58 protein-coding genes (1 of these 58 running past the window's edge) are annotated in these 57,671 nt (G+C 35.4%); 1 reads left to right on the top strand and 57 read right to left on the bottom strand.

Annotated elements, in window-relative coordinates:
• From INF30_RS11785 to INF30_RS11690, 20 genes are all read right to left on the bottom strand, one after another.
• Nucleotides 1-259: the 5' portion of a peptidylprolyl isomerase gene (locus INF30_RS11785; RefSeq protein ID WP_226395324.1), read on the bottom strand. The gene continues 65 nt to the left of window position 1, outside the view; the window shows 259 of its 324 coding nt (coding positions 1-259); it begins with the start codon at nt 257-259; its stop codon lies off the left edge, out of view.
• 17 nt (nt 260-276) lie between these two features.
• Nucleotides 277-687, bottom strand: coding sequence for a hypothetical protein (locus INF30_RS11780; protein ID WP_226395323.1), 411 nt, complete (start codon nt 685-687; stop codon nt 277-279).
• 50 nt (nt 688-737) lie between these two features.
• Complete coding sequence (locus tag INF30_RS11775; protein ID WP_226395322.1) at nt 738-2,825, bottom strand: vWA domain-containing protein; 2,088 nt, start codon at nt 2,823-2,825, stop codon at nt 738-740.
• Nucleotides 2,826-2,836: 11 nt separating this feature from the next.
• A complete protein-coding gene (locus INF30_RS11770; RefSeq protein WP_226395321.1) occupies nt 2,837-4,627 on the bottom strand; it encodes an AAA family ATPase in 1,791 nt (596 codons plus the stop codon).
• Between the two features lie 266 nt (nt 4,628-4,893).
• Nucleotides 4,894-6,600, bottom strand: coding sequence for an AAA family ATPase (locus INF30_RS11765; protein ID WP_226395320.1), 1,707 nt, complete (start codon nt 6,598-6,600; stop codon nt 4,894-4,896).
• Between the two features lie 343 nt (nt 6,601-6,943).
• Nucleotides 6,944-8,665 (bottom strand): AAA family ATPase, encoded by a 1,722-nt coding sequence (locus INF30_RS11760; RefSeq protein WP_226395319.1) that lies wholly within the window; start codon nt 8,663-8,665, stop codon nt 6,944-6,946.
• A gap of 116 nt (nt 8,666-8,781) precedes the next feature.
• A complete protein-coding gene (gene recD2, locus INF30_RS11755; protein WP_226395318.1) occupies nt 8,782-10,974 on the bottom strand; it encodes an SF1B family DNA helicase RecD2 in 2,193 nt (730 codons plus the stop codon).
• Complete coding sequence (locus INF30_RS11750; protein WP_226395317.1) at nt 10,975-11,700, bottom strand: hypothetical protein; 726 nt, start codon at nt 11,698-11,700, stop codon at nt 10,975-10,977.
• Nucleotides 11,701-11,741: 41 nt separating this feature from the next.
• Nucleotides 11,742-12,479 carry a single-stranded DNA-binding protein gene (locus INF30_RS11745; RefSeq protein ID WP_226395316.1) on the bottom strand — a complete coding sequence of 246 codons (738 nt, stop codon included), beginning with the start codon at nt 12,477-12,479 and terminating at the stop codon, nt 11,742-11,744.
• A gap of 87 nt (nt 12,480-12,566) precedes the next feature.
• Nucleotides 12,567-13,112, bottom strand: coding sequence for a hypothetical protein (locus tag INF30_RS11740; RefSeq protein ID WP_226395315.1), 546 nt, complete (start codon nt 13,110-13,112; stop codon nt 12,567-12,569).
• 49 nt (nt 13,113-13,161) lie between these two features.
• Nucleotides 13,162-13,938 carry a DUF4313 domain-containing protein gene (locus INF30_RS11735; protein WP_226395314.1) on the bottom strand — a complete coding sequence of 259 codons (777 nt, stop codon included), beginning with the start codon at nt 13,936-13,938 and terminating at the stop codon, nt 13,162-13,164.
• Nucleotides 13,939-14,235: 297 nt separating this feature from the next.
• Entirely contained in the window at nt 14,236-14,586 is a 351-nt protein-coding gene (locus INF30_RS11730) for a hypothetical protein (RefSeq protein ID WP_226395313.1), read from the bottom strand.
• Between the two features lie 253 nt (nt 14,587-14,839).
• On the bottom strand, nt 14,840-15,511 hold the full coding sequence (locus INF30_RS11725) for a hypothetical protein (RefSeq protein WP_226395312.1): 672 nt from the start codon (nt 15,509-15,511) through the stop codon (nt 14,840-14,842).
• A 314-nt stretch (nt 15,512-15,825) separates the two neighbouring features.
• Nucleotides 15,826-16,800: a DUF262 domain-containing protein gene (locus tag INF30_RS11720; protein WP_226395311.1), complete on the bottom strand. Its 975-nt coding sequence runs from the start codon at nt 16,798-16,800 to the stop codon at nt 15,826-15,828.
• A gap of 146 nt (nt 16,801-16,946) precedes the next feature.
• Nucleotides 16,947-17,672 (bottom strand): winged helix-turn-helix domain-containing protein, encoded by a 726-nt coding sequence (locus tag INF30_RS11715; protein WP_226395310.1) that lies wholly within the window; start codon nt 17,670-17,672, stop codon nt 16,947-16,949.
• A gap of 65 nt (nt 17,673-17,737) precedes the next feature.
• Nucleotides 17,738-19,039 carry a sensor histidine kinase gene (locus INF30_RS11710; RefSeq protein WP_226395361.1) on the bottom strand — a complete coding sequence of 434 codons (1,302 nt, stop codon included), beginning with the start codon at nt 19,037-19,039 and terminating at the stop codon, nt 17,738-17,740.
• Nucleotides 19,040-19,056: 17 nt separating this feature from the next.
• Complete coding sequence (locus INF30_RS11705) at nt 19,057-19,776, bottom strand: LytR/AlgR family response regulator transcription factor (RefSeq protein WP_226395309.1); 720 nt, start codon at nt 19,774-19,776, stop codon at nt 19,057-19,059.
• An 85-nt stretch (nt 19,777-19,861) separates the two neighbouring features.
• Nucleotides 19,862-20,431, bottom strand: coding sequence for an accessory gene regulator ArgB-like protein (locus INF30_RS11700; protein WP_226395308.1), 570 nt, complete (start codon nt 20,429-20,431; stop codon nt 19,862-19,864).
• On the bottom strand, nt 20,424-20,582 hold the full coding sequence (locus INF30_RS11695; protein ID WP_226395307.1) for a cyclic lactone autoinducer peptide: 159 nt from the start codon (nt 20,580-20,582) through the stop codon (nt 20,424-20,426). The genes INF30_RS11700 and INF30_RS11695 overlap by 8 nt, the downstream gene beginning before the upstream one ends.
• A gap of 112 nt (nt 20,583-20,694) precedes the next feature.
• Nucleotides 20,695-21,039 (bottom strand): hypothetical protein, encoded by a 345-nt coding sequence (locus INF30_RS11690; RefSeq protein WP_226395306.1) that lies wholly within the window; start codon nt 21,037-21,039, stop codon nt 20,695-20,697.
• Between the two features lie 127 nt (nt 21,040-21,166).
• On the opposite strand from INF30_RS11690, the gene INF30_RS11685 reads away from it, so the two are divergent.
• A complete protein-coding gene (locus tag INF30_RS11685; protein ID WP_226395305.1) occupies nt 21,167-21,493 on the top strand; it encodes a helix-turn-helix domain-containing protein in 327 nt (108 codons plus the stop codon).
• A 49-nt stretch (nt 21,494-21,542) separates the two neighbouring features.
• Here the strand turns inward: INF30_RS11685 and INF30_RS11680 are convergent, their stop codons facing one another.
• From INF30_RS11680 to INF30_RS11505, 37 genes are all read right to left on the bottom strand, one after another.
• Nucleotides 21,543-22,118, bottom strand: coding sequence for a sensor histidine kinase family protein (locus INF30_RS11680; protein ID WP_226395304.1), 576 nt, complete (start codon nt 22,116-22,118; stop codon nt 21,543-21,545).
• A gap of 12 nt (nt 22,119-22,130) precedes the next feature.
• Entirely contained in the window at nt 22,131-22,622 is a 492-nt protein-coding gene (locus INF30_RS11675) for a hypothetical protein (RefSeq protein WP_226395303.1), read from the bottom strand.
• Entirely contained in the window at nt 22,612-23,244 is a 633-nt protein-coding gene (locus INF30_RS11670) for an ABC transporter ATP-binding protein (protein ID WP_226395302.1), read from the bottom strand. Before INF30_RS11670 ends, INF30_RS11675 begins: the two co-directional genes overlap by 11 nt.
• A gap of 16 nt (nt 23,245-23,260) precedes the next feature.
• Entirely contained in the window at nt 23,261-24,598 is a 1,338-nt protein-coding gene (locus tag INF30_RS11665; protein ID WP_226395301.1) for an ABC transporter permease, read from the bottom strand.
• A 34-nt stretch (nt 24,599-24,632) separates the two neighbouring features.
• Nucleotides 24,633-25,262 (bottom strand): hypothetical protein, encoded by a 630-nt coding sequence (locus INF30_RS11660; RefSeq protein WP_226395300.1) that lies wholly within the window; start codon nt 25,260-25,262, stop codon nt 24,633-24,635.
• Nucleotides 25,263-25,280: 18 nt separating this feature from the next.
• Nucleotides 25,281-25,778 (bottom strand): matrixin family metalloprotease, encoded by a 498-nt coding sequence (locus tag INF30_RS11655; protein ID WP_226395299.1) that lies wholly within the window; start codon nt 25,776-25,778, stop codon nt 25,281-25,283.
• Nucleotides 25,779-25,816: 38 nt separating this feature from the next.
• Complete coding sequence (locus tag INF30_RS11650; protein ID WP_226395298.1) at nt 25,817-27,100, bottom strand: ABC transporter permease; 1,284 nt, start codon at nt 27,098-27,100, stop codon at nt 25,817-25,819.
• Nucleotides 27,101-27,349: 249 nt separating this feature from the next.
• Entirely contained in the window at nt 27,350-28,762 is a 1,413-nt protein-coding gene (locus tag INF30_RS11645; protein WP_226395297.1) for a HAMP domain-containing sensor histidine kinase, read from the bottom strand.
• Nucleotides 28,749-29,426 (bottom strand): response regulator transcription factor, encoded by a 678-nt coding sequence (locus tag INF30_RS11640; RefSeq protein WP_226395296.1) that lies wholly within the window; start codon nt 29,424-29,426, stop codon nt 28,749-28,751. Before INF30_RS11640 ends, INF30_RS11645 begins: the two co-directional genes overlap by 14 nt.
• Nucleotides 29,427-29,504: 78 nt before the next feature.
• Nucleotides 29,505-30,773, bottom strand: a complete 1,269-nt coding sequence (locus INF30_RS11635) for a S8/S53 family peptidase (RefSeq protein WP_226395295.1) — start codon at nt 30,771-30,773, stop codon at nt 29,505-29,507.
• Between the two features lie 10 nt (nt 30,774-30,783).
• Nucleotides 30,784-30,912 carry a hypothetical protein gene (locus tag INF30_RS14655; protein WP_264176918.1) on the bottom strand — a complete coding sequence of 43 codons (129 nt, stop codon included), beginning with the start codon at nt 30,910-30,912 and terminating at the stop codon, nt 30,784-30,786.
• Between the two features lie 47 nt (nt 30,913-30,959).
• On the bottom strand, nt 30,960-31,193 hold the full coding sequence (locus tag INF30_RS11630) for a hypothetical protein (protein WP_226395294.1): 234 nt from the start codon (nt 31,191-31,193) through the stop codon (nt 30,960-30,962).
• A gap of 10 nt (nt 31,194-31,203) precedes the next feature.
• Nucleotides 31,204-32,289, bottom strand: a complete 1,086-nt coding sequence (locus INF30_RS11625) for a TIGR04066 family peptide maturation system protein (protein ID WP_226395293.1) — start codon at nt 32,287-32,289, stop codon at nt 31,204-31,206.
• Between the two features lie 5 nt (nt 32,290-32,294).
• Complete coding sequence (gene ccpM / locus INF30_RS11620) at nt 32,295-33,692, bottom strand: Cys-rich peptide radical SAM maturase CcpM (RefSeq protein WP_226395292.1); 1,398 nt, start codon at nt 33,690-33,692, stop codon at nt 32,295-32,297.
• 20 nt (nt 33,693-33,712) lie between these two features.
• Nucleotides 33,713-35,395: an ABC transporter ATP-binding protein gene (locus INF30_RS11615; RefSeq protein ID WP_226395291.1), complete on the bottom strand. Its 1,683-nt coding sequence runs from the start codon at nt 35,393-35,395 to the stop codon at nt 33,713-33,715.
• Between the two features lie 465 nt (nt 35,396-35,860).
• Nucleotides 35,861-36,871 carry an alpha/beta fold hydrolase gene (locus INF30_RS11610; RefSeq protein WP_226395290.1) on the bottom strand — a complete coding sequence of 337 codons (1,011 nt, stop codon included), beginning with the start codon at nt 36,869-36,871 and terminating at the stop codon, nt 35,861-35,863.
• Nucleotides 36,872-36,921: 50 nt separating this feature from the next.
• On the bottom strand, nt 36,922-37,281 hold the full coding sequence (locus INF30_RS11605; RefSeq protein WP_226395289.1) for a sporulation initiation factor Spo0A C-terminal domain-containing protein: 360 nt from the start codon (nt 37,279-37,281) through the stop codon (nt 36,922-36,924).
• 24 nt (nt 37,282-37,305) lie between these two features.
• Nucleotides 37,306-37,725, bottom strand: coding sequence for a hypothetical protein (locus INF30_RS11600; protein ID WP_226395288.1), 420 nt, complete (start codon nt 37,723-37,725; stop codon nt 37,306-37,308).
• Nucleotides 37,726-37,729: 4 nt separating this feature from the next.
• A complete protein-coding gene (locus INF30_RS11595) occupies nt 37,730-38,419 on the bottom strand; it encodes a hypothetical protein (RefSeq protein WP_226395287.1) in 690 nt (229 codons plus the stop codon).
• Nucleotides 38,403-38,969: an RNA polymerase sigma factor gene (locus INF30_RS11590; RefSeq protein WP_226395286.1), complete on the bottom strand. Its 567-nt coding sequence runs from the start codon at nt 38,967-38,969 to the stop codon at nt 38,403-38,405. The genes INF30_RS11595 and INF30_RS11590 overlap by 17 nt, the downstream gene beginning before the upstream one ends.
• A gap of 126 nt (nt 38,970-39,095) precedes the next feature.
• Nucleotides 39,096-39,947 (bottom strand): zinc dependent phospholipase C family protein, encoded by an 852-nt coding sequence (locus INF30_RS11585; RefSeq protein ID WP_226395285.1) that lies wholly within the window; start codon nt 39,945-39,947, stop codon nt 39,096-39,098.
• A gap of 70 nt (nt 39,948-40,017) precedes the next feature.
• Entirely contained in the window at nt 40,018-40,686 is a 669-nt protein-coding gene (locus tag INF30_RS11580; protein WP_226395284.1) for an ATP-binding cassette domain-containing protein, read from the bottom strand.
• A gap of 2 nt (nt 40,687-40,688) precedes the next feature.
• Nucleotides 40,689-43,181 (bottom strand): ABC transporter permease, encoded by a 2,493-nt coding sequence (locus INF30_RS11575; RefSeq protein ID WP_226395283.1) that lies wholly within the window; start codon nt 43,179-43,181, stop codon nt 40,689-40,691.
• Entirely contained in the window at nt 43,174-43,962 is a 789-nt protein-coding gene (locus tag INF30_RS11570; protein ID WP_226395282.1) for an ABC transporter ATP-binding protein, read from the bottom strand. The genes INF30_RS11575 and INF30_RS11570 overlap by 8 nt, the downstream gene beginning before the upstream one ends.
• A 121-nt stretch (nt 43,963-44,083) precedes the next feature.
• Nucleotides 44,084-45,160: a S8 family serine peptidase gene (locus INF30_RS11565; protein WP_226395281.1), complete on the bottom strand. Its 1,077-nt coding sequence runs from the start codon at nt 45,158-45,160 to the stop codon at nt 44,084-44,086.
• Entirely contained in the window at nt 45,150-46,322 is a 1,173-nt protein-coding gene (gene metK / locus INF30_RS11560) for a methionine adenosyltransferase (RefSeq protein ID WP_226395280.1), read from the bottom strand. Before metK ends, INF30_RS11565 begins: the two co-directional genes overlap by 11 nt.
• A gap of 133 nt (nt 46,323-46,455) precedes the next feature.
• Nucleotides 46,456-46,893: a hypothetical protein gene (locus INF30_RS11555; RefSeq protein ID WP_226395279.1), complete on the bottom strand. Its 438-nt coding sequence runs from the start codon at nt 46,891-46,893 to the stop codon at nt 46,456-46,458.
• A 135-nt stretch (nt 46,894-47,028) separates the two neighbouring features.
• Entirely contained in the window at nt 47,029-48,276 is a 1,248-nt protein-coding gene (locus tag INF30_RS11550; protein WP_226395278.1) for a sensor histidine kinase, read from the bottom strand.
• On the bottom strand, nt 48,273-48,983 hold the full coding sequence (locus INF30_RS11545; protein ID WP_226395277.1) for a LytR/AlgR family response regulator transcription factor: 711 nt from the start codon (nt 48,981-48,983) through the stop codon (nt 48,273-48,275). The genes INF30_RS11550 and INF30_RS11545 overlap by 4 nt, the downstream gene beginning before the upstream one ends.
• 33 nt (nt 48,984-49,016) lie before the next feature.
• Nucleotides 49,017-49,625 carry an accessory gene regulator B family protein gene (locus tag INF30_RS11540; RefSeq protein WP_226395276.1) on the bottom strand — a complete coding sequence of 203 codons (609 nt, stop codon included), beginning with the start codon at nt 49,623-49,625 and terminating at the stop codon, nt 49,017-49,019.
• 113 nt (nt 49,626-49,738) lie between these two features.
• A complete protein-coding gene (locus tag INF30_RS11535) occupies nt 49,739-51,007 on the bottom strand; it encodes a radical SAM/SPASM domain-containing protein (RefSeq protein WP_226395275.1) in 1,269 nt (422 codons plus the stop codon).
• The gene (locus tag INF30_RS11530) at nt 50,995-52,092 is read right to left on the bottom strand and encodes a radical SAM/SPASM domain-containing protein (RefSeq protein ID WP_226395274.1); all 1,098 of its coding nucleotides are present in this window, start codon (nt 52,090-52,092) and stop codon (nt 50,995-50,997) included. Before INF30_RS11530 ends, INF30_RS11535 begins: the two co-directional genes overlap by 13 nt.
• A complete protein-coding gene (locus INF30_RS11525; protein ID WP_226395273.1) occupies nt 52,067-53,245 on the bottom strand; it encodes a radical SAM/SPASM domain-containing protein in 1,179 nt (392 codons plus the stop codon). The genes INF30_RS11530 and INF30_RS11525 overlap by 26 nt, the downstream gene beginning before the upstream one ends.
• Before the next feature lie 42 nt (nt 53,246-53,287).
• The gene (locus tag INF30_RS11520) at nt 53,288-53,428 is read right to left on the bottom strand and encodes a hypothetical protein (protein WP_226395272.1); all 141 of its coding nucleotides are present in this window, start codon (nt 53,426-53,428) and stop codon (nt 53,288-53,290) included.
• An 85-nt stretch (nt 53,429-53,513) separates the two neighbouring features.
• Complete coding sequence (locus INF30_RS11515) at nt 53,514-53,693, bottom strand: hypothetical protein (protein WP_226395271.1); 180 nt, start codon at nt 53,691-53,693, stop codon at nt 53,514-53,516.
• 144 nt (nt 53,694-53,837) lie between these two features.
• Nucleotides 53,838-56,432, bottom strand: a complete 2,595-nt coding sequence (locus INF30_RS11510; RefSeq protein WP_226395270.1) for an FtsX-like permease family protein — start codon at nt 56,430-56,432, stop codon at nt 53,838-53,840.
• A gap of 9 nt (nt 56,433-56,441) precedes the next feature.
• Complete coding sequence (locus INF30_RS11505) at nt 56,442-57,107, bottom strand: ABC transporter ATP-binding protein (protein WP_226395269.1); 666 nt, start codon at nt 57,105-57,107, stop codon at nt 56,442-56,444.
• Nucleotides 57,108-57,671: the final 564 nt, after the last annotated feature.

Below are 57,671 nucleotides of genomic sequence, written 5' to 3'. Positions count from 1 at the left end.
TTCGGTAATAGCGTCCTCCTTTTTCTGTAAAATCCCAATCGGAAGCCTTTCCGTAAGCAAACCAGGAGCCCTTACCATTATTCACACGAGAAATCTCATGCTCCGGCTGATCAGCGATCACAGAGTAAAAACCATTACTCTGAATAATATGAGGTTCCCGGATCTGCCCAACATACACTTTCTTATGATGGTCTTTGATCATAAAACGCTTTTTCTTTTGCACTGCTCTTTTCACTCTTGATAAATTCATATTTTTCATCCTGTTCTTCCTTTCTCTTATGCTGCATTACGGATCTGCTTTTCCTCTACTACCAGCAGATCATCATATACCTTTTGCGACATTCCATGCCTTTTTATGTAATTTCTCATTTCTTTTGGATTATGAAACAGTTTTGCTCTCCTCCCATCAGAAGTAAATACTCTCCCATCCCAGAATTTTTCTTTTCCTTCCTCACAATCTGCAGACAGAATTGCCCATGCCCTTCTGCAGATTTTAGGATCCATTCCGGTATACCAAAGATGTTTCAAGGCAAAGCTTTCTGCCTCTCTGAAGCTGCCAAAAAATCGTGCTTCCCACTCCTTTCCATACTGGATCCTTCCTTTTAAAATCTGGCGAAAATAAAGATTTTCCCCCAATTTGATCAAATATCCTACTTGAAAAAATCCTCTGATTACATTATTTTCCATAGTACTCTCTCCATATAAAAGTTTCTTCTCCTTCAGTTTCCTATTTTCTGTTACAGGATCATCTGCAATAATCTTTTGCAGATTTCTCCAGGAAGAGCTGATAGATCGCTTGTATTGATACAAGAATTCCCATAAATTTTATGGATTTCTTCCTGGTCTTCTCCAATCGCCGCCACAAGAAGATGGATCCCATCTCTGTGAAGTTCCTTCTGGATCTGTTTTAAATCATCTCTTGCTACTTCGCCTCCATAATCGCTTGCATTCGGTAACCCGTCACAAGTAAAGAATAAAAGCTTCTGCCTTTCCTTTCTTCTTTTTAGTTTTTCCTCCATATACTGCAAAGCCACTCCGTCCCGGTTGGCTCCGCCTGGTTTCATGTCAAGGATCCTTAATTTTTCATGATTCCTGTCCTCAAATTCCATGTAAGAATGAAGGCAAACCGTCTCTTTTCCAAAATGCTCAGGTCTTCGAAAGTCTGTGCAGTGCCCATATACGCATACTGGTATTTTCAAATACTGTGCGAATTCTACAATACAAAGTGTAGCCAATATAGAGGCAAGTCTTCTTCTCTCATCAATGGATGCGGACTGATCCATAAGGACTGCAATTGCCGTATTAAAATTATTTTTATCCGAAATTTTCGTTTTAAAAACCCGGTCCTGAGGATCCCACAAGTTTTTCATATCCAATGATTTTCCAAAGAATTGCTTCCTTCGTATTCTGGATTTTCTGGTCATCAGGATCGGCTGAACCAATACGAGGAATTCACTAAGTACCCTTTGAATTTCCGGCTTTATTTGCTCATACATCAATTCTGCCTTTTTGGATGGCTTATCCTTTCGTATGACTTCCTTTGGAATTGCTTCATTTACCGGATGGAATTTGACACCTTCCAGGAAATTTTTCAACGCTTCCCGCATTGCATCGGTCATCATCTTCTCTGTTTTTTCTTCTGCAAGCTCATGGCGGATCTTCCTTAACTCCCGGCTGATATCAATTTCCTTTGGAAAATCTACGGATAGTTCTTCCAATGGTTTTTTGTCCTCCGGATGTGCTTCTTTTATCTTTCCGGCTTCTGTAAAATCTTTTATATCCCCGTTTTGTCCATCCGGTCTTTCTTCTCCGGTTTCCTCTTTCCTATCCGCTCCGGTCCATTTCACATCAGAGGCATTCATTTCTTCCATGCGGTGCTCCCGGCAGATAGGCTCTTCTGAATACTGAGGCATTTGCGTCTGGATCTTTTCTGCGGTTTTCTTTATCAGATCCTCCTGCTTCTCTGGCGGCGTCTGCTCCATCATTTCTTGTAATTCCTCAATTTTTTCTAAGAGCAACGGCCAGATAGCAAGCAAAATCTGGTTCGTAGCAATAAAACGGCTGCTCTCTCTTACATCATGGGCCGCCTGATGGATCAGCGGTATACATTCTCTTAGAAAATCTGCATATAATTGTATTTCTCCATCCCATGCATTCACACGCTTCGTAAACATATATTCCGTAAGTACAGAGGCCATAGTTCCCAGCTTATCACCGCCTTTATCCAGCTTTTTTACGCTGTCGTAACGTTCCATAATACGTTTTCGATTCCCCTGTATCCCTCTCCGGATACTTCCCGGGAACCTTTTCATCATACGTTCTTCGATATAGACGTCTTCCAGCAATCCGTGAAGGGGTGCAGCCATGGTCAGATAGAGTTCGATTGCAATTCTGTCTTTCCGTACAAATAGTTCCTTCATCTGCTCTGCATACAGCCGCTCTTTTTCTGAACGTGGCTTAGGAAAATAAGGATATAGGATCCCGTTACTTATCCCTTCGACATATTTTTTCCGCAGATAAATACTGGAATAATTTTGATGTCCACATTCATGTCCCAGTACACCCAAAATACTTTCTCCACGCAGTTCCAATGATGGAAAACTCTGTGTGATTTCATTGAGCACATTGATATAAGTATAAGTGCCTTCAAAATAGCCCGCCCGGTTTTCATCCGGCGCTCCATAAGTCCGGACTTTTGCATTATGACGGTCTGTAATCTCTTTTCCCACGTGATGTAGCAGACGCATAAAACGAGGGGACGTAAAAAACTCATAATCGGAAAGCATTTTTTCCGCTTCGAGCAAGAATCTTTCTTTTCCTTCCATAATTAATCCTTTCACGCAGCTTGGAACAGGCTCATACAGGAAGCCCGGATCAATGCACGATCCTCTTCATCCGCAGAAAGTTTCGCAAGAACCGTATCCTCGGCTGCCTTTATCACATTGTTCAGGCGCATATACTCAATGGTCCAGTTTTCAAACTCACGGTATCCGCATACCCCTTTCTTGCCAAATTCCGTTTTCATAAGCTCGCCCATCTTGATAAACATCTCTGCCATTTTCCGCAGCATATCCTTTTCCCTGCAGCCGGTCCGATACATCACACGATCCACCAATTCTTCTGCAGTCAGCGGTTTTCTATGCTGCACTTTGTTCATCCGTGAGATAACAGAAAAGTCCATTTCCCGATTAGCCACATAATTTAAATTTGTTGTAATAAAGATAATTGCGTTAGGATCCCTTACAATCGTTTCTCCATAGATGAGGTCAATCTGTTTTGAATCATCCAACAGACGGTTCAATGCACCTAATGTTCCTGGTTCTGTAATCAGAGAAGCCTCCATGATTTCGATAACAGCCGGCATCCGGCAGCCTGTTATGATCTCCGATTCCTGCATCACATAATTACCTTCAGCTTTTGCCTTCTGATAGCCTGCCTGGGCCGCTCTTTCTAAAAGTGTCCGAAATGCTTCACTTTGCGTCGCATTTTCATTTAAATAACCACCCAATTTTTCAACTGCTTTTCCTGGAGCATTTACAAATTCCTTTAATGTTGGCATTTCTATCTTCTCCCGAAACTGCTTTCTGGAATTTGGATAGATACTCACTACCAGCTTGTTTTCATCTGTATCCGGGCCGCAGTTTAATGCGAAATAGGGAACCCCTAAGATTTGTGCAATAATCTGTGCATCTGTCGTTTTCCCTGTACCGGCGTCGCCTGTAACCATAAATTTCCGGAATGGCGACTCCACGATTGCAGAAAGGATATCCTGTGCATATTCTCCTACTCTCATATCTTCTGGAAGTGCAGGGATTTTGTTCCTATACTGACTGGGGACATCCCAATTTTGTCCGTACACTTCTTTCAGCTCTTTTAAAGTCCAGCTCCTTGCCTTTTCTTCTTCACCCAGGATCTCAAACTTTCCTTTTATCGCCGTATTCGGTGCATACAACTGACTTCGTACAGCTAATGGGGACAGCATTTCGATCCCATCCTGGTCAAGCTGAGATTTGTCGAACGGAATTTCTTCGTTGGGATACGCACTGACATTTTCCATTCTTCGGTACAGGTTATCACAGCAGAGGAAAGCAGCTTTTAATGCGTTCTTGGGATCTGGCCATCCATCCTGCATTTCTTTGGCAAGCGTAACAAAATTCTGGGCAAATTCCAGATTATAAAATGCTTCCTCTTTCTCCAGGCTTACATAAACCAACATTGCCAAGATTTCCTGCCCATCGCTTTCTTTCTGGCTGACTGCCGGAAGAGCTAAAAACTCTTTCTGATCGGATACGACAGATCCATGCATGCGTGCGCTTATGGGATTATAAATGAGCGCATAGGTGTCCCCGCCTTTTGGGTACTCCATACAATAAAAATTCAAAAGGCCATTATTCCCTCTTTGAATTCCGATTGCTCCGGAAGATTGCCGCAAATATATTTTTGCGACCGCCAATACCGCATACAAAGTAGCTGGGTGTAAAGTAGCCTGTTTCCCATCGTTGTACTGTGAAAGCCATCCTGCTTCAAATGTGGTTTTCCGAATTTTTAATTCTTTCATAAATTTAGAAAATGGCTCCGGTATTTCTTTTGCATACGTCCATGTATCAAATAATTTAATCTGTGCCATTGTTTTTTCTCCTTTCTTTTCTGGCAATAGATTTTAGGCATAAAAAAAGACAAGATATAAAATTCTTTCTATACCTTGTCTTCTTCATCCTATATATTTTTTTGCAGAATCTGCCATAATTTAACTTCTGCATATGCAGAACAAAATCAATATATGCCTGGAATTTTTATCCGACATAAAAATGATTACAAACTGATTATAGCATTCCCTCCATCTTCTGTCTATATATCCTGCGCAAACAGTATTCAAATGTATATTCGAAAATACTATAATATACCTTCTTCCTCGCCAATGAGCTGAACTTTACAGCGTTTCTTATAACAAGCAATACCGTATTTCAGGATTCTGTCAACCCCTTCATTTTTCAATTCCTCTTCATAATGGGTATTTACGATCTGTTCAAGGGCATTTTTACAACTTTCTTCCAGGTTCCCATCATGTGCATACTTTATTTCCAATATGATTCCTGTTGCACTATTTTCTGTTTCCACAACGATATCACTATAACCATCTCCAGTTTCCCGGTTAGAGGAAATTCCCCATTTATCTTTTACACCTAATATTCCCAGTAAAATACCATGATAGAAGTTTTCCTTCATTGGCTTTTTCACAAAAGTATCACGAATACTGATCGTCTTCTTAAGATACCCGGTAAAACATTGTTCTACTTCCCTGGCATCCCCTCTTTCCAGTGCATCACAGAATAGGTTCAAAGTATGTCCATCCTCTTTTACCTGTTCCTTAAAGAATTCCATGATCTGACTGGTGAAAATATTTCGAATCTCCACATTAGGGATTGCCAGAGAAATTTCATTTCCTTCCGGTCTGCCCTTTTGTGTTAAATAACCCGTTGTAAACAATACGCTCCACAGATTATCAATACTGCGGTACATATCTTTATACGTCAGTTCCTGCCTGATTTCTTTTTTAATTTCCTCACCTGCCACTAAACGTTCAATCTCTCTTTTTGTTGTTCCATTATCGGATTGTTCAATAAACACTCTCACTGCGTCATTACTACTGGTATTTATCCAATAATTCTGTGGCATTGCGTCCGGATTGCTCCTAAGTGTATCGCAGTAATTCAGCACATCCCACGGACAGTAGACATCAATATTCCCAAACCGATACCCATCATACCACTCTTTTACGATGTCATAATGGTCCATAAGTTCATAATATTGCAAAAGATTTCGAACCTCTGCATCTGTAAATCCAAAGTACTCATCAAATTCCACATCTACAACAGATCGTATTTTTAGATTATTTAATCCAGTAAAAATACTCTCGTTCGGAATCCTCATGCAGCCGACAAGCACTGCAAACTTCAGGCTCCTATTAGATTTAAGGGCCTGCTCAAACAGATTTCGGATTAGGAAGGTCATCTGCTCATAATAGCCATTCTCAAATGCTTTTGCAAGGGGAACGTCATATTCATCGATAAGAATGATCGTGTTTTTCTCATAATGTTTTTCTAATAAACGGGATAATTCACGAAGGCTTCCAAAAAGAGCTGTTTCATCCATATCTCTTTTTAACAGTTCTCTGAAACTGTTCTTATCGTTTTCAGATAATCGTGTGCTTTCCAATAAGTATTCCATTCCCGAAGCAGCTTCATTTATCACCCGGATTGCCATCTTAAAAGCAGTTTCATAAGTTTGTCCGTTGATTCCCTTTAACGAAATAGAGATTACCGGATACTGCCCCATATATTTCTCGCATAGTGCTTCTTGATTCATTATCTTCAGTCCTTTAAAGACCGAAGGATCACTATCAATGGAAAAGAAGGATTGAAGCATACTCATATTTAATGATTTGCCAAATCTTCTTGGTCTGGTAAAAAGATTTACTTCTCCCCAGTTATCAAGCAGGTCTTTGATCAATCCTGTCTTATCAATGTAGTAGAAATCATTTTTTCTCAATTTTTCAAAATCGTCTATTCCTGTCGGGAGTTTTCTTTTTAAAAATTCCATTTTTACACTCCATATCATTTTTAAATCTCTGCCATAATTAACTTGTTTCATAGAATACAGATGAAGTATCTTATACCGAACAATTAGTTTCTCCCTGCATATTTTGAAAGCGACATTGTTTTCCTGGCAATAGCGTTTATCCTCTAAAAAAGACAAGATATAAAATTCCTTCTATATCTTGTCTCCTTCATCTTATTTTTATCAGAGTCACAGAATCTGCAATGATTTTTCTTCTGCTTATACAGAATAAAATTAATATCTACCAAGGATTCTCTATCCAGCACAAAAATAATTGCAGACAAATCATATCCTTGTACTATCCGCTACTATCAATTTCTCCATCTTATTCTGAATGGTTCTCCATTCCTGCACTTCTTTTTCCTATCAATATCTTTTTACCACAAAATGCAAATCCATATTTTCTAATCTGCTCAGGAGAGATTCCTTTTTTGATCAATTCGGTAGCATACTTTTTCTGGTCAATCTGATCTAAGGCTGCTTCAACTGTTTGAGATAAGTCTTTCTCATCATCAGGATCCTGAATTTTAAACTCCATGAGTATTGCTGGATCTTTTTTATTTTTAGGCTCTAACATTACATCATAACGTCCGAAACCACTTTCCCGGTTTGATGTAATAGAATAGCGTTCTTCAAGATCAACAATTAGCCCTAAAACAAACCCGTGATAAAATCTTTCCGGTTCTGTAGCTTCTGACGGCATTTTCCCAGTATCAAAGAAACTGAACACCGAAGTTGCAACCCGGTTCATATATACGTTCATTGCTTTGATATCATCTTGTAAGAGTGCCTTCATAAATTCATTATAATTTGAAGCTGATGGCGAAAACCAGCTGCGAACCATCTTCTTTAACATAATAAGTACTTCAAAATTCGTAATACTCAATTCGTAAATCTGATTCCAGCCTCTACTGGTTTCCTTGACATAACTGCTATTTACTTTCAAATAACCGCTTGCCAGCATAAGACTCCAAATCGCATTTTCATCAATATCTAATTGACCATAAATAATCTGTTCATCAATTTCTGTATATATAGCCTCCTGACGCAACAGCCTTTCAAAAGACTCTTTAATCTGGACATTCCCTTCCTGCAAAACTTTCCCAATCAAATCATTGCTGCTGGTATTCACCCAATACGGTGCTGCCACTTTATTATCTAAATAGTTGATGATCGACCATGGATTATAAATATCTTTTATATCCCCAAAGCAAAACCCATCATACCATTTTTTCACTTCATTTTGTCGATCTTCCAACCCATATTCTTTTAGGGCATTTAATACCTCTTCCTTAGTAAACCCGAAGCAGTCCGCATATTCGTTAGATGTTGTTGTTATAACTTTCAAATGATTCAGTCCTGAGAAGATAGATTCCTTACTGACTCTGGTGATTCCGGTCATAATTCCACGCTCTAAGTCCGGATTATCTTTAAAGGTTGCATTTAACAAGTTTCTTATGAAGTCTGCAAGTTCCTGCCAGTATCCCTTCACATAAGCTTCCTGCATCGGCGTATCATATTCATCCAACAGTATGATTACGTTTTTTCCATAATACCGCTTCAAATAACAGGATAACTTCTTTAGAGTCAAGGTAGCCTCATATTCTGGCATATCTGCAGTGACTTCTAAAAACTCTTCCTTCTCCTGCTCATTTAGTGTGTTCCCGTCTAAAAGGAACCAATATTTTTGATAGAGCATTTGGATTGTTGCACATATTTTTTTTCTGGCATCTTCATAATTTCGTTCCTTAACTGATGAAAAACTTAATGAAACAACAGGATAGGTCCCTTGCAGATTTCGAAAACGTTCTTCTTTCCAGATCTCCATTTCTTCAAAATAATTGTTTTCCGCATACGCAATGGAAAAGAACTGTTCAACCATACTCATAGTCAAAGTCTTACCAAAGCGCCTTGGTCTGGTAATCAAGACCACTTCATCTTTTGAGTCCCACCACTCCTTAATGAATTTTGTTTTATCTATATAGAATACTTTTTCTTTCTGAATTTTAGAAAAATCCTGTAATCCAATTCCTACGACACGTGCCATATCATCATCACCTGCTTTTCCATATTCAAATTCTATATTATTATACTGGAATTTCTCTACTATTACAAGAAGAGCCGCCGCATCTCAGGCACAAACCAAGTGACACGGCAGCATCTCTATGCTATTTTCTCTTCAGATTCTAAATAGCGATAAACTTTCCGCAGTCTGGCTCCAAGAATCGTGTTTCTTCCTTTTCCTTTGCCGGTACGGATTGCCTGAGCCAGCGCTTGTTTACTTCCGACTAAAATCACTTTTCTTTTTGCTCTTGTAACTGCAGTATAATAAAGATTTCTCCTTAATGCTCTCCAATAACAAGATAAAACCGGAATGATCACGATTTCATATTCCGAGCCTTGCCCTTTATAAACGGTAATTGCGTAAGCAAGTTCAAGATTCCAGTGCTCATTTTCTGCATAGGTCTTAATTCGCTCATCACCGAAATCTACATCCATCTGCCAAATCCCATCTTTTTGCCAAATCCGGTCTACTACGCCAATATCTCCGTTAGAAATTTCATCTATATTCTTGGTCTGCATGACCTTATCTTGGATTCGAAAAGTCCTGCCTCCATTTTTGATTTCTCTTTTACCCGGTGCAGCCGGATTAATCCGATCACGAATCTTTTGGTTTAAAATCTCTGCATCTTCTTTTCGAGCAGTTAATACCTGTACTGCATTTGCTGATCTCTTCCTTCCTTTCCACTCTGAGCAAAACAATTTTTCTATTTTCTGACCTGCCACTTCCTGGTTCTGCGCCGGTACAAAGCAGAAGCAGTCATTATATACCAAATTTGTTTTTCCAAAATTAATCTTCCTGGCATTCTCCAGAATTGTCTGGTTTTCCTGACGGAAACATTGATCAAGCACTGTAACCGGAATGACTCCAGAAAGGATCAGTTCCCGGAACACGTCTCCCGGACCAACTGACTCCAGCTGATCCTTATCTCCTACAAAGAGTATTCTGCTTCCCTTTTTGATCTGTTTAACGAATTTTGCAAACAAATGCATATCCACCATACTGCATTCATCCACAATAATTAGATCATCCGGAAGGCTCTGCCCAGGATTCCATGCATCTTCGCCTGCTTCTCCGGTCAGGCCGATACTTCTATGGATCGTCATCGCAGGATAACCTGTAGTTTCGTACATTCTCTGCCGTGCTCTGCCAGTGGGTGCCGCCAGTAAAGTCATGCTGTCCATATCTAGCATTTCCTGAATCATAACGATAAATCGAAGGATCATCGTTTTCCCGCTTCCCGGCCCGCCGGTGATAATGGAAACTGGATTGTTAAAAGCGTTTTCAATGCCTTTTCTCTGCTTAGGCGTCAAGCAGATCCCTTCTTTTTTTTCTAACTGGTGTATCTTTTCCTTTACATTTCTCTGTGGCACCTTGCATTTACAAAGCATGGCTAACTGGAGAGCTGCTCCCTGCTCATCTTCATAATTTTTCCGAAGATAGATTCTCCGGTAACTGCATACTAATGGTTCATTCTTTCCTAACAGAGAATTTCCTGCATCCCGTATTTTCCGCTCTGTTACTATGGGATCTTTTCCTTTTTGGCGGATTAAAGTACGGACTTTTTGCAAAATTTCGGGCACTTCCAGATAAAGGTGTCCTTCACTCTCTGCAGCCTGCAGAACATAAAGAATTGCTGCACGAAGGCGGAGTGGGTTATCCGGTTTAAAATTTTTCACCTTTCTCGCTATTGGATCTACAGTTTGAAATCCAAAACCCTCAATTTCACATAAGCGAAATGGATCTTTTCTTACAATACTGACCGCAGCGTCCCCGAAATGTTTCTGTATCTTCTGCAGCTTTTTCGGTGTTACTCCTGCTGACGAAAGAAAAAGGGAAAGTTTCCGAAGGCTTTCGCTTTTTCGGTAACTTTCCTTGATCTCTTCTAATTTTCGTTCTGAAATCCCCGGGATTTCTAATAGTCTCTGCGGGCATTGCTCAAAAACATAAAAAGTATGCTTTCCAAATTTTTCTACGATCCGTTCTGCAAGTACCGGTCCAATCCCTTTGATCAGTCCTGAGCTTAAATATGCTTTTACCCCTTCACCAGTCGTTGGCAGATGTATCTGCACAGACTCTACATGGAATTGTTCCCCATATTTTGCAGAGTCCTTCCATTTACCGGAAAAAGAATAGTTTAGCCCGGATTCCTGTGGCAGCTCATATCCTACAGCGACAAACTGACCGTTTTCTTTCTGAGCTTTTTCAGGAAGCAATTCATCTGTCGCATAGGTTGCAACAGTATATCCGTTCTCACTATTATAAAAAACCGTGCCACAAAATCTGCATTCCACTTATGGCTGCCTCCTTCTTCTGCTGATCCACAGATATTTTCCATTTACCTTTGCCTGAATCTCTCCCTCTCTGTTGATAATTGCACAAAGCGCTTGCATCTCCTTTCCTGGGAAATCACGGATTGCAGCAACTCTTGCGAAACCTTCCTTTGATTTCATGCTGCACATCCCATCTTGAGCAACCGAAAAGGAAAATACACGCTTGTTTAAAAGGCTTCGGGAAATATGTAAGATACGGTTTTTACCTGTTAACTCATACCAGTCTTCTACTTCCTGCGGCACTTTTACCGTCTTATTCTTTCTATGTTCTGTCCCCTTTCCTAGCGGATTCTCTCCCGATACTGTCTTAGGCTTTTCCTGTGGGGTAAGCTGTTCATCCGCTTTTTTTACCTCATGCTCTGCAGTCTGCGAAGGAGTCGGACGTTTCTCTGACTCCTTTGTTTCCTTTTTTGAGTGCTGTGAAAAATCATGCGGTTTCTTTGTTTCTTTCTTGCACGATTCACTCTGTGCTTTTTTGTCTTTATTTCCATCTTCCGTTCCTTTCTTTTTCCATGGCTGTTTGATCAAACTATATACCAGCAGAATCGGCACTGTAAGCGACAGGGTATTTAAGATAATCGCAAGAAAAAAGGGCCATAAAAATGGTCCTAAAAGAAAACCTACGATACCAGCCGCAATACAAAAATCCCGATATTTCATGATAAATGCTTTCCATTTTTTCTCCATTGAACTTCTCCCTTTCTCAGGGAAGAAGTACTTCCCTGCTGTTAATCAAATCCAAAATTGTCTTCTTCTTCGCCAAGTGTCTCGAACTCATCGTCTATTTCCCTGGACTTTCTCTCATTTAGTCCCACCACTTTTTCTCGTTTGGACGAAGGCTTCTTCCTCGACACATTTCTCTTTACTTCTTTTTGCTTCACACTGCCGCTTTTTCTTTTATTCCGATCCGCAGTTTTCCGTTCTGCCGGGCGCCGACGCCTACGGGTAGAAGTGCCGCCTCTCTTCCTGGATTTTGGTAGATCTTCTTCATATTCTTCTTCATCCTCTTCTTCCTCTTCATCATCCTCTTCGTCGTAGTCCTCATCATAGTCTTCCTCTTCGTCATCCTCTTCATAATCATCATAGAATTCGTCTTCATCATAATCAGAATCCTCTTCATCGTTACGTTCTCGTATGAGTTCTATCCGCTCAATAACAAGGACATCTCTATATACCATTTCTCCGTCTTCATCTTCATAATTATTATTCTTTAAAACTGCACGGATCAGAACATAGTCTCCTTCCTGAATATATCTTCTGATATATTTTGCACTATCATCATAGGCGGAACAGGAAAAATAGTCATATTTCTGACCGTCTTTTCCCATATATCCTCGTTTAACGGAAATACGGAAATTAGCAGCCATACCCTTTTTCAGGGTGTCCCCTCTTCTTTTCTTCTTTTTGGGGAACGTATTAAACGTCGGCTCTGTTGCTATATAGCCAGACATCAATGTAACGTTCATGCTGTACCTCCTTGTCATCTCCGGCAGGCTCAAACAGCCTGCCAGAGAACATAAAAAAAGACATTGTAAGATTTCCTCCTAAATGCCTTATCCTGCCTGCATTGATTCCAGGTCATATCTAAAATCTGTTCCGATCAGCCGTATGATTTCCCGAATAATTTCACGGAATTTTGCTCCTCCATCATCGGGCTGTTTTCCTTTCAAATACTCCGGCCAGATCGAATCATCATAAAACTGTTCTACACTGGCAAAGGGTGATACCGCATTCGGCTCTTTTCCGATCATTTCGGACTGTCCGCACGTACCGTCCTCAGATAATTTTAAATGAAGGACTTCACCAAATCCTTCTCGATTCATCTTTAACCATACTGTCTGCTCAATCGGGCGGATATTGCCATGCACCAGATAAATATCATTACCGCTGCGATACCAGAAAATCTCTCCGCACAGACCATTTTCAAACTGTGATGTCACACAGATACTTTTTTCCGGAATATCCTGAAAACGTATATAATCTGAAACCGGTATTCCTGTTCTCTGTCTGTGTATTCCCTTTCTGCCTACTTCCTGCCGGCAGCGTTCCATAAGCCTTGTCGTCTTTTCATAATTTCTATCTTTTGCACTGCTTTTCATCCTGTATTCCTCCATTTCTTTTCATTGTTCGGGCTTATTTTCTAACTGATTATGCTGCGGCCTGACGGAATTGTTCTTCGTATTTTTCGTATCCGTCCGGATCTAATTCCCGCAGCCTTTCTTCATTGAAATGTACCTCCGGATACTTGCAATATCCGCTGCATCTTTCTCTCCCAGTAACTCTTCCAAGATTATTTGTTTTGATCCAATCAAGAATCTTTTTCCCATTATTATTGGTATCCACATAGGCACAGTCTTTTTCACACATGTCCCAAAGATTGACGGTAAGCATAGCCCAAGGCTCTGGATATCCTTCGATCCAATCATACATCTGGATTGCAAGATTTCCGTTATTCAGATAGCTGGTCACTTTCAGCTGGATCGGGTATTTTCTGCCAAAAGCTTCATACTCAAGCATTACTGGTTTCTTCATGATTCTGAGTTCTTCATATTCCTCATCGCTGACTCCCTCCCAGTACAGACAGTTCCAGTCCGGCATAGGCGGTTCATATTTATCCAGCACATTTTCTTCGATCACCTGAAGTTTCGGGACCTTTTCCATCCCTTTTTTTACCCGTCCTAAAAGCGGCCGGATTTTATCTTCCAAAAATGCTTTATCCGGGCAGATGTCAATCACTGCATCTTTTAGCGCTGTCAGGAATTTCTTTCCATCTAATGTCCTGATTTCTGAGCGTTCTGCCATCTGGTTCATTTTAAGAAAACTAATAATATTTCCTTCTGTTGCCGGGAAGATCACACTCTCTCCTGATCCCATGATGCTGCTGATTCCTTTCAAATACTGCTGATTCATTCCATCATCCTCCATTTCTTTTCTCTAGCGTTTCTGATACTATGGCAATTTTCAATCCTCCTTTTCCTTTTTTCTGAATAAAAAAGGGCACTTAGAATCTTTCATTCTAAATGCCATAATTTTATTTCTATTCAGTTTGATAGAAGCTGCCACTGCTTCTTAAAAATGTGCTTCCAGAATGGATCTGGAAGGAAATTCATTTACTCATAGATTCTAATTCTAAGAGCATAAAATTATATTCAACTATACATTAACACAGGATATGGTATGTGTCAACAATTTGCTACTACATCTTGTAATAAACCCAGTAAATCATCTGAACTTTCTCCCGCATTTCGGGCAGTCTTTTACCTGCACCTCACAGAATGGTTCCATATCGTTCTTCTTAAAAAAGGACATGACACCAGTACTGTTTATAAAAACTAATAGGTCTCCTGATTCAAACAATGCTTCATCGCCTTCGCAACATTGGCACCCTGACTCTTTAGACTTATCCTCCTGATCCAGATACTCTACAAAGTCATAAATAGGGACAGTCTCCAATGATTTTTGATTCCCTGCCATAACATACGCCTCACGCTCTGCAGCATAAATCAGGCTGACAAATTCTGTAATACTTTCGCAATCAGCAATCTTTCTCCTAAGTACATCATAAATCCTCATGCCTGTTTCATATCCTCCTCTGTTTTAGAAGTCAATATTCCATGATTCCTGCTAATTTACCACATAATATTTTTGCATAAATCCTCCTGCCGAATATACGACATTCAGTACTATTATCCCATTAAAAGGTGCTGCCGGCAGTACACATCGGATGTATACTAAACTTTAACAAAAATAGGAATTCTGGTTATATTACACTCATATTTTCCTATCTCATTTTTCTTACCTATACTCTCAGAAAATTTTATTATAATCACTGGTTAACCATTAAGGATGCCATTTTATTGTCAGGTGCATAAACAGCCAATAAACTTTTGATTTCTGATTTAAAATCTATTGATACATAGAAATCATCAATCATCTTAGTTTTATCCTTTCTTTGCAACGAATATACTCTTAGATCTTCTGCGTTAACAAGGCAGAAAGGTTCGGGTATGCAGTCCTTTCTAGCTGAAGAAATTTCCAAAGTTTCTGCTACTTTTTCCAGGCACCTTGAACACAGCATTGTTTCTAACACTTCTACATCCCATTTGCTACTTTGTTTCTCTGTAGTCTGTATCGTAATCTCCGAAATGCCACGACTTTTCATTATATCAGTATTATAACGGTATAGACCATCCTGACTTGTTCCCATTATACTACTGGATCCAGCTGCATCAATGTTTTCGTCAAAAATATGGGCTGGCCATATATCCCAGGTTGGAAGATATACCAGAAGAAGATCTCCATAATTCCGGTAATATCCCATAAGACTTTTTGAATTTTCACCACATAAAAAGCAATCTCTGTTGTTTTCCAGTCTGGATTTCAGATTCGGCTTATATGTAATCCATTCATTCTGGTATTTCAAATTCACCAATATATATATGAAACAGATCGCTATTATTGTGAAGATTCCTATTGTAAGTAAGCATTTTTTTACCATACGTGTCCTCCCATATCGTAATTATTCCGATGCATCTAATGTATATATCTTTTTCATTATTATTTACTATAATAAAGGACGATTACTAGAATGAAAGGAATAAAAAATAACGATTGGTCAGGACTTCAATCCATAGAATTAGCAAAGCTTTTCAAAGTCAAATGCCATCATTTCTGCGTTGCCTGATGAAGCAGACTTGATGTAAACATTAGTGAGTGTCGATTTTTGACTTTCTCATAAATATGGAAACATTTTACAAAAAAATGTCTTGTTGCCAAGCAAACAAGACATTTAAATGTTTCATCATATCCCTATTAAACAGAAGCCATTTTAGTAAAGATTTCCCATCGACCTTTGACATTTTCTCCAGTGTTCGTGCTTCTACCGCAATACTGCAGGTATGCTTCCTGATTTTCAAAGTCTGCGAAGAAATTTTGCATCCGCTCTAAATAAGCATCTTCTTTCTCCTCATCTCCAAAGACCAGATTCATCGCCCCAACTGCCATTGGAACGGAAAGTTTCTTCATTTTATCAATCTTTCCTTCGATTTTTGCATCCATCCGGTCCAGAACCTCAACCACATGGTCAATCAAATCAAGGCTGCTATCCACATCTGTATTCAGTTCTTCCACATATTTCTCAATATTTCCCTGATCAAATGCGGTAAATTCATATCCTGAAACCAACATTAAAATCTGGCAGGCTACTTTTCGGATATTATCGGTTTTAATATCCCCCGCTGTAATCCCGGTTTTAGCCCAGAAAGGATGCTGCATAATTTTCTGCAGACTCTCGCTGACACTGTAGTCCATAATTCCTACCAGCTTCTGTGCTCTATTTAACGGTTTTCCGCTGTTGAGACGCAGAAACATCTCCCTGACCTCTTCCTCAGTACAATTCGCCATCTCAAACATCTGCAGCTCTGCATTCATTAATTTTTCCTGAACAGCCTCATCCAACTTAGAAAACTTCTTTCCAGCAATCTCATAAACGGTTCCATCAATCTCCACTGGCTTTAACTTCTTGGATAATGAAAATTTGTCCTGTTTATATCTGAGCAGATTCGTAATCCTCTGCTTGCCTTCAATCACATATTTTTTATCTTCCTTTTTCCAGATATAGATCAGGTTGATCGACCACTCCCTAAGCAGAGAGTCGATTTCCAATGATTGCATATATCTGGACCACTGCCCCTCCTGTCTCTGCAGTGGATGCGAAAAATCGTACCTTCCTTTCTCTGTGTCTCTTAGTATTGTAGATACTACTCTTGTTCTGTAATTTGATTCCATAGAAAACACCACTCCTTATTCTATTTGAACACCATTTTAGCATTATTATAGATTGGTTGTAAATAGAATATAACAACTTGTACTAAAAATAGCAAGAATTCTGACACAGATTTTGTAATACAAATTCAGACAGATTTCTTGTCATTCTATAAAGTCGGAAGTGCTTCCTGGAATAAACCGCCGAAATAATATCCTACACCATATTGATTGCAAATATATTTCGGTTTCTTTGGGTCTTTTTCTACCTTTCCTCTTAAGCGGTGGATATGAGCCATAATATTTGTATCATCATGAATATATTCCCGTTTCCAAACCCTTTCATATAGCTCTTTATGCGATACTACATCTCCTTTTTTTTGAAATAGATAATAGAAAATATCGAATTCTTTTTTTGTAAGATTGACTCTATTCTCATCAATATATAGTTCTCTTTTATAGGGATATATCCTAATGATCTCATTTTCTCCAATTGTTTCTACCTTTTTTTCTATTGACACTGTTTCTTTTTCACCCTCTAGGTCAAGAACCCGATCAATTAAAAGGAAGAATTCTTTTTGTGTAAATGATCTTCTGATCAGAATGTCAATCATTCCTTTGATCTCCCCTTTTTCTCCAGGGTAACTCTCAATAATGTTCTTCTCAAAAACACAAATAGGAAAAGAATAGAACTTCTTGACAGATTGAGCGAAACACCGTATTTCCTGAACACTTGCCGGCACTTCAAGAATACATAAAAGAAAATCAAATTCTTTTTCTACTCTTGCTTCCAAAATAGAAGCGTTTATATCTTTTAGATTCTCTATATGCTGCCATACAAATGTTCCTTTTGTATTCGATTCTTGGTCTGTCAAAATTAAAATTCCTTTATTCATATAATGTTTTCCTAAAAATGTTTCATCCGTAAAAGATGGCTTTCTGCCTATCATCCTAAGTCTGTTTACTCTTTATTTCCAGCTAACAAAATAATTTTGGTTTCAAAATATTCCTCAGAATAATCACAGTTTATATTCCCACAATACTTTTCTGCAATCTCTTCCATAATAGACATTCCCAATCCTAAATGCCCTAGTTTCGTTGAAATAAACCTATTATTTTTCATCTGCGGAGGTGTTCCAATCGTATTTTTCATTTTGATCACAACATATTCTTTAAAGCTATGTATTCGTAGAAAAATCTCCTTTTTTTCTCTATCAGATGCAAGACAAGCCTCAATACCATTATCTATTAAATTTGCAAAAAGTGCTGTTACTTCAGTTTTATTCATAAAGTCAAAGAGAATATCTTGCATACTAACATCAAAGTCAATCCCATTGCGTTCGCACATCTGTATTTTATTCCAGATAATTGCGCACAAGATCCTATCGCTGCACACAAATTGTAACCTAATATCTTCAATGGATTTCAAAAACTCTTCCCGATATTCTTTTTGTGTTTCCTCATCAAGTTGCTTTAGTTCATTTATAGTCTGCAAATGTTTTTTCATGTCATGGAGGATTTTCTGTGTCTTTTCATAATTTTCCTGCAGATCCTCATAATACTTCGCCGTCATCTCTTGCTGCTGCTCGATTAAAAGACTCTTTTTTTCATACTTTGCCTGTTCCGATATCTTACGATATAAATACAGGATACCGGCATCCAAAACAAGAAAGCCAATACATAAAAGTAAGAGTTCCCAATTACTTCCTGAATATGGCTCATTTTTCAGAAACATCAGAAAAATCCCAAATTCAAAAACCATTAAAAAGATCATATATGCATGCAGTGCTTTAGAAATACGGCTGATCTGATAATGTTGTAACACCTGAATCAGGAGACTGTTCGTGCAGATTACTACAATGGCATTCCCTACACTAGACAAAAGGTAAAATTTCGGTTGCATTAAAGCAGTGAAAGTGCTGGTGTCTACAAAAAAGGAAAATACTGCTGTTACAGATATATCAATCATTGCTAAATAGATAATCACGACGGCCGAATTGACTAAAATATTCTTTCCGCATGGCTTATATAGGGCAAACGATAAGCCACATAAAATGACCATGGAGTATCCCAAATTCAAAATTGGTATGCAAAGGCAGGCAATCATCACGTGAATCGGAATACAGACTAGAAAAATAAGCACATAAATTATTTTCCGATCTGGAAATTTCCTTTCATATAATGCATCCATAATTCTGAAAAATACAAAGTCCGTAACAAAACAAGAACATATTAGTCCGATAAAATGAAGCATATGCACCACAAACAATGCCCCCTCTCCTAAATTCTGTCAAATGTAGATTGTAAGAAATCGTTAAATTTATTTTTGAATTCTACTGCCCGTTTCTGCGCCAAAGGCACGATATCTCCATTTTCCAGAAGAATATCAAAGCCTTTAATTCGTTTAACATAAAGCAAATTCACAATGAAGCTTTTATGTGGCGATTCAAAATTATTTTTGCTGAATTTTTCATACAATTCTTTCAAACTATAAGTTGCATTATAATTTCCCTTAGCAGTATGGATAATCACTCTTCTGGAAGAATATTCAAAATAATAGATATCCTCGATTTCTATTGTCGCAATCCCCTCTTCCGTTTCAAATACACATTTTTGTTTTTCTGTTGAATTTTCTAAATATCGGACTGCATCATCCAGTACTTTATATATATTTTTGTCTTTTACCGGTTTACTTATATAATCAAAAGCATGTACCTCATATGCCTTCCTTTGATATCGATCATAGTTGGTCACATATATAATCTTGCTAGTAACATCCCATTTACGCAGAATCTTTGCGGTTTCTATGCCATTTAATTCCGGCATTTCAATATCCAAAAATATGATATCAAATCGTGTCTTTGCATTTAAAAGTTCCTCACCTTTTTTAAAGCCGGCAACCCAGACCTCCCGGTTGTTTTCATTGAAGTATTGTTGGATTATCGTCAATAACCTGAGACGGACCTGTTTCTCATCATCACATACAGCAATCTTTATCATCCTGCATGCCTCCTATCTCTTTATCGCTTAGTGTTTCTTAATCAATCATACAATAAAAAAAGAATCCTTTCAGCAGATTCTTTTCTTAACTATTCCGTATATTTTTTCCCAAGCACCTTCCAATTATAAGCATGAACATTTGAACTATCCAGGCACAGGCAATCCCCTCTGCAATTTCCCTAAAAAAGCATACACTAATTCCGAACAGGATTCCTAAGCAAATCAGGTAGCACCGAGCTTTTCTTCCGTAAAGTGCTTTTTCTTTCTCTGATAGTGGTTTTGTAGGAGTTTCCTGTGGAGATTGTCTCCATATGATGACTCCACTAATCAGCATACATATACAGATCCATCCAACATTTAACTGCCGAAATATAAAGAATATCACCAATACGGACAGTGTAACTACTCCAGTACACAAATAGCAGCATCTTGAGGTTTTTGCATGATATCCCCCAGCATATTCCCGCAGGCAAATATAGGATGCCAAAAAAGAAATCATTCCCAATAACTGTCCGCCAATCCATCCGATAAGTAAAATAAGAAGCATATGCGAAATTTTCTTACCAATGAGACTGAGCCCATACTCATATAGCTCAGCCTCATCCTCTTTAATTACATTTGCTTCAATTAGAAACCCCGCGATTCTTTTACTCACTCTCTCTTTTCTCTGTTCTATTTAATTTTTTAACACACTCCGGCATTTCCGGCTGTCCATGTAAAAAAACACATGCAGAGTTAGCATTTTTTTCCGCTGCCTTATAAGATGTCTTTGCAATCATTTCAGCAATTGTCTTTTTTACCTTCATACGATAACCTCCGTTTCAATCCATCAATAATATTTACAAAACGATTATATGAATGTGTAATTACAAATTCAATAGATATGGACAAACTACGAGTTTCTTGTATAAACGACGATTAAATGGAGATTTTAATGACAAAGCCACAACTGTTTTTCGAAACATCGAACAGTATTTCGGGGTTAAATTCTTTACATTTTTCCCGTATTTTGTCAGCCATTTGTTCCTCCGGTTTTTCCTCCAAGGCAATCCTTATAACCAGCCATGATTTATATCCATGCAAACGAACATATATTTTATCACTATTATTGCTTTTTAAAAGCTCCATTAACAGAGTTCTGATTATCCGGGCACTTTGTTTGTATTTATCTTGATAAGCTTTCATATTAGCTATGTCATATAAAAAATGGATTTTATGATCGGGAAATTCAGTTTCTAACATACTGCCCATGTGATCTTGCATTATATACCTCCTCCTTTATAATCTCGATTTTATTTACTATAACTCTTATAGTTCTTAAATTCAATGCTTAAAGTTCGTTTCGGAATGTCTCTACCTTAAATATAATTAAACAAATTGGAGGCGTTTTATGCATACATTAGATCGATTAGCAGTAGGAGTACGGATCCGTGAACAAAGAGAGAAACTCTTTATGTCCAAAAAGGATCTAGCAGAAAAGTTAAATATCTCTTTGAGATTCCTGGATGAGGTGGAAAGCGGTTCACGTGGAGTATCTTTAAATAAATTGATGATGCTAGCTCAAATATTAGAAGTATCAACAGATTACCTCTTATTCGGAAGTGGTGAAAAATCATCTGAACAAGTTTTCAGTCACATCATAGAAAACTGTCCTCCCTCAAAACGTGAGGCTTTAGCTGTTATTATGAAAAAAATTGTAGACTCATATAATGAGTAAAAGAATACCGGAGGTCCAGATTTATTACCTAAGCCTCCGGTATATCGATCTATGCGTTCAAACCGATCCTTATTTGAGTATCTTTTTCCCGCTTTACTGAAAGTACCCCTTGAAATTTCTCCAAGTCCGTTTTAAACTGCTTCATCTGTCCACTATTTTTCATTTTAAGGTCTCTATTTTGGTATGAAATTTCATAAACGCAACCAGTCTTTCCTTTTTGTACAGACAAATGAATTGTCGTTTTAGGTTTAGCTTCTTTTACACATTGATCAGCAACCGATGAAAAAATCTTTTTTAGAAGATCCTGATTACCCCGTACAGTTGGCAGAACCTTGTCAGTAAAGTCTATTTTCACATATAATCCTGACTTTTCTAGTCGTTCGGAAAACATATATGCCACCTCAAAACTAAAATCATCTAAATCAATTTTTTCCTCCTTTGCGCTACTGTCCTCACAAATCAGCCTACTCCTCGTATATTTAATTATTTTCGAGTTCTCGCTCATAATTCCTTCTGTTCTTGCTTTTTTATTTCCTATAAATGTGTCGCATTTAAGTCCTTTTTGATCAATTAATAAACTTTTATAATTTGGGAATGCTTTTGCACTGTCACAATACATCTTCATTCTCCCCTTTTCCTAGTATATTGGAAGCATAATCCTAATTTCATCTTTCCCATCATTCATTTCAACCGCTCCCTTTGAAGCACGAATACAATTTAGTGCTTTACGGAAATCAGCCAACTCCTGAATATTGGAAATCACTGTCTCTGGCCGTAGAAGAAGAGAGGAAAATACCTTATTCTCTGGCAGTCTAATACTGATATAATTTTCTTTCGATGCGATATGGACCGCTTCTTCCTTGCTTACTAACTGTAAAACTACTTTTATAAAAATTGTGATTGACTTTCGTAAAATATCTATATTCCCATAGATCAACTTCTCAAAGGCTTGCTCTCGATCAATTAAGAATGGAATTTTCAAAGCTGCCGCTTCGTATTCCAATTCCTCAAAAACTTCTTTCGTCAGCAATGACAAATCATAATTCATCTTCGCATTGATATTTTCTCTGTTGTGTTCATTGCTAACCAGCACATCTTTCGTTAACTCTCTCTCAAACTTATTTTCCATGAATCAGGACTCCCTTTTTAAGCCGGAAAACTTCATCTGCTTCTTTTGCCAACTCATTTGAGTGTGTAACGACAACAACACATTTATTCATCTGGTGGGCACATTCCTTTAGAATCCTTGTGATTTCCTCTGCTGTTTCTTCATCCAGATTTCCCGTAGGTTCATCGGCAAGTATGATCCTGGCATCTGCCGCCAAAGCCCTTGCAATAGCTACACGTTGTTGCTGTCCACCAGAAAGCTTCAGAACATTCCTTTTGCTCTCTTCCTCTGTTAACCCCACCTTTTCAAGTACAGGCCCAGGGGGCAACTTACAGGTAAGAGCCACATTTTCTTTCGGTGTAAGATAGTCTATCAGGTTATAACTTTGAAAAATAAATGCCACATTCTTTTTACGGTGGTTGGAAAGCCCTTCCTTTTCAATATCCTGCCCTTCATAAAAAACTTGCCCCTGAGATGGACTGTCTAATCCTCCCATGAGTGAGAGCAGTGTTGTCTTTCCGCAACCAGATGGTCCAAGTATAGCATACATCTTTCCTGCTTCCAGCATCAGATTTATACCTTTTAAGACTTTCTTTCTACTGTCATATCCATACCAAATATTTTTCAGTTCCATTATGCTCATAAGTCATTCCTCCTGTTCAACTCATCTGCGACAATATATTTTTCGGTTTCATTTTCAGGACCGGATAAGATGCTAATGTTATGGAAACAATACAAATCCCCATCATCAGTCCCCAAACAATCTGATAATCCTGTGCTGATACGGACACTTCCACTTTGGAAAGTCCCAAATCCTCCGGCTCATTCGTTTTCTCTAGCTCATTTCCATTTAATTCTACAGTCTCATATGTCTCTGTCGTCACCTGTGAAAATAAACTGTGCCCAATCTTATTTCCAATAGCTGAACTTACGCCATATGAAAGGACAAGGGCAATAATCGCAATTATTACCACTTCTAGCAAATACTGCAAAAGCACTGCTCCCTTTGAAATCCCCATTGCCAGATATATTCCTGTCTCATGGATACGCCCACGTAAGCGTAGAACCAGAAATAAAGATAGTACTGCCAAACTTAATAGGAATACTGCAACAATAGCGATAAATACAATATTCTGTAATCCCGCTAAGGACTCTTTCGCATTTTGATAATCATTATCATATCTTGTTAATGTGCAATTTTCCCAAGTCACATCTTCTATTTCCTGTACCTCTTTCATAATACGGTCAAGCTCATCCGGATCATCTACATAGAAGTCTCCATATTCAACATTTGTTTTACCAATTGTCCCGTATAATAAATATGACGCTGTAGAGAGATCGGTAAATATAATATTGTCATACAAATCATAAGATGGTGCAACGCCAAGAGAATCCTGTTCCTCTGTATTCGTAAAAATCCCTATTACTGTTGCTTCAATTATCCTATCTTTTTCTGTAACATCACCAAGCATTATGGTATCGCCAATGCTCAAATTATTACGTGCAGCAAAATCTTCATGAATCAGCACCTTATTTTTATCATCAGAAGTAATACCTCTTCCCTCTATCAGTTCAAATCCTGCTTCTGTAAAATAAGTGTCATCTTTAGAATTACTATTCGCTACAATTTTGCCGGCATTTTCATAGCCCTCCGGGATTTCTAACGCTCCCTCCGTATCAATCTCCAACGGATTTCCTGCTGCATCATAATAGCTTGCATAGGAATAAGTTCTCAATTTATACTTCCCGCTCAATCCATCAATCTCCAGAATCTTCTCTCGCGTCTTTTCATCGATTCCTCCATCCAACTGTTTCGCATTAATCGTAAAATATCCCATTAGTGCCTTTTTAATGTTTGCATTTGCCGTACCCGTAGCCGACTGAATAGAAAGGCAAATCAATAGCAGAGTAGCCATAATCAACAGGAAAAAAAACAGAAGCAATGATGTGCCCTTTTTCCGTATTAAATGTAGCCATGCTCGTTTAAGTCCATTCATAATATATTTAGCCTCACCAATTTTATCTAATTATTTATATCTCATACATGGAAGCATATCTCTGGCGTTCCGTTTCCATCTGATTTTTATATGCCTCCACTACATCCTTATACGCTGTCGTAGAATCAAAGCCATCTGCACTTTTCTCTTTGATTCCAATATTCGACACTGGGCCTGAAAGAAGAAGCGATCCATCAGGCTGTGCATAGGTAAAGAAAATGTAGGTTTGACCAACTACTGGTAATTCATCTCCTTCATAAATGACATACTCTGATTTGTCCTTAGAAAGTCCACCTGTTTTTTGAATCGGAATTGTTTCTTCCGTTGTCAGATTTCCTTTGATATTTTCTACAACATCTACTGTATAATTTGTATAAGGGGTAGCTTCCTCGCTGACTTTACCCTCTTCATTAACAATTTCCACAGGGTTTTTGTAAACAGTATTTTCCTTGCTAGAGATCGTTCCAACAAATACATAATCCGCATCCCCAACTACCCCCTCCAGATTATTATAGTCAATAGCATAGGTTGCCCTTAAATATGCAGTCGGAATTTCTCGAGTCCCCTTATTTATGCTCTGAAATAATATAATTGCCACCACTACTGCTACTGCTGCAACCAGCACCGAAATAATTATGTCCTTAGATTTTATCTGTGCTTTCATTTTACCTGCCTCCTCAAATTAATATCTTGCATAACTTGCATCATAAGACGCTTTGTCGTTTTCAGATAACGTAATTACATCTGCAACTACTGCATACATAAGGTCGCCTTCCTGATTGTGATCCAACCCTAATGCGTGGCCCAATTCATGCGCACAGACATTTGTTTTCTGTACATTGCTGTAATCATCCATATAATAGGAATTAAATTTAATTGTCCCCCGTGAAGACGTCACGCCGACTGCTGCACTTACTTCTGAAAAATCAGAAACTGTTAATTCTACACTCATATCTTCTGTCGCTTCACGGATTACATCTGCTTTATAGTTATTCCAGATTTCTGTCCCATCTACAAATTCTGTAAGGTACTCACTGTTTCCAGTCCAGTCTATATGTTTATCTTCCCCTACCAGATGCCAGTCTAAAATCGCTACTGTTGCCGCTGATACAGATAATGTAGAGATAGCACACATACATAACCCTGTCACTACAACTATTACTTTTTTTAATTTTTTCATTTTTCTCATCCTTTCTGCTACTTTTTTGATGTTTTTTACTATTCGATTTGTGCCAAAATTTCTTTTGGTTCATACCGCATTACAGGAATACAGGAAATCAGCACTGCTACGATTAAAAGCACAGTTCCTGCAACTATTACAAGCGCAAAATATTGTGATGTCACAATAATGTTTTCTGCAGCCTTTCCAAAGAGTCCGCCAAACTCACCTGCTATCCGCCTACTAAATAGATAAGCCAAGGGAAATGCCACTACTGCAGTCATAAGTGTTTCTATAACATACTGCAGGAGAATAGAAGGCTTTGTAATTCCTACAGCAAGCAGTATTCCAATTTCACGCTTTCTGCTACGCATGGACATAGACAGAATCAAAATAATTAATACCATGCTAGCTATAATGATCACTGTAATTAGCGTAATAATTAATGTACTGGTATCAGAAAGGGAACTAGAAATATTCTGGTATACTTCATCATTTGCCTCGATTATAAAATTATCCCAGTTAATAGATGAAATATTTTGTACCTCTTTAATTATGTCCTCTAATTGCGCTGCATCTGTAACATAAAAATGAGCTTCCTGAATTTTATTACCATCATCATATTTTACAGCCATTTCTTTCATAGTATTAAAACTACAAAATGCATAATCCGTATAGTCCCATAAAGTAGATGCATCATACATAGTAGCCTCATCTTCTTTATCGGCAACGATTTCAAAAAATCCTACTATCTCCATATCAACTTCTGGATCATCATTATAAGGATCATTAATTCCCGTAATCTTATCACCTATTTTTATCCCATTCTGTTCAGCGTTTTCTTTACTAATGATAAGACCATTTTTAATATTTTCTGTAATATGTGAGCCTTCTACCAGCTCAAATCTTCCAGATAAAAAAAGTTGATTGTATTCAGTATTTATTGAGCCATAGGTATAATAATTATTAACACCATTACCATTAACATTAACAAGTGGTTCACCAGCTTCATTAAAATAATACGGCATTGATACAATAGACACATCATACCCGGCGATACCATCTACTGCCGAAATTGTCTGTAGCATCTCTTCAGTAATAAATTCCTGGGTACTATAACTTCCAGAGCTCCCAGATGCCCAACCGCCTGTAGATAAATTACGTTCAACCACAAAACTACTTCCTGTCGTTCCTCTTAATTCTTCTGACTTCTTTTCCTCTGCATTTGCTATGGAAATTCCAGATAATACAAGAGTAACTACAAAAAATAGTAAACAAAATATTATCAGTGTTTTTTTCCATTTTCGTTTGTTATGCAGTAACGCTCTCACACATATGCTCATAGCACGCTCCTCCTAGTTCATTGGAATGTATTCAGTATCGCATCTCAATGTATAGATAAGATTTAAAGAAAATAAAGTTTAACTTGAGATAGGCATAAAAAAACCAGTCATTTTTCTTTTGATTTTTAGTAATATCATACAATTCTTTTTTGATCAGATAGGATAAAATTCAAAAAAAGATGATCACAACGACCATCTTTTTCACATATTAATACTATAACTCGATTTATTTAAATTAACAGGATCTGCTCAATTATAAAGTGACTCCTCTTGAAACATAATTTTGAATTTCATTCCCAATTCCGTATTCTCAAAAGAATATCCAAGATTATGATGTTCGAGAATCGTTTTTACAATATATAATCCTAATCCACTACCTCCTGTATCTCGATTATGGGATTTGTCTACTCTATAAAATGGAACGAAAATTTGTTCCAAGTCATCTTGTGTAATATGGATACCTGTGTTTTCAACAGATAAATTTGCATTATTTAATAACACTTTAACTGTTGCACCTTTAGGTGAATAAGAAATAGCATTATCTATAATGTTGGAAAATGCTTTCTCCAGTAAATATCCATCTCCAAAATAATATACATCCGGCTCAATTTCTACCACCATTCTGATTTGTTTATCTTCTGCAAGACCTTTCACTTTATCACAGACATTCTTTAAAATACCACTAATCTGTATATTCTCCGGCATCGTTTGAATATCCGAAGTTCCTACTTGCGCCGACAGTAGTATTTCATTTATAAGCTGTTCGATTTCTTTTACTGTTATCATACAATGATATAAGTATTTGTCCCTATCTTTGTATTTTCCTACTTTATAAATCATGCACTCCAGTTCACCTTTAAGAATTGTAACCGGTGTTTTTAGTTCATGTGATACTGCTGTAAAAAAATCTACCCTTTGTTTTTCCTGCTCTTTTTCCTTTTTAATCTCTACTTGTAACTGTTTATTTGCTTCTTGTAATTCTGTTAAAGCATTGTATAACTTTTCTGACATCTCATTTAAGCTAAATGCCAACATACCCATCTCATCACTTCTCGAAATATTGCACTTCCATGTCATATCAAGTTTTGTCATTCGTTTTGCTACATTACAAATGTCCTCTATAGGTTTGGCAAAGTAACGTGAACAAATATAAGCTCCTATTATTGAAACCAAAAAAATGATTGAAAATATCAAAGGAGCTATTTTTTCTAAAATTTTATAAGATCTTGATACCGCTTCAAGGGAGGCTTCAGCACTCAATGTATAAAACTCCCCGTCATATTCAAATTCCGAACTAATGCCTATTTTTTCTACATTTTCAATAGTTTCTTCTCCTGTTTGAGCAATGTTATTAATAACAAACACTTTCTGATGGTCTGAATTTAGCACTGTAACTGCCGCAGAATTATGAATAGCAAAATTTGTAATTATTTGTGTGTTCTTTTCATATCCTTCATTATCCAATACGACAGACAATTTTTGAAATTCGCTTGAAAATTGATTTTCCAGTTCTGTTCGGTAATTTTTAGGAAGGAAAAATACGACCAGCGCATAAATAATAATACAGCATATAAGCAATAACACTAGCATAGTTAGAAATGTTTTTGCGCCTATGCTTTCCTTAATTTTAATTTTTTTCTTTATACTTTTATTTTTTAACAAGTCTATATCCTCTTCCTCGAATTGTTTCGATATATTCCTCACCTAACTTCTTACGAATGTTACAAATATGTGTATTCAAAATTCTTTCATCTCCATAATATTCATAGCCCCAAATACTGCATAACAAATTCTCCCTTGAAAAAATCTTGTTCGGATTTTCCATAAGCAATTTTAGGATTTCATATTCACGTACTGTTAAAATAACTTCTTTTCCGTCTACTAAGACTTCCTGTCCATCCAAATATAAAGTAAGTTTTTTATAACTGAGTTTGTCTCTACCATCTATTCTCCCTTTCTTCTCATCTATGCGGCGCAATACAGCTTCAATCCGGCACACAACCAAAGGTAATGAAAACGGTTTTGTGATATAGTCATCCGCAAGGACCTTAAATCCCTTCATCTGGCTGGCCGGATCGTTTTTAGCTGTTAGCATAATTATAGGAACATTACTCTCTTGGCGTATAATTTCACACACTGCATATCCATCGACTTTCGGAAGCATTAAATCTAATAAAATCAAATCTGGATTATTACCTCGAAACTTTTCAATCCCTTCCACTCCATCACTTGCAACCTCTATTAAATACCCATTAGCAGCAAGAAATTCCTGCAAAATATTCTGAATAGATTTATCATCTTCAATAATCAAAATTGTTTTGGCCATACTATACCTCCTCACATAGCTTATAATACCATGCAAATATGAATTTTTAGTGACAGTATGTACAAAGGTTTTCTCTTTTCATTCAAAATACGAAATAATCATCTCCGATATTTGTTTGCTACTTTTCCCGGATACAGATAGCATCTTATCATTACTCGTCTCTCCGTCTATCAAAACTATATCTACAATGTTATCTATGGATGTAATATTATGGTCTTGACCTATAAAGATAATATCTGGTCTTGCAATATTAAATACCCACTTTATAATTATCTCTATATCAGATTCTATCTCCTGCTTATTTACAAAATATCGGAAAATGTAGGGATACTCTTCTTTACGTTCCTCCCCAAACCAAATTCCTACAGCATGAAATTCTTTCCTGCGAAAGATATTGATTAATTCCTCAAAATATTTTTGCGAAATCTTCGTCTTTGTATCAATTTCAACAACAGGTGTTGTTATATTCTCCTGCCAATCAGGAATACTTTTTATTTTATATTCCCATGTATCTAACCTATCAGAATATACAGAATTCTTCTTTAGATAACCAAGAATACTTTCTTGATTCCCACCTTTTTTTAGTTCATTATAAATCAGTGCAGATATATATGGGGTGCTGAAGCTATTTTGTTTTCCCATTGTAATCCCATACTTTGATTCTATATCAGCAATTTCACAGTGACTTATTATATCTATTTTTGTTTGCTTATCTCCTATATAACAAAACTGATCTTTCTTTAATATTCCTACATAATCTCTAGTCACACCATAAACATATGATGAACAAGCTGGATAAGTTATCTGGTTGCTATTATTTTGTGCTGCTACCATTATAGTTCCTTTATCATAAAGCCTTTTCAAAATATCTTCGCTTTCATTGTTGATAAAATTTGTTTTCCCTAAACTCATATTAATTAAGTCTACATCTTCATCTAGGCAAAACTGCAATGCTATAGTCAAATCACCCATATCTCCGCTACTTGTCAATTCGTCAAGAATTTGAATATCATACAAAATAAACTCTTTATCATTCACATATTTTGAAAAAACCCAAAAGCACATTGTGCCATGTGATAGACAAAACGTAGAAGACTTTTCTTTTTTTTCCTGAATCTTTCCATCTTTAATTCTATATTTTTTAATCTGCTCTGGCACTTCTTGAATACCTTCCATGATTCCATCATCAATAAATGCTACTTTGTACATATAACCTCCCATTTGTATTTTTATTATTATCATTTTGGTGTAATTTCTACTAAAATGAGTAACACCATTGCCCAAAGGCAATGGTGTTACCACTTTTTCTGCTACCAGCATTTCTTTAAAATATAAACTGGTAATCATGTACCAATCTTTACATAGCGTAACCTCTCTGGCTCAGTCCAGCTGAGGAAACACCAGCACCACAAATACAGATGCAGATTGTAGCATTAGCCTCTACGGTATTAGCCATAGCTGTAGCTTTTTTTGTAAGTTTCTTCATGGGATTCGCCCTCCTTTCTTTTCATATTATAATTAAATGCTTTCGCATTAATTACCTTTTGCAATCATCATAGAAATTTGTTTAATTGTAAAGGAATCGGGTGTTATATTGTTTAAAATTTCTTTTGCTGGCACCCTATAATTTTTCTCTATATCAATAATTACATATAATAGATCAAGAGGTGAAACTTCCCGTTCCAAAATATTATCATTCGCTTCTTCTATCAAAATTCCTGTATTTTTTTCAATACTGTTCTGCAAAAACTGTTCAATTTCACTCATTTACTTCTCCTTAAAATGCACTTACATTTTCAGTTAACTCATTGTATAACTGTTGGAGCATCTCTTCTCTTTTACTCTCATTTAAAACATTAAAAAGATTTATCTTTTCTCCACTTCCGGCCTCAACAACCATTTTATCTGCTATTTCCGGCTCGTAATGTAGATACTCCAAAACACTTTCCTCTGAATCCGGATTAAATCTACACGAACTATTTGAAACACATATCCATTTTACATCGCAGTTCAGTTTGTATTTACAATAATTTTTGTATTCAGATAAATATTTCTGGTCTACTTTTTCGTAAAAATAGGAACACAGCACTCCCACATCAATGCGGATACCATTTGAAATAATAAAAGGAATTTCTCCAAACTCATTAAGAATTTTATTATTCAAAGGCATAATAGCCCCAGGCATTCCCAAAATAAGCAAATCTGGCTTTTCTCTTTCACATAATTCAAAAAGATACTGATTCCACTGTAAAATCCGTTGTGTCACACTATATCCTTGATTAAACAAGAACGCTGGATACCTTTTTTCTCCAATCACACCATTAAAATCTTTTGATCCGAAATGGATCACCCTGTATCCTTTTCCCCTGAAGAAAGAAGATATTTCTATTTCGGTGCAAAATTTGTTACAAAAATTACCAAGACCCATAACTCCAATTACTGGAATATCAATATATTTAATGTAAGTATTCTCGGGTAATTGGAATCTATCTGAATCCCCTTTTTGATACAGTATAGATTCCATTACAACACTTACATCCAAACTTTTTAGACATTTGTTTGAAAAAAGCACTTCTTTACCACTGCATTCTGCTTTTCGAATATAATTTTTATAGATAGAAGCAGAAATACTCATATTATCACTTTCCAGAAATAATACTGCGTCACATATAGAAAGCGCATCTTCAAATTTTTCTGTAATTAGAATATTTTCAAATTTCTTAGATTTTTCTATAACTTGATCTAACTCGGCTTTGTTTTGTACCACTGCTGCTACCAGCGTGTATTCTTCCATATATTTTCTGTACATTACAATTTCACGATTACAATATGCAAACGGGAATATTAATAATTTTTTCTTCATGATTCTCAAATCCTTTCAAAGGTACACCCCAATTCCCTCAGCGCACAAATCTCTTTTAAAATAAAGTATGCTTGCCGTTTTGTGTCTGGACAATATAACATTTTGAGTTTTCTCGACAAATGATCTTTACCATCCGCATTACGAATACATTGATTGCAATGCAGTAATGCCCAACAATTTTTACATAAATCTTCTGTTACTTTTCCTACATTCAAAAGTTTACGAACCTTCTCTATTTCAAATCCTTCTTCAACATTCCCCAACTGCATAATTGACGACGTTTCTGATACCCTTTCACAAGGAAACAATTTGCCTTGCACGTTAACGAAAAGTCTTCTTGTTCCAGGGATACAAGGACCATTATGATGACATTTTGATCCGATTTCAGCTTTCTTAATAATTTCTTGATATTTCCTAATAATATATCTAGCCCTTATCAGTACTAGCTTAGAAACATCTTTTTCATCTATTTTTTTCAGCATTAATAAATACAGTTTTAACTGATCAAATTTATCAATCTTTAAATAGTCTTTCGATAACTTAACCTTTTCACCAGGATTTTCTGATTCTACAATGTTTGTTAGAATCTCTGCTGAATTAAGTAATTCATCTGTCTCAAAATATGTTTTAACACTTCTATAGTCACTATCAGGATTCATTACAGAGTTATATGTTATTTTTGAGAAAAAATCTGGATTTTTCTCTTTTATTCTTTTGAGATTTTTTTGGATCAAGTCAAAGGAACCTTCACCGTTTTGAAACTTCCGATGCCTGTCATGTTCTTTCTTGGATCCATCTAAGCTCACCATAATTCCAAAATCTTCATTTCTCAAATAATCGACAGCCTCATCATTCAGCAACGTGGCGTTTGTTGTCATAGCAAAGTTAATTCTTTTCCCAACTGTTTTGCTCTTAATATATTCTACACACTGTTTAATCAGCTTTAAGTTGAGTAAAGGTTCGCCACCATAGAAAGAAACAAAATACTCTTCCATTTCCCCAGAAGAACACAAATATAAATCAATCGCTTTTTTTGCTGTTTCAAAACTCATATCAAGATTTGAATGTTTTCTGTTATCATAGTTTCCAGAATAAATACAGTATTCGCACCTCAAATTACAGCGCTGCGTTACCTGCAATGTGAGCTTTTCCACATGATTTCTCAAGTAATGTCCTAAAACTCCGGAGCAGGGATGTTCAATTTTGGTAACCGTATTCGGGCACAGAAACCCCTCGTTCTGGTATTTCTTCAATACTTTAGAATCCTCTTCTTTTACCAGCCCTTTTTGTAACTGCTCCAGTTCTTCATATTCACTGTCAGAAACTGCAAGAATGGCATTGCGTCCACGATCATATATGTAACTGTTCTTCGGTGTTTTTATTCCTTTAAATATAATGTCCATCGTACTTACCTCTACCAACTTTATCTACTTTCTTGATACTCCTTATAGCTACCATACTGTTTAATCTGCATATTTTCGATTTCAATAATTTTATTTGCAAATTGCAACAGCTTAGGTTCATGTGTAATCAAAATAATTATTTTCTTATTACACCCACGAAGTACGTCCAGAAATTCTTTCTCCGACTGCTTATCATATGCTGCCGTTGGCTCATCCAAAATTAATATTTTACTCTTTGAAGCTAATGCTCTCATTAATGCAATTTTCTGTTTTTCCCCGCCGGATATATGCGATGCGTCGCTTCCAATATCTGTATCATAACCTTCCGAAAGATGTTCTACAAAATCCAAAAGTTTATTATCCAAAATTTCCTGTGTCAATTCGTTTTTCCCAAATAAGGTAAGATTATCTTTTACCGTTCCTCTAAATAGATATGGATTTTGCATAATTACTGAAAACAGATCTCTATATGAGAAAAGTTCATAATCACTTATTACTTTCCCATTCAACGTAATGCAACCTTCCTGCAAATCATAGAATCTTAGAAAAATATTCAACAATGTAGATTTACCGGAACCATTTTCTCCAACAATAGCTATCCTGTCTCCTTCTTTTATATCAAAGCATAGCGACTGCAGCAGTTCTCTGTTTTTAAAAGAGAACGACAGATTCTGAACTCGAAAATCTACGCTTTCAACATCGCAACAACTAATTTTATTTTTCTTCTCCCTCTCCAGTTCTTCTTCCTGATAACTCAGAAAATCTTCATACATATTAAAAGCAGGTCCAACTTGGGAAAAGATCATTCTAAGATTGGCTATAAAACCAATTGGCTCCAATAAATATGTTGCATAAGTGATAAAGGCAACAATTCCACCAATACTTAACTCTCCACCCCATATAAGTATCCCTCCTAATACATAGAGCATATTCAGAAATAATGCCTGAATATCCTGCCCCAACAAATCACTTAATACTATAAAAAAACTAAGTTTTTTAATAGCTGTATTTCTATTTTGAAGAAGTTTATCATATTCCCTACATTTATTATCATAAAGGTTCCACAACTTGACTTCTGTAGCTGAGTGGTATATATCATCCTCCCATCCATGAATGCCTTTCTGTATCATAAGAGTATCCATCTGGTATTTTTCTACATGCTTTCCCAGTTTATTTGCCACAAAGATTCGAGCAGGAATTACAAACAGAAGAAACAACGTCAACTTCCAATTAATGAGTATCAAACCAATAAATACACCAATAAATTTAAAAATCTGTACCAGAGTATTTGACATCTCCTCACCAGTCAGCATTGACAGGTTATTCAGGGCGTACTCTGCATCTTTAATAATCTGCACAAGACCGTCATTTTTTATGTAGTCCATTTTCAGTTTGAGTGAATGATTTAGTACCTCAACCTGTTTATCCTTTAAAAATTTAGCATTCAGGTTAATCCTCAGATATGACTGAAACAACGATGCAAGATTTGTGATTATAGTTAATGCAATAACCATTAGAACTAGAGTACCTAATATTCCCAAATCGCCGCTCATAAGTCCACTATCTACAATCTCTTGCTGCAGAAGCGGAATAAAAGCTGTCCCTACTGTAATAAATATCATTAGCAGTGACATACCCAGTATATAGTTTTTATACGCTAATAATAAACTGATTATCTTACTATATAATTTTCGATTTTTCATTATTTTCGAGCACCTCTCCCTCGTGTTGTCTATATCATACATTTCTCAAAATAAAATTCAATAGGTATCACATGAACAACAATTTCTAAGTATGAATGACGATACCAATCGTATTTCAAACCTATTTTTTGCCTCCTAATTTTCCAAAAATACTATTTAGATTCATATCTTAATCTATTTAAGAAATGACTATTTTTCATATAGATTTATGGTCGCACAACATTTTGCTTGATAAAAAATGCTTCCAAAGAAAATACTTTTGTTCTTTTCCGAATATCAATTGCTAAATTATCTGTATCCTTTTTTCTTCAAAGTACAACTAACGTACTCAACCAATTGTGTACGATACCAATAAAAAAGATCCTTTCTAAAAAACAAAACTTTAGAAAGGACCTTTTTTATTGGTATCTAAATTTGAAGCTTAACTTTCGGTGCCGAGGTATTGAGATGAATGTAGCTGCTACACTAATATTTATTTTTCCATTCCAATATAGATTGAACAACTCCATTTATATTTGTATACCAAACATAATGGTTTCCTACTATAATGTGCAATTCATGATTTCCAGAATTAAAATCCAGTTGATCTTGATGAGCGGTTTCCCATGCAGGCATAGCCTGTACATTTTCTGATGATATCAATGTTAATACTGGAAGTACGTTGGGAAACCTAACTTCTTTTATAGATTCTAGATTTTCGTCCATATTAAGGATTTCATTCTGTATTGTCTGGTTACTACTATTGGCATATGCTTCATAATATTCCTCCCGATCCTCTTCTGAATATGTATAACCGATAACATCTGGAAGCTCTGCGCCATATTTTTGCGGATCTGAAGCAATAGCGGCTTCAAATTCTTCAATACTATCAAAAGTGTTCCGAAGCTGATCAAATTCTTCTGCAGCCTGCAGCATATATTCCTGCTCCATTTCCAATGCTTCTGATAATTCCTCATCATAAACAGTATTATCTATTGCAATAAAAGCATTTACCTTTTCAGGATAAGCATAAACAAAATTCAGGCCATAAACACCGGAGATAGAATGTACTAATAATGTACACGTATCTATTCCCAATACTTCGAGAGCGTCATACACTTCACTATTTATATTTTCCACTGTTCGTGCTGTTTCTGTCATATCGCTGAGACCATATCCAAATGGCTCTATAATAACCACATTATATTCAGTATCCAGTTCTTCTGCTAAGGGTTTAAAATAAATGTTCGGGGACGGGACCGCCAAAGCCGGCAGCATTACAAGCGTCTCTTTGCTCTGATCAGCAAACGCAACACCATTTTGGTCTAAATCACCATATAAAACAATATGCATCTCTTTGTTGCCCACCGTAACAAATTTACTAGCACTACTGGATTCGTTCGTGTCAGCCTGTACCGGTAAAGTTAAATTCGAGTTTATTAGTATCAAAGCCGTTATAGCCATACATACTATTCTTTTCAAAACACTGGATTTCATTACTTTATCCTCCTCTTCAAATAATAGTCAGATAGACGTACTTTCCTACTTCATATAACGTCTTCCTCAAACTCAATCAATAAATACGTGTATAACACTGCGAGAAACCTTCCTACTGCTGGTCTCTCTGTTCCCCATGCTCCGAGTATTTTCGAAAATAGTGCAGAATCTCTTTCCCAGCTTCGTGAAATAGTTATTCTGATACCGTGTTCTACAGCTCTCCAATCAGTATTATATTTCTCTGCGATAACTGGATATAACTCTTTTGTCACATACTGGAGTCGCTCAGGATTTTCAAAAACAAGTCGCATGGCAAGAACCATATAATCATATCCTCTATAGTTTGGAGTAATTCCTAGATAAATAAGTGTCTTTTTCAGTTCTAGCTCAAAAGCGGAATAGTTGTACACTCATTAAATCCTCCCATCTGAATATTAAAAAGTAAGACTTCCACCTGTAACTGTCACTGATCCAGATGATTTATTTGTAATATAAAATTTATAATACCCAGTAGTTCCTATCGTAAAAGTTGCCGTATGATTTTTCCCTGTTCCACTATAAGTTTTCAACTTCGAACCGGAGCTGCGCACATATCCCAATTCAATACTTCCAGATGACTTCAAGTTAACCGTAAACTTAACTTTTGCTCCTGACGGAACATAAAAAGCCTGCCCATCATTATCAATAAAATTCACTGTTTTTCCACTTGCAATGGTTGTTGAAGGTATTCCCATTCTGGAAGATATGTTTATACTGATTTCGTTTGTCTCTTCGTCTGCTGCATAAACCATACTCTGATTTCCAAGATTCAGAATAATAAGGCCTGCTAAAATAAATGATATTACTTTTTTCATATATTCACTCTCTTTCGAATTTGATTTTTATTATGATGCGGTCACTGGAGATGTTTTTCAAATATGGATAATAGATTTCTCCCTCCTCTCCGTTTATCGTTACTGCTGTCCTATATTCACTGTTCATTTCTACGCAGTATGGCCTACTATTGTGAATATACCCCACCTCGACAGTACCGGGATCATCAAGCAGATTATTTTGTTCTATGATCATGTTTATCTGTGCGTTCTCATCAATCTCAATACCTTTTCCGTTATTATGCAAAACCAACATAGTGCCATTATCTATATACAACTGTTCCTTATCAAAATTCGTATCAATCTCAAGTACATATTTTGCGATTGGATTTCCATAGTCATCATATAAAAATTGATCTTCTATAAAATTTGATTCTATACTTGTCGTATTTTTTTCCCCTGACTCTTTCTCAATCAGTCCAGCTTCTATTTCAAATGTAACCTGATCTGTAATTTTACCACCTGGGCCTAAAAGAATCCCTGCACCAACACATCCGCATAGAATGCACGCTATCGTTATAATTGCAATGAACCGTTTCCGCCCGCTTCTCTTTTTTATTTCTAATTGATCAAATACTAAATCACATATTTTTTCCGGATCGCACTGCTCTCCAAGGTTTTCTTGGGTTAGTATTTCTGCAGAGCAATCTAACATGTCACTAATCTTTATCTTCATAAGCAATATTTTCCTCATCGCTTAATAATATACGAAGTGTTTCCCGCCCTCTCCGTAATCGGGTCTTAACAGTCTGGGGATTCATTTGCATGATTGAAGCTATTTCGTCAATTTTTATATATTGGTAATAATAGAGCAGAAATATTTTTCTATCCTCTGGTTTAAGCCTATTCAATAAATCTTTAATATACTGCTGTTGTTCTTTTTGAAGTATTTTCTTTTCAACTCCGTCATCAATTACAAGCACGTCATCGTATAGTTCCAGATTTATATTTTTATGTGTTCTTAGAAAGTCCTTAGCCTTGTTGCGTGCGATCATTCCAATATAAGCTTTTAAACTGCTGTAATGTATGTAATCGATACGTTCGGCAGTTGTCCATAAGGCAATAAAAGTATCGGCAACAAGCTCCTCTACATCTTCTGCTGTTGCTTTATCATTAAGGATTTCTCTGATGATAGTAGTAACATAAGCTGTATATCTTTCAATCACTTCCGTTAATGCTCTTTCGCTTTTGTGTTTTAATCTCATTAAAAGTATTCTTTCATTCATTCGTTAAGATTCCAGTTTTTTCCATTTTTTGCTCAGTACGAAAAAACTGGAACTCAGGTTTCAAAAAAAGAGCGTCAGTCTGATGAACTGAACGCTCTTTTATATTTCTTATCAAATTATTTATTTTTAGTAAATTCCAACTTCATGCCCAAATTTGTAGATATATTGGGTTGTTGAAGTAATAGCATTCTGTACACATGCTTCACCAGCCTGTGCAAAAGTATCTTCATCTTCCGCCAGATCAATCATTGCTTTAGCTTCTTTTGCCGCATTATACATCAAGTCGCCCACATTAGTATCAACTCCAGTCTGGTAGATAGAATCGCTCAATGTATTTCCTGAAATAATATACTCTTTCCGGTGCTCATCAATATAAGACTCAAATTGTGTATGCTTACTAAGTACAGCAACTTTATTCGACGCATGATGCGGCTGATTTAGGTCAGAAACGTAATGGACTCCACGTCCAAGATAGCTCATAGCGCTCTCAATATCCCCATCATTATAAGCATCTACCGCCTGCTTATAATACGATTCAGCACGTGTCCTAGCAGTAGGACTTGACTGTCCCATCCAGTTTTCGGCAGTATCTGGATCATAAAAGTGACCGGCAAATGTCATATAATCAGTCTCATTTCCCCAGATGTCCGGCCAATCAGCGCCTTCCATCAAGAGTGCCGAATTTGTCGGATCATTAAATACCGTAGCTCCTTTATCATTATTTAAAATGACCAAGGCGGAAGCAGCGATATACTGATGAGTATGATCTATCCCGCCGCTTTCAAACCTTGCATCCGGATTTTCCTCGTGAGAAATCGGTGCGCCCGGCCCATATATATCATCTGAACCATTAGCAATGTCAATGACCTGCTGCGGAAGTTCGGTATAATTATCTTCCGTCTGTGCAAATACGGCTGTGCCATTTCCTAAAAGACATGTAACTGTTAACATAGTTGCTACAATTTTTTTCATTTTCATTCTTATAACCCTCCATTTATATGATAAGTAAAATATATATGGTATAAAAAGAGAAATCTATATATTTTGCTTAAATGGTTCTTATTATTGACTGAAATACTTTTTGAGGTATAAGTTTTCCATTACAAAACAAATATTTTTTATTCACCTCAAAATGTGTGCAATCTTTAGCGGCTAAAATGATTACTGAAGTATGAAACTCTTGTACAGCATTTCTAATCATAAAAATGAATTCGTCCCTCTCTTCTTCTAGCATATTATCAAATAGGCCATCAATTATCACAAGTGACTTTCGTTTCCAAAAACTCCTTGCTAAAAGAACTTGCGCATACTGACATTCAGATAATTCCTTTGGTTGTTTCTCCGATAATTTATCTAAAAAAAATATTGTTACATATTTTCTGTAGAGCTTAAAATCGTGTCTGTCCCCATCTAATTCATCTGAAATCATAATATTTCTTTTACAATTCATATGAGAGAATAACTTATAGTCTCTAGACGCAATTCCCGCTGTCCTTCGGAACTGAATTGCTTTCTCATCCAAAGAAATGTTTAACCACTTTCTGCCATTCAAACTTCCTTCTCCTGCTGCCATTGGCTCCCAACCGCAAACAGCACTAAATAGTGCATTTTTATATTCATTATTGCGTACAATGTAACAAATTTCTTCTCTCTCAACCATCAATTTCATGTCCAAAATAATCTTTTCTTTATCAGTTATTCCTCTTAAATTGAACATTTCTATTCTCCCTCCAAGCTTTGAATGTGCATTTCCTGATTAATTACCCATCTATACGCTAACATTGGTAATACTATGGCAAATATGAGCAAAATAGGAGTTAAAATCAGCATTGGCGAAATTGAGAAATTATAAGTCATAGCCCATTGCGAGCTAATATAAAATTTTATAAAGAAATTGATGATTGCCAATCCTAAAATATACGAGCTAATCAAAGATATCGCTATACAAGTAAGCGATTCTAAAATCAGCATTATTTTTATTTGTTTCTGTGTCATTCCGATTCGACTCATTAAGAAAAATTCTTTTTTTCTATTAATAATAGAAGAAAAAATGCTATTTCCCATTTGCACCATTCCTGCTAAAATCAAAGCATACCCTACCAACATTTCTACACCATTTTGGGCAAATACCTCATTATGATATTGTTGAATAATCTGATTATCTGAGGTAAAGGTAAATCCTTGATCTTGTTCTATTTTCGTTAAAATTTTCGAAATACTACTGTCTGCATATTCAGCAATATTAAAAAACAATTTTTGTGCATTTGTATCTGGAAATAATGATCCAAATTCCTTGGATGGTAGAAAAAACGACAATTCAAAACCAGCTGAAGAAGATTTCACATTTTGCTTAATTGAATAAGGTACATCTGCTATAGCCATTATTTCATATTCTTTACCACTAATCAGAATTTTTTCTCCTACTTCATATGTTGGTTCCTCCTCATCAAGACCTTCGTCACCGGAAATTCCTTGTGCAATAACAAATTTTCCTGTCATAAATTCATCTTTATTAAATGTTCCGCTTATTAAATTCCCCTGTTCCATAATCGCATCTATAACTAAACCATCAATTCCCCATATTTGATAACGACATTTTCCATTTTTTTTCATCTGATTATATTGTTGAATCCAAACCGGATCATAACTCATATATTTTAAGCGTTCTCTGTTATTTGATTCGTAATAATTTACAATCCTATTTGAGACTTTTTCTGGTAGAATCTCATCGTATCCTTGTAAATAAAGTTTACCATGATCGGTAATACCTTCATGCCCAAATAAAAAATCTGCATATTCTTCCAAAGAAGCACTTCCCATCGCATCATCCGACATATCATTTGAATTGAGCGAATAGTCACTTATTCTGGTTACTGCCAAATACTTATTTTCGTCGAAACTTATATTGATTACATAAAAGCTACTAATCCAAACTAAACCAATAATAATTAATAGGATTCCAATTCGACTACGTTTTTTATATCGTGAAAGATTATCCATACTCATTTGAAAAAGAATCGGAAAACCAGGATATTTTTTTTCCCTTATTGGCTCATTATCACCATTTACTTTATATTTGAATGCTTGTTCGATATCAATCTTTCCAGCATCTATAATTTTTTTAAAATTCGAAATAAATACTGTTATAATCGTAAGTATGGCTGGTATAATTAGAATACATATATTATAATACAGTTCAACATAAGAAAAGCTTCCGCGTATCATATTCGGAACCAATTTATATCCTGTATACCACCCAATGATAAGGCCTATTGGTAACGATACAGCTAAAACTAGCCACAGTTCTTTCCAAATCACTCTTCTTATTTGCTTCTCTTCTGCGCCCATTGCTTTCAAACGTCCATAAAATGCTGTATTCCCAGAAATACTAATCTGCTGAACGCTTCCCAACATCAAAACAGAAATTATGAACACTACCATTAACGCTATCCATGTCGTAAAATCTAAAAGTATTTCTACTGCAATTGAACAGTAATTGATCTGTGTTAAATAGTACTGTCCATCCTGTAAATCAAAATCTTTTACTATTTTTTCTAGTTCATCTGTCACATTAGTATTATCATCAATTTTTATTCCAACAGTATTTCCACTTTTATAACTCTTGGCAAAATTTTTAGAAACCCAAATATATCTAGTTTCCAATTCATCATCATCATTCCAAAAACCAACCACCTTAAATTCCGCTTTAAACTGCTCTCCTCCTTCATTCCACACAATTGTTACTGTATTCCCTATTTGGGGAGATACACCAAGCTTCCGTAAAGTTTTTGTTCCAATAGCAATTTCATCCTCAGCTTGAGGCATATTACCCACAGTAGGAAACGAATAAAAGAACTGGGCATATTCATTGTCTGCGTAGCGTATTTCTGTATCTTGATTACCCAATTCTTCATTTTCTGCTTCAGATACAAATAAACTCTCTCCCAACAAGGTACATGTATCCCAGGCTTTTAATCTGGGAATCTGTTCATCCTTCAAATCGTTTATAACTATATCTGCTGATGTTCCATTTTTATGCTGTGTATACCTCTCCAGATTTTTGTATTCATTATAAGGAATTATGGTAAATATAGAATAAAAAGTTGAACATAATACTATAATAGCAATAAGAAGTAAATTCTTGCCTTTATTAGTTTTAAAATTTCGATGAACAAGCTTTTGAACAGCACTTGGTACTTCTTTATTACTCATAATCAACCCCCTTAATTCTTGTACTTACTATTTTCCCATCCTGCATTTCTAAAATCCGATCCGCTTGCTCTGCAATCTCCTTAGTTTGTGTAACAAAAAGTATCATTTGATGTAATTCTCGGCTCGTCATTTTTAATAGCCCGACAATTTCCATTCCGCTTTCATAGTCAAGGTTACCCGTAGGCTCATCGGCAATAATTAATTCAGCCTTTGTAGCCAATGCTCGTATTATTGCTGCTTTTTGCTGTTCCCCTCCGGATAAATTTCCGGGCATTTCCATAAGCTTGTCTTTCATTTTCATCATAAAGGCTAATTGCTCAACATACTCTCTATTAACCGGATTTCCGTCCAATTGTATAGGAAGGATAATATTCTCATAAACATTCATACCTGAGAACAAATTATCTTCTCGAAACACAAACCCTACGTGCCGTCTTCTAAAAATTGCAAGATCTTCCTTATTAAATATAGACAAATCAATGTCATTCACAATAATTCTTCCTTCTGTCTGACGTTCCAATCCCCCGATTATGCGGAGCAGTGTTGACTTACCAGAACCGGCTGGTCCAGTAATTGCTGTAAATTTATCGTTTAATATAAAATCTATTCCATCCAAAGCCTTAACAATACTATTCCCTCGATTATATATTTTTTTCAGTCCTGATATCTGTATCATAATATTTTCCTCTTTACTGTTTTCAATTAAGTGTTGAGATTGTTGGCAATTCACTAGAGCAATCACACATGCAGCTCTGCTTCGTAAAACTACCACAACTATCATACCCTAAAATCTCTTCAGCCATAATAAATTCTTCATCATCAAGTTCTATATTATCCTCTTCAAATTCTCTTATCAGCTGTCGTCTACTTCTTAGCTTATCAATAATCCCCACAAAATCACCTTACTTATAAAAACATTTTAAATAATTACCATTTTCTTCAGATAATTGAATTCTTCGAAACGTACTAATTAAGGGAAATACCATAATCACATTAATCTTTTGCTTGGAAATATACTCAATCAACCATCGTAGATAGTCTTCGTTTCGATATATAAATTCATTGCTAAGAGCTCCAAAGAAGAAAACATCTGCATCGAGCAGTATTTTTTTTATTACAGATGGATCTCTTTTATATATGTCTTTAAAGCACCATTTTACATCTGTTGTTTTTTTATATATATTAAACATCTGCTGATTATTAAAATCCCAGTCATCGGCAAAATAAAGAAGTCGTTTGCCATTTAACGAATTCATTTCTTGTGCTTTTTTCTTATCAAAAAAAATCTTTTCTATATTCTCTTTCTTACTCAGTTCAGACAAAAAACTCATGAAGTCTTCTATCAACCGTGTATTTATATCCTTGTCTCCAATATATCTACAAAATAATCCAACTAAAAAGGGACATAAAAAGCTATTCCCCTTTCGTATCACGCATTGTGTGTCATCGGGTATAAATACCATATTCTCCGAGAAATTAACTAGTTTATCTTTAAACTTTACTTGGCAATAATCTTCTAGCACCTCTGAAGTATTTACACCTACTACATTATCAAAATTAGCCGGATATGCTATACGACCAGGCAAATTATGATCTGCTGCAAAAACAGCAATTCCTCTTTCCTCTGCCTCATTACATAAAGCTTTCATTTCTTGCATACGTTTACTTCCAGAACTGCAGCATCCCAAGCTCAGATTTATTACATCAACATCACTATCTATACAAAATCTAATTGCTTTTAAGACAGCAGAAATCATACATCTATTATCCTCTTGCAACACTCGTACAGATAACAGTTCTATATCTGGAGCTTCATGAAGCAATACTTTCACAACTTCAGTTCCATGCATATTATTAGTACAAATATACCAATTCCTGACTTCTCCATCCTCGTAGCACAAATTTTGAATTTCTTTTCCTACTAAAAGAGGATCACTAGAGTTAATGCCAGAGTCAATAACAGCGACTTTACGCTTCATTAGCCATTTTCACATCCTCTAAATATTTCTTTAATAAGTCAACTTTATCTAGCTTTTCCCATGGTAAATTCAAGTCATCTCTTCCAAAATGTCCATATGCTGACGTCTGAGAATAAATTGGGCGTTTCAAATCTAAATAGTTAATAATTCCGTCCGGAGAAAGATCGAATTCTTTAGATATTATTTTTTCTATCTTTGTATCTGATATTTTTCCGGTACCCATTGTATCTACACAAATTGCAACTGGCTGATCAACGCCAATAGCATATGATACTTGGATCTCGCATTTTCCTGCCAATCCCGCTGCTACAATATTTTTCGCCACATATCGTGCTGCATATGCTCCTGAACGGTCTACTTTTGTATAATCCTTCCCGGAAAAAGCACCGCCGCCATGATGTGCAGCTCCCCCGTAACTATCTGCAATAATCTTTCTTCCCGTCAAACCGCTATCACCTCTCGGTCCTCCGATTACAAATCGCCCTGTTGGATTAATATAGTACTTTGTATGAGAATCAAGATATTTTAATGGAATGCATTCTCCAATTACTTGTTTAAGTACGTCTCTTTCTATTTGTTCATATATAACATTCTCAGCATGTTGCACAGAAACCACAATGGAATCAATTCGCCTAACATAACCGTTTTGATCATATTCTATAGTCACTTGTGTTTTACCATCAGGTTTTAAATAAGGCAGTATTCCACCAGTTCTAAGTTCCGCAATACGTTTTGCCATTTTATTTGCATATACTAATGAATAGGGCATAAACTCTGCCGATTCATTAGTTGCATATCCAAACACCATACCTTGATCCCCTGCGCCAGTTTTTTCTTTATCAACTCCTTTAGCGATATCTTTGGATTGTTTCTTGACAGATACAATAATATTAGAGTTATCCAAATCAAACCCATCTTCCAATTTGTTGTATCCAATATCCTTTATCACCTGTTTAGCGATTTTAGGTATATCAATAACTGCTTTACTTGTTATTTCTCCCATAACAACAAGTAGATTTGAATTAATTGAAACCTCGCAGGCAACACGACTTTCTGGATCCTGACGCAAACACTCATCAAGAATTTTATCCGCAATTTGATCACAAATTTTATCTGGATGGCCTTTTGTAACCGCTTCGGAAGTCAAATACCTTTTATACATATCTTTTCTCCTGTACTTAAGACTTTTTTTATTATCAGAATAAGCCTCAATCATCTTTTGCTCAATCTATTTTGCTTAAAAGGTATCTTACAGCGTTTAAGAGGTCAAAAAAATAGAGGTATAACCCTCTATTTTAATTAAAAACACTTATATCAATGTTCCCACTATATCTATGGCACACTGTATAGAATTCTTTTGAGCAAATAATCTTAAAATAACAGACCCCCTTACCTCTTCTTTGGATGCATATATTTTCAAAACATTGACTACCATCGATAAGCAACAATCCCATTTGTTCTTTTATAATATTTTCTAGATCTTCTTTGCTCAAATAGCAATTACATAGATTTTTAAATTCCAATATATACTGTTCATTACTATTAAGTACTTTCAATAAATACTTTAAATAATTAACTTCAACCAGTTCCTCAATATTTAATTTCAGCCTACGCCCATTACTATCAGTAACATAGTGAATGATTCTTTCTACTATATCTTGCGATAAAAAAAAAGTTTTCTCATATTTATCCACTGAAATGACATGATTATAGCTGTTTTTCTTCGTATTCATTACGTATCCCTTTTATTAAATCTCTAGTCAGTGTTGGTTGATGAGTGTTAAACAGACTGCACTGCGATAATGATACCATAGCCGCTGTTAAACACATATTACATATAATAGATAATAGCTTTGTTCTCATTAGTCTCAATCCTTTGGTATAGGAATTATAATATTAACCGTATACTCCCTTTCTCCATCAGTAATATTAATTTCACCAGAATATTTGTGAACAGCATTTGTTACATTAATCAATCCATAACCATGTATAACTTTTTTCTTTTTCTTTTCAAATGCTTTACTATTTTGTATACATATAACTAAAAAATGCTGCTTTTTAGCTGCAGATATCTTGATATATTTACCTTGATCAGTTGAAAGCATAGTATTTGCCTCGATAGCATTATCAATTAAATTCCCAAAAATAGTACTGATATCTAATGCTTCTAAAAAATTCACACCACTTAAATCTATATTATCATCAATTTCAATATTATATTTTTCAGCAGTTAAAAGCTTGTCTTTTAGAATAATATCCAAAATTTTGTTTCCGGTTCTATAATAATTTTCATATTGGCTTATATCTTGTCTTAATTTATGAATATCCTCTATTTGCGCACCATTCATTTGTTCCAACAATAATAGATGATTTTTCATATCATGATAAATGCGCTTAATTTTTTCTTCTTCAACCGTTTTTTCTTCATAATATTTTGCCTGAAGCTGCAACTTATAAATAGCAATATTTTGCTTTTGTTCTTGATCCTCTAATGCAAAAAATTTATCTGTAAAAATAATATTTGCAACAAATGCAACCAAAATTATAATCGAACATCCTAGCAAAATAATTGGCTCGACAACATCCTGTAGTGACACTAAAATTAAATTAATACATACAGCAACACATGAATATCCTATATTTGAAAAGAAAAATAAAGCCAAAGATTTCAAACTCATTTTTTTCATACTAATGTCTGATATTATGCGTTGAACCATATAAACTAAGGTTAAATATACTGTTTTATTGGCAATGATACCCTCCAGATTAACTAAAAAAGGCTTTCCCGAATTTGTATTAAATAACATTTCAATTTGCATAACAATCAGCTCACTTGAAAGTAACAGTAATGATCCTATTATCATATAAAAGGCTGACTTTGCGATAGATAATTTTAGCACAAATTTCCCCAAAAAAATTAAGCTTAGCACAACTAAAATAATCTTCGCATCAATACGTAAATTGCTTATAAAATGAGTCAAACAAAAAGCATATATTATTTCACAAAATAAAAAAGCAATTTTGCGTTTAATTTCTACTTTTTCATTTTTCAAAAGATATAAAAATCCACATGTTTCAACAAATGTTGCACATAAATCGATTATAACTGCGATCATAGTTGTCCTCCCATATAAATAGCAAGTTGTTGCATAAATTCTTTTTTCATGGCCCTACTTATTGGGAGCACCTCATTTGTAGTAAGCATAATGTCATTTCCTTTTATGCTTTTAACATAAGAAAGATTAATCAAATACCCTTTATGGCTTTGTGCGAAGCCATAATTCTTTAATTCTTCTTTTAATTCTTTAAGTTTCTTATAACAGACAATAGCTTGGTCTTCCGTATGTATAAGCAAATTTCTATTATACGTTTCAATGTATTTTAATGATGTAATTGGTATTCTAAACTGACCTTCTATATTTTCGACCAAAATACATAATTGTTTTTTCATGCGACTTAGCATAATATACCTATCAATCTCATGAAGCACTTTTTTTCGTTCAATAGGCTTGATCAAGAAATTTTCAGCTTTTACTCTATACCCATCTACTGCTCTTCCTAAAAGAGAAGTCAAAAATAATATTGTTACATCTTTATCCTTTTCTCTTATTTTTTCTGCCACTTTAATTCCATCCATATATGGCATTTTTATATCAAGAAAAATAATATCAAATCTGCAGTCATACTTATCCAGCAGCATTATTCCATCATAGAACTCCTCAACATAAATCGTGTCTTCTATTTTTTCATTATAAGAAAGCAATATTTCTTTTATCTGATCTACAAAGTGTTTTTCATCGTCACAAACAGCAATTCTTATCATATTTTCAAAAGCTCCTTACTATAAAAATTCATATCAATTCTTGTGTATTGCAGTCGAGTGAAAACCTATTATTCTATTTTTTATTATCCCAATCCATAAAACTATAAAAACTGAAATAATTGCCATTGATATATATACCATTTTATTCAAACGAAACCTCCAATACACAGCTTCTGAAAAAATCAGAAAAAGTACGACAGATATCTTAGTTTTTTTGTTATATTGTATCAATTCCTTTTCAGTCAACGGCCTACTGTGATCTTCAATTGGTGCGATTATGCATATTATAACTGCTGCAACAATAGCAAAATGCATAATAAAATTTTCTAACTTATATTTAATGATTAGATCCGTCACTAATAAAATCCCTACAAATCCTATGCAAAATGATAAGAAACAAGTTTTATACGATTCTGCATGATATCCGCCAGCATATATGCGAATAAAATAGAAAGGTATTATTAGCAATATTGTTTCAAACAAACGGTACGAGATAAGCCCCATCAGTAAAACCATAGCTGTACTAACGAAACCAGAAATTAGCAGTTCAGCTCCATATGTATAGATAAGCTGTTTTTCTTGCTCAACTAAGCCATTTCTTATAAACGACGTTACAATTTCTTTGGCTAATTTTTCTATCATAGCATTCTCCCACCTTCCTCATAAATAATAGCCCCAATCCATCGAAAAGCAACAACAAATGTTTAACAGGCGCATTTCAGTGTTCAAAATGCGCCTGAATAAAGAATGTAGTCCTAGAAGTATGTTTCATGATATTTAGATTCTAAAAACAGTAGCAATGATCTCATATTTTCTTCTAATGTTTTTTTTGCATCAGCATAAAAAACATTAAATTCTAATAGCCATTTTCTTATTCTACATGAATTATCATTAAATGCAACACTTTCTGCTACACATGGCCCAGAGCAAAAAAATCTGACTATGCAATCCTGGCATACCGAAGGCTTAATTAAAAATTCTTGTCTAAAATTCCTGCTACTCATTTTAATTTTGATTGCATTCTTTATTTGAGGGACTGAATCAGTACGAATATTTCCCAATTCATATCTATACTTTCTAAGATTTTCACACATATATATAGTGCCATCTGGCTGTAATGCTACGATATTTCCAAAAGCTCCACATTTTTTTCTTAAAACTGGCTGCTCTAAAAATAATCCACATATATTCTTGGTAAAACACCGCAACTTTATTATATATTTAAGAGCTTCAATATACAATAACACTACTTCCCTTTCGTCCTGCATAGTATCTGATTTATGTTGATCTTTAGCTCTCCCAAGCATCGACAATGGTCGTAAAATGAAGTATGCATTAAATTCATCACATAACTCTAGTGCCTTTCCTAAATATCTCTTTGTTGCATTATGTGCCACAAACGAAAAGGAGATTACTGTTTTCTTATTCTTTAATAGCTCGAAAATTTGTTTCATTTTATTCAGATTATTTCGATTATCAAACAGATTTTCTATGCTAAATTCAATAGCACCTATATTGTCGCTTAAAAAAGCAACATCGGCCTTATTAATTAGAAGTCCATTTGTTTGAAGCGTAATAATATTTTTATCAAAATAATTGTTCAGCATAGATATAATTTCTATCATATCTGCTCTCACAAAAGGCTCTCCTCCAGTCAGTACAATTTTTTGAGGTTCTAATTGTTCTAACTTCGGTAAAACAATATTACGAATTTCGTCTAAGGTCAAATCATTTTCCATGCTTGTAACAGGGCTTGAGTTCATTGTACAAAAACTGCAGCACAAATTACATCTTCCTGTTACAGCAAAATATACGCTCTTTAATACAGGTAATTCTATATTATTCTTTTCAAATAGTCTGTATTTTCGATTTAAATAATCACATAATATATTTACACCACCCGCTTTATTCAAGTAGTGATTATAAAGGTCAACCGGCATTTTAACCCATCTTTTATTTTCGGGATTTAAAATAATGACTTTTTTATTTTCAGAAATGCAGGGCAAATTTTTCAACCTTTCCATATGCTATACTCACCCATTTTAATCATTGATAATATTTCTCGGTTTTTCACAGATAATCTATAAAACATCTTTTGCATATAGCAAAGAACTGGATCTGGCACGTTAACATTTCCGGTTTTGCGCAAATTTTGCATTACACAACAATTTGCTGTACATGATTTATAAAGTTCACACTTTTTACATATATTATTACTAATTTCGTTCATGGATTTTAGTTTTTCTAACAACTCGTAATTATCTCCATCAATCACGCTGCCTATGGACACTTCTGGATCTAAATTTCCTGGGCACGCATAAATACTGCCATCGGTACGAACATAAGAAGAAATAATCCCTCCACCACATGTATAAAAACGCAGTTTACTTTTTCTTACCTTTAGCAATTTATCTGCATATCCCCAATAAAATCCTTTCTCTTCCAACAACTTACTAAAATAATATTCCAAAGCATTTTGCATCACCTTCTCTAACTGTCTCAAATCGTCTATTCCCCAATTATCACTAAGATCTATAGATGAATCGATTATTTTGAAGTTCAATTTATCTGTCAGGTATTCCAATACATCGCCATAACTTTTATAATTGCTTTTGGTAATGACATTCGTAACTTGAACATATTTTTTTGTTAATAATTCGTATCGTTTTAATAATGGGATTTTTCTTATTACAGTATCGTGACAGCTCTCCCCATTTAGCATAATACGGTTCTTATCATTTATTGTTTTAGGACCATCTATGCTTATTTTCAAGTTGAACCTCTTTTGTATTAAAAAATCCATTATTGTACAATCAAGTTTTGTTGCATTCGTAGTAGTTGAGAATATTAACGTATAACGATATTGAAGATTTTTATTTTCAATATACTCAACTAATTGCTTAATTAAATGAAAACTAAGTAATGGTTCACCTCCTATAAAATCAATCCATAGTTTCTTGTCTCTATGAATTTTAGCTCTTTCAAATGCTCGGTCGATCGCTGCTGTAGCTATTTCAAATTTCATAATTGAGCCGCTTTTATCACCTAAATAGCAATAAGTACATCGAAGATTACATATCTGGTTAATTTCCAACGTCAGACTGTACATAAAAATTGCCTCCTGAATTAAGAATAATATTTTTCATCACACTACTTAAGTTCAATTGTTCTTTATAAGCCAATTCCAAAATATCGGTTATCCTTTTTGATTTGTTTTTATAAAGCTCTCTTATCACATTATAGTCATGTTTGTAAAGAATCCTTTGTATTCTACAAGTTTGTTCATTATGCTGATTTAAATAATTAGTCTGTGTAAAATTAAGGAAACCGCATTTTGCACCACAACAAGTAAATGCGATATCACACCCTTCACAGCTCGATTTAGTCTTAACACACTTACGCACACGATTGATAAATAATCTATTACTAAATGTATCATCAACTGTTCCTAGTTTCCATCTCTTGTCTCGTGAAACATATCCACATGGATAGATATCTCCATTATAATCAATTATTAAATGATTCTTTGTTCCTGCTGAACAATAAAGGGGCTTTCTGTAAAATACAAAAGTTGGTATTTTGTAGTCGTAAAGATCTATAATAATCTTATCATCTTTCATAATGCTTCCCATATATATTTTATCAAGGCAGTCTAACTGATGATCAAATTCAATAATTTCCTTTTCATCCCATTTAGAAAGCATGTCTATACCTATATGTATTTTCTTTAAACCTAGTGCTAATAAATATCTGACGTTATGACACAAATAAACAACATTATTGGCCGTCACTGTCATTCTGGCACATAAATCAATATTTCTCTTCATCAATACCTCAAGATTTCTAATTACGATTCCATAAGAATCAATTTGGTGAACAGCTCGACGATTTAAAGAGTTTGTATATTCGTCTCCATCAATACTTATAGAAACAGCAAAATTGTTAATCTCAAACACATCAATAATTTCACTATCTAATAGTGTTCCATTTGTTGTAATTGAATATCGAAACAGCTCCTGCTCGTCTTTATATTTTCTCTTAATCAGCTCTATCGCCCATGTTAACCCCTGCTTATTTAGCAAAGGTTCTCCGCCGAGAAATAAAAGATCAATTTGATCGCCAGGAATATTTTCTTTTACAATAAAATCTATTGATCTTTCCACTATTTTTTTTGACATTATTCCATTTATTTTATTTTGGCCTTCATAGCAATACTTACATTGCATATTGCAACCACTTGCTAAATATAAACTACATTCCATATTATTCTCCAAAAAGGCGGCTCATAGCCGCCTTAAAATACACTAATTTAAGTTGCTTAATGCTGGGGTCCCTCCGATACAATCAGTGAGACATTTTGATTGAGATGATGAGCAATACCCAAATCCCTCCACGTCTTCATCCATTTCTTTGCTTATCAAATCTCGTTCCTTTTCATTACTCATAAGTTCATACCTCTTTCTTCTAAAATAGGATTGTAAATTTCTTTAAATTTCCCAGGTTCTTTCATAAGATCACCTCATACCATAACTAATTAAGGGGAGAGATTGCCGGAAGCACAAATGTCGACCCACAATCTACAGCACATTTTTCTTGATTTTCACTGCAGGCTGAATAACCTTCAATTTCTTCCTCAGTTAGAACATCTTCTTCTCCCTTTAATTCTTCATCCTTAAAAAGGATGTCAGCTATACTTTTTTTTCTTTTCATCACATATACATCCTTCACTTAAAACCACTGTTCAAAACGTCCTAATCCGCCTTTTCCTCTCTTTCTAGGGAACTGTATAGGCATATCACAATATTCATCTCCAATAATATCAACTTTTACATCAAACACTAGATATCCTCCTTTTTATTCTTGATTATTCCTGAGTCTTTCTACAACACTTCCTTTAGAAATACTATTATATACAAATATTGGTACAGTGATGCAAACAGCAATCATAATTACTACTACTACAATTAAAGAAACAAATGGTATTCCAAATTCCCAGAAGTACATAATATTCTTTATAACTCGTGACAACAGATAGGCAATTACTAAGCCAATTGATAAAAGTAAAGCACTTGTTATCAAGCAATAATATAGACCTTCTAATACTAAAACTTCTTTTATCTGCCTTTGTGTCATGCCAATACTTTCTAAAGTAGCTAACTCTTTTTGTCTTGAATATATATTAGTAAATATAACATTCACAAAATTCATTAAGCCTAAAAAGATGAGTAAAATACCTATAACTTTTCCTGCAGCTCTAATTGACTGTGTGCCACTATCGATTAACGCTTTTGCTTCTAATTGTGAATTAATTTCTACAGAATCTACACCTTCAAACAAATAATTCAATCTTTCAAAAACGGCTTCGTCCTGATCCTCTTTTAATCGTATGCGCAGTGTTTGAATCATGGGCTTATTCTTCCATTTATCCGCTCCCTGTGATGATGTGTAAAATTTTGTTGAAAATCCATAATCACTGCCATAAAGGTGATAATCCTTTTCATAGCTGTGTATACTCACATCGTATTTTAAAACACCTAGAACTGTATATTCCACTGTTTGATTTCCGTTGGACCGATCTGTAAATTCAATTTTTTCCCCGGTAATATCTCTAAAGTCAACCTGTCCATTATCTGAAACAAAAATCCCAGTACCATTTTCTAGATATGTTTGAATTTCCTCATCTGTCAAAGTTGAATCGTAATTAAATTTCTCAATTTGACTCAATGAAAGACCTACAATCATCGTTTGAAAATTATCAGCAACTTCTTCAGCTGTTATATCTAATGCGAGAGCCTGATCGTTAATGTATGTGTCCAAATAATTCTCTGGATTACGAATCCATGAATATAAAACCGTATCTTCTTCGATAGTGCTAACTTCATCCCAAGTTGAAATTTCAGAAACTATATCCTTATTAAATACATCTTCAATAGTACTAACCTCATCTGTTTCAAATGTCAAATTTCTTAAAATAAAATTATCGGGAATCTCTCTTTTATACCGCTCCTTATAATCAACTCCATAAGAACACGTACTAATAATTAAATAAATTAGTAGCCCCAGAAATAGTGAAGCAAAAGTGACAATCGCTCGTTTTCTGTTCCTAAAAACATTTCTAAAAGCCATACGATACAGCTTTCCACCTTTTTTAGAAAAATGCTCTTTTGTTTTTGCATCAACTTCAAGATACTTCGTACTTTCAATCGGGGATACTTTTGCCGCCAACCTGCAGGGTTTTCTGTTACTTATCCAAATTGTGCAATAAGTGAAAATAGCAGATAGAATATAAATCCAAGGCGTTATTTTAATATCGTAATCAAGTGCTATCCCATATCCAGAGCTTTCCATCATGCTTTCTAAAAAAACCGGAACAAGCCAAACTGAGAAAACCGTACCAATTATTAGCCCGAATGGAATTCCTATTATAGAAATTCGATTAGTTTGATGTTTTACAATTCTTTTTATTTGTTTACCTGTGGCTCCTATTGTTTTTAGTTGCCCATAAACATGCATATCTTGCATTACTGAAATATTTATAATATTATATATTAGCAAATATCCACTGATCAAAATAATAACGACAGCAATTATAGGTATCATCGCCATAGAAATTGCCTGCGTTATGTTATTGTTCAATCCAGATACAATAAAATCATTTCGTCCTGTTTCTTGATACAATAGATTCAAAATTTCATTCGAACTCATATTCTCATCTACTAAACCTGTACCCAACAATCCTTCAGGCTCTCCATATATCTGTGAAAATTTTTCTGAAACTACAATATTTCCAATGGCTCTTCGCATGCTAGACTGATTAGCATAATATAAATTTGCAGCCATTGTGTTTCCACTATTAGGCGTAATGCCTGGATTATAAATATAGTCCTCATAGTATCCACATAAAGAGAAAGTTTTTTCAATATTTTCACCAGTAAGAGAGGTAAAAGGAATATCAATTTGCATACCAATTTCAGGATTATCAATTCCCATTTGTTCAAGGCACCAGCGAGACATTAACACTTCATTTTCATCAACAGGATATGTTCCTTTTATATCCGATATAGTAGGAAGAATATGCTCTCTCCATTCAACATCATCATAATATGTCATGGCAACAAAATAATTATCTGAAAATTCTTCTGATATATCAGCCACTGCCACAAATTGTTGCCATCCAGTATCTGATAGCTCCTTTAGATCCCCCGCCTTTTTCATGTCAGCTTCTGTTGCTCGCATAAGGAAGGCGTTCGCCATTGTTCCTTTCAATCTAATATTCGCCTCTTGAACATTATTAATAATACTAATTCCGGCACCAAACATAACTGTTAGCAGAACAGTAACTAAGATAATTGCAATGATCAAAATATTGTTACGTAAACGATTGTTTTTATAACCTCTATCTGCTAATCGATTAAGAGCAATAATACGTTTATCTTTCATTTTCATCATGAAATCTCCTTATGATATTACTTTACCATCACGTATTTTGATTACTCTTTCTGCTTTAGCCGCAATATGCGGATCGTGTGTAATCATAACTATTGTTTGATGGTAATTCTTACTAGTCTTAACAAGTAAATTAATTACTTCTTCACTTGTATCTGAATCCAAATTTCCAGTCGGTTCATCTGCTAAAATAATTTTAGGTTTACTTGCTAAAGCTCTCGCAATTGCCACCCTCTGTTGCTGGCCGCCTGAAAGCTGCGCTGGCATTTTATATATTTTTTCTTTTAATCCTAAAAGGCGAATAATTTCATCTATATAATGCTTCTCCGGTTCCTTACCGTCTAATTCCACCGGAAGAGTAATATTCTCAATAACATTTAAAACAGGTATTAAGTTATAGTTTTGGAAAATAAATCCTATATTCTTTCTCCTAAAGACTGTTAATTCATCTGGCTTCATATTTTCAACATTTCGATTCCCAATACTTATTTTTCCTGATGTTGGTATATCCAATCCACCGATCATATTTAGTAATGTGGATTTACCACTTCCAGAAGCACCAATAATAGCAACAAATTCACCTTTTTCAATTGAAATGTCCACACCATCCAAAGCTTTCGTTATATTCTCTTTGCTTCCATAATATTTTTTTAAACCTTCCGTTTTCAATATGCTCATTATGGTCCTCCTATTTTATTACAATTTCGCTCAGTTTTAGTCTTACATATTGATTTATTGGGTCAATAAATATATAATAAGGATAATCATAACTGACAAGAAATCCCTTGTCAGTTATGACATAATAAATTTTACATATGACCGGTTATGACTGTACTATACATATTCGATCTGCTTGTTGTGCAGTCATACTGGCAGTGTTCCGAATTACAGTGCTGATTTTTTGCGTCTTTTTGCTCTACTGACTGCTGAGTTCTCTGAATTCTTTCTTCTTTACTCATTATCTTTTCCCTGATGCCTACAGCAATCCGGTTACAACCGCATTACACTTATTCGATGTGCTTGTCGTGCAGTCATACTGGCAGTGATCTGAATTACAGTACTGACTTTTTACGTCTTTTCCTTCTTCCGGCTGCTGAACTTCCTGGTTTCTTTTCTCTTCTTTACTCATTATCTTTTCCCTGATGCCTACAGCAATCCGGTTACAACCGCATTACACTTATTCGATGTGCTTGTCGTGCAGTCATACTGGCAGTGATCTGAATTACAGTACTGACTTTTTAC

It is taken from the genome of Claveliimonas monacensis (assembly GCF_014982975.1).
Taxonomy (GTDB): Bacteria; Bacillota; Clostridia; order Lachnospirales; family Lachnospiraceae; genus Claveliimonas; species Claveliimonas monacensis.
This window is presented reverse-complemented; position numbering and strand designations above follow the sequence as displayed.

Excerpts from the sequence above, each read along its gene's own strand:
- INF30_RS11780 (WP_226395323.1), bottom strand. The coding sequence starts at position 687 with ATGGAAAATAATGTAATCAGAGGATTTTTTCAAGTAGGATATTTGATC.
- INF30_RS11775 (WP_226395322.1), bottom strand. The coding sequence starts at position 2,825 with ATGGAAGGAAAAGAAAGATTCTTGCTCGAAGCGGAAAAAATGCTTTCC.
- INF30_RS11770 (WP_226395321.1), bottom strand. The coding sequence starts at position 4,627 with ATGGCACAGATTAAATTATTTGATACATGGACGTATGCAAAAGAAATA.
- INF30_RS11765 (WP_226395320.1), bottom strand. The coding sequence starts at position 6,600 with ATGGAATTTTTAAAAAGAAAACTCCCGACAGGAATAGACGATTTTGAA.
- INF30_RS11760 (WP_226395319.1), bottom strand. The coding sequence starts at position 8,665 with ATGGCACGTGTCGTAGGAATTGGATTACAGGATTTTTCTAAAATTCAG.
- INF30_RS11750 (WP_226395317.1), bottom strand. The coding sequence starts at position 11,700 with ATGGAGAAAAAATGGAAAGCATTTATCATGAAATATCGGGATTTTTGT.
- INF30_RS11745 (WP_226395316.1), bottom strand. The coding sequence starts at position 12,479 with ATGAACGTTACATTGATGTCTGGCTATATAGCAACAGAGCCGACGTTT.
- INF30_RS11740 (WP_226395315.1), bottom strand. The coding sequence starts at position 13,112 with ATGAAAAGCAGTGCAAAAGATAGAAATTATGAAAAGACGACAAGGCTT.
- INF30_RS11735 (WP_226395314.1), bottom strand. The coding sequence starts at position 13,938 with ATGGAGGATGATGGAATGAATCAGCAGTATTTGAAAGGAATCAGCAGC.
- INF30_RS11730 (WP_226395313.1), bottom strand. The coding sequence starts at position 14,586 with ATGAGGATTTATGATGTACTTAGGAGAAAGATTGCTGATTGCGAAAGT.
- INF30_RS11725 (WP_226395312.1), bottom strand. The coding sequence starts at position 15,511 with ATGGTAAAAAAATGCTTACTTACAATAGGAATCTTCACAATAATAGCG.
- INF30_RS11720 (WP_226395311.1), bottom strand. The coding sequence starts at position 16,800 with ATGGAATCAAATTACAGAACAAGAGTAGTATCTACAATACTAAGAGAC.
- INF30_RS11715 (WP_226395310.1), bottom strand. The coding sequence starts at position 17,672 with ATGAATAAAGGAATTTTAATTTTGACAGACCAAGAATCGAATACAAAA.
- INF30_RS11705 (WP_226395309.1), bottom strand. The coding sequence starts at position 19,776 with ATGATAAAGATTGCTGTATGTGATGATGAGAAACAGGTCCGTCTCAGG.
- INF30_RS11695 (WP_226395307.1), bottom strand. The coding sequence starts at position 20,582 with ATGAAGGTAAAAAAGACAATTGCTGAAATGATTGCAAAGACATCTTAT.
- INF30_RS11690 (WP_226395306.1), bottom strand. The coding sequence starts at position 21,039 with ATGCAAGATCACATGGGCAGTATGTTAGAAACTGAATTTCCCGATCAT.
- INF30_RS11685 (WP_226395305.1), top strand. The coding sequence starts at position 21,167 with ATGCATACATTAGATCGATTAGCAGTAGGAGTACGGATCCGTGAACAA.
- INF30_RS11680 (WP_226395304.1), bottom strand. The coding sequence starts at position 22,118 with ATGAAGATGTATTGTGACAGTGCAAAAGCATTCCCAAATTATAAAAGT.
- INF30_RS11675 (WP_226395303.1), bottom strand. The coding sequence starts at position 22,622 with ATGGAAAATAAGTTTGAGAGAGAGTTAACGAAAGATGTGCTGGTTAGC.
- INF30_RS11670 (WP_226395302.1), bottom strand. The coding sequence starts at position 23,244 with ATGAGCATAATGGAACTGAAAAATATTTGGTATGGATATGACAGTAGA.
- INF30_RS11665 (WP_226395301.1), bottom strand. The coding sequence starts at position 24,598 with ATGAATGGACTTAAACGAGCATGGCTACATTTAATACGGAAAAAGGGC.
- INF30_RS11660 (WP_226395300.1), bottom strand. The coding sequence starts at position 25,262 with ATGAAAGCACAGATAAAATCTAAGGACATAATTATTTCGGTGCTGGTT.
- INF30_RS11655 (WP_226395299.1), bottom strand. The coding sequence starts at position 25,778 with ATGAAAAAATTAAAAAAAGTAATAGTTGTAGTGACAGGGTTATGTATG.
- INF30_RS11650 (WP_226395298.1), bottom strand. The coding sequence starts at position 27,100 with ATGAGCATATGTGTGAGAGCGTTACTGCATAACAAACGAAAATGGAAA.
- INF30_RS11640 (WP_226395296.1), bottom strand. The coding sequence starts at position 29,426 with ATGGCCAAAACAATTTTGATTATTGAAGATGATAAATCTATTCAGAAT.
- INF30_RS11635 (WP_226395295.1), bottom strand. The coding sequence starts at position 30,773 with ATGATTACCAGTTTATATTTTAAAGAAATGCTGGTAGCAGAAAAAGTG.
- INF30_RS14655 (WP_264176918.1), bottom strand. The coding sequence starts at position 30,912 with ATGAAGAAACTTACAAAAAAAGCTACAGCTATGGCTAATACCGTAGAG.
- INF30_RS11630 (WP_226395294.1), bottom strand. The coding sequence starts at position 31,193 with ATGAGTGAAATTGAACAGTTTTTGCAGAACAGTATTGAAAAAAATACA.
- INF30_RS11625 (WP_226395293.1), bottom strand. The coding sequence starts at position 32,289 with ATGAAGAAAAAATTATTAATATTCCCGTTTGCATATTGTAATCGTGAA.
- ccpM (WP_226395292.1), bottom strand. The coding sequence starts at position 33,692 with ATGGACATTATATTTAAAGGAATAAAAACACCGAAGAACAGTTACATA.
- INF30_RS11615 (WP_226395291.1), bottom strand. The coding sequence starts at position 35,395 with ATGAAAAATCGAAAATTATATAGTAAGATAATCAGTTTATTATTAGCG.
- INF30_RS11610 (WP_226395290.1), bottom strand. The coding sequence starts at position 36,871 with ATGAAATCCAGTGTTTTGAAAAGAATAGTATGTATGGCTATAACGGCT.
- INF30_RS11600 (WP_226395288.1), bottom strand. The coding sequence starts at position 37,725 with ATGAAAAAAGTAATATCATTTATTTTAGCAGGCCTTATTATTCTGAAT.
- INF30_RS11595 (WP_226395287.1), bottom strand. The coding sequence starts at position 38,419 with ATGAAGATAAAGATTAGTGACATGTTAGATTGCTCTGCAGAAATACTA.
- INF30_RS11590 (WP_226395286.1), bottom strand. The coding sequence starts at position 38,969 with ATGAATGAAAGAATACTTTTAATGAGATTAAAACACAAAAGCGAAAGA.
- INF30_RS11585 (WP_226395285.1), bottom strand. The coding sequence starts at position 39,947 with ATGAAAATGAAAAAAATTGTAGCAACTATGTTAACAGTTACATGTCTT.
- INF30_RS11580 (WP_226395284.1), bottom strand. The coding sequence starts at position 40,686 with ATGTTCAATTTAAGAGGAATAACTGATAAAGAAAAGATTATTTTGGAC.
- INF30_RS11575 (WP_226395283.1), bottom strand. The coding sequence starts at position 43,181 with ATGAGTAATAAAGAAGTACCAAGTGCTGTTCAAAAGCTTGTTCATCGA.
- INF30_RS11570 (WP_226395282.1), bottom strand. The coding sequence starts at position 43,962 with ATGATAGTTGTGGTAGTTTTACGAAGCAGAGCTGCATGTGTGATTGCT.
- INF30_RS11565 (WP_226395281.1), bottom strand. The coding sequence starts at position 45,160 with ATGAAGCGTAAAGTCGCTGTTATTGACTCTGGCATTAACTCTAGTGAT.
- metK (WP_226395280.1), bottom strand. The coding sequence starts at position 46,322 with ATGTATAAAAGGTATTTGACTTCCGAAGCGGTTACAAAAGGCCATCCA.
- INF30_RS11555 (WP_226395279.1), bottom strand. The coding sequence starts at position 46,893 with ATGAATACGAAGAAAAACAGCTATAATCATGTCATTTCAGTGGATAAA.
- INF30_RS11550 (WP_226395278.1), bottom strand. The coding sequence starts at position 48,276 with ATGATCGCAGTTATAATCGATTTATGTGCAACATTTGTTGAAACATGT.
- INF30_RS11545 (WP_226395277.1), bottom strand. The coding sequence starts at position 48,983 with ATGATAAGAATTGCTGTTTGTGACGATGAAAAACACTTTGTAGATCAG.
- INF30_RS11540 (WP_226395276.1), bottom strand. The coding sequence starts at position 49,625 with ATGATAGAAAAATTAGCCAAAGAAATTGTAACGTCGTTTATAAGAAAT.
- INF30_RS11535 (WP_226395275.1), bottom strand. The coding sequence starts at position 51,007 with ATGGAAAGGTTGAAAAATTTGCCCTGCATTTCTGAAAATAAAAAAGTC.
- INF30_RS11530 (WP_226395274.1), bottom strand. The coding sequence starts at position 52,092 with ATGTACAGTCTGACGTTGGAAATTAACCAGATATGTAATCTTCGATGT.
- INF30_RS11525 (WP_226395273.1), bottom strand. The coding sequence starts at position 53,245 with ATGGAATGTAGTTTATATTTAGCAAGTGGTTGCAATATGCAATGTAAG.
- INF30_RS11520 (WP_226395272.1), bottom strand. The coding sequence starts at position 53,428 with ATGAGTAATGAAAAGGAACGAGATTTGATAAGCAAAGAAATGGATGAA.
- INF30_RS11515 (WP_226395271.1), bottom strand. The coding sequence starts at position 53,693 with ATGAAAAGAAAAAAAAGTATAGCTGACATCCTTTTTAAGGATGAAGAA.
- INF30_RS11510 (WP_226395270.1), bottom strand. The coding sequence starts at position 56,432 with ATGATGAAAATGAAAGATAAACGTATTATTGCTCTTAATCGATTAGCA.
- INF30_RS11505 (WP_226395269.1), bottom strand. The coding sequence starts at position 57,107 with ATGAGCATATTGAAAACGGAAGGTTTAAAAAAATATTATGGAAGCAAA.